Source organism: Aliamphritea spongicola (genome assembly GCF_017051665.1).
GTDB lineage: Bacteria > Pseudomonadota > Gammaproteobacteria > Pseudomonadales > Balneatricaceae > Amphritea > Amphritea spongicola.
Window position 1 is genome coordinate 1 of record NZ_JAFIDL010000001.1, and the last position, 55,369, is coordinate 55,369.

Here is a 55,369-nt window from a genome sequence, read left to right on the forward strand (position 1 = left end):
AACGCTGAAAATGTTGTTTGCTCATTAGATGCCCCTAATGTGTATCGAGTTGTTTTAGGTTGTATCGGGAATGTTGGTTAGTTTTATCAAACGTGCTACACAGGCCGTTTCCGCGCCCCGCGTGCTGGCCTCAGGGATGCTGCGCACCCGTCGTCCAGCCCGCAGGTCGTGTAACAGGCTGTATGGCTGCCTGGCTGCAGCTGCGCAGTCGATTGCAGATACCTCAATAGCGCCTCATCCACAGGCCGGACGTTGTTCATACGGGCGGCTCAATGAAGTAACGGCGTGTGGAAGGAAACAGCATAAATACGAGATAACCGATCTCGAATATCAGGGTGATTAGTGCCCGTTCTATCCGCTTCAGAATGGGTACCCGGGGCGGCAGCTTGTAACCGACTAGATGCCATGGGGTTAACAGGCAATGGAGTCCAGCGTTTTCATGGTGGTTAGTGGCCCATGTGGGGGAGTAATCAGGACTCAGTGTTTGGGCGGTGTTGTAGATCATTTTCACGGAGCTGGCGGAGTAGTTGCGGACTTCCAGGACTAAGCCGTCTGTGGAGTAGCCATCTCTGAAGGTGACCCGGTGTATCTTAGGGAAGGTCAGGGCTTTGCCTGTAATGCGCCGGAACAGACCACCAAGAATAGGGATTGGGATACGGGACATGTCTCTGCAGTATCCGGTTTCCTGTGCCAGTCCTTCCCGGATCTGCTTATCCACCATGTCGATATGCTGAACAATAAACCATGCGTCCCAACCTTTTTTCCGGAGCAAGACCAGGAACTGAATCATCCGGGTGCGTTCTTTACTGGCAAAGTTACGGGTGTTCAGGAACTGCGCGAGTTCATCTAACAGCAACAGTGAGTTTTGGTTTTCATCATAATCAGGACCAGGGCGATAGGAGCCATCCGGGCCAAGTACGAGGGTAGGATTCCCCAGGGGGAGCATTTCCAGATCTTCCGGTGTTGGATGGTCCGGTAAGCGGTAGATCCGGGTATCTTTATTGTATTTGTTAGAGAAGTGTTCCGGATACAGGTCGACATTGGTCGCGACCATCTTTTTCTTCTTCAGGCACACAGCAGCATGGCCAACAGCCACCAGTGTTTTACCTGTACCGAGTTTGCCGGTCACGAAGCGAAATTCCATGTTCAGCCTCCTGGAAGTTGTGGTCGGGACAGGAAGCCTGATGCGTTGGAGGGCGGACTGACAAACATGCCGCCGTAGATCAGCATCAGGTGGTAATCCAAAACAGAGCGAGCAATGCGGGCCGTGATCAATGCGGCAATGCAGATTGGCGCCTGCGCCGGCACGAACCACGACATGGCGATGTCGAGGTAGTCATTGGTAAAGAAGTTCAGGGTACCGATGGCGCCCTGTACCACGACGAAGAAGGTGGATACACCGGTGATGATAGCGGCGATAAGCATCATCTTATAGGCGATATCCATACGGTGAGCAGAGGCGGCGGACGAGAAGCCGGCTTCAAACAGGTTACGCAGCAATTCAGATAGACGGTTCATAACTATACTCCTGGTTTACGGTTGCCCAGGATCAGCCAGGCAATGCCAAACATGGTGATAACGGAGATAAACCAGCCGGTGATTTCTTTCATTTCACCTAACTTGCGGCACTGAGATCTGGATGGAAACAGCACGGATGCTCCTTCCCAGTCGAAGGTAATGGTTCTGCAGGATGATGAGTAAGAGAGACCAAAGTCAGGCAGGCTAAAGTCAGGCAGGTCCGGAAGTGAGCCAAAGAACAAAGTTAGCGGGTTGTAGTCTTCCGGTCGGGTGTATTTATCATCGGTAGGCGCATCTACTTTTACTTCTGTTTCATCGATCTTAATTGGATCGACAACCGTAACCTTTTGGATGTTTTCTTCTGTAGCCGATTCTCTGCCCGCTTCTTCAACAGTAGCTGATTCCAAGCCTTCAGCGAGTTTGATGCGATCAGCTTCAGCCTGTAACGCTTCAGCCAACTCAGGCGTAATCAACGGAGATCCTGCTAAATCTTCAAAGAACTGACGCCGCTGAGCAGGGGTTAGTTGATTAAACGCTTCAATCATAAGGTCGTTTTGCACATCCAAAGGAAGCGGTTCACCAGGCACCATAGGCACTGTTTCGTCTCTGCAAACAGAGTAATTACGTGGCGGGTTAGTGCAGGAAAGTTTTACTGCCTGGACATATTTAGAATTCGTACCGCGGCTACACCATGTTCCACCGGCAGAGGCTAGCCCATAAACAGAGCCTGCTGCACAGGCTTCAGACGCTGTTTTTCCTCTTAGAGGTGGTAAGCCATAGACTGGTGCTTCCCAGAAATATCCGGCGGTGTATCCCGGATCAGGTTGTTCTTGCTCAGTGATCTGCCCCCTTAACTCATTAATGACGTACCCTGCAGCAGCGGCAGCAGCAAGTGCAGCGGCTTTTAAAGCCTGTTGGGCAGGGTTACCACGCTTGGTCATCTCAAGTAGTTTCTTAGGGTTGTAGGTCACCCGCTCAGTTTTGAAGGTTTCTTTGCCGGAAGGAAACCGGACACGACTTGTGGAGTAGTCCACCTTAATGTTACCCCGTGAGTCGACATCCACGCCGGTGACTTGCTTCGGCCGAATCGTAACGGATGTATCCTGTGCAAATACGGATACGGGAGAAAGAAGCGAGAGCAATGAAAGCAGTAATAGTAGTTTGCGCATATCAGTCATCCCTGATCCTGATCACGGGCCAGCCGCCAGAAGATTACGGCGATCAGAAACCCAATAATGAATAACGAACTCATAACGACACCTCACAAAATCCAGAGGTAAAAAAAGGGGCGCGGATAGCCCGAGCCCCTTTGAAAGCCGGGCGTAACAGATTTAGATCTGTGAGCCGAAGCGCTTGAACAGTTTGAAGATAACCAGCGCCCCGAAGAGCGTGATCACTACCGGCCACACCAGATCAGCCAGATCCAGACCATCCTGTTGAATCGCAGCCAGCTGTGTACCGATCGCTGCCGGTAACGCCGCTGCAGCTTCCTGCATCGTCATTCCCATCGCGATAAAACCAGCCACCACTGAGCGGACTTTTTTGTTAGCAACCAGAGCGCTAACCGCGGCATTTTGCTTCTTCACAAAATTAGGCATAGGAGCCTCCTTTACAGTTTTTCTAACCATTGTTTGAAGTACGTTATAAGGACAGCACTGCCCCAGCCGAGTCCGAACGCCCCAAGAATGTGGCCGCTGTACTCAGCGAGAAATTGATCTAACGCCAAACCAACCTCCCATTCATCTCAACGAGCCAGCCACGAAGCCTAAGCAGTACGCGAGGCCTAACGTGGATTGCACGATGATTGAATTTGTTTCCTCAGAGACTTCGGCAAAAATCTCAGCGCTTTCGGCCTGAGTGAGCGCTAAAGCGGGATCACTGAAGGCCAACACGGCAAAGATGCTGCCGAAGAAACCGAGGAGGAAATATTTCATAGGGATAACCTAAGCAACGTCTGCTTAAGACTGTGCAGGGCGCTGCTTAGCTGCCGCTTCAGTCTTTGGCTTGATCGACACCAGCTTGAAGGCCATCTTTTGCTGAGCGCCTGCTACGGGCTTGGCAACAATGTCGCATTCGCACGGCAGCACGTTACGCAGCTGTTCGACCACGGTGTAATCAGCGGTCATTTTCATGATCTCCAGACCGCACACGTCCGGGTTTTCACCGTCACTAGGTTGGGTCAGGAAGATGGATGCACCCTGGTTGCCGTCCATGCTGTAACGCTTTGCCTGAATGACGGTGCCGGTAAAATTCATGTTCATAGTGTTCACCTGTAAATGTTGGGTTTGCGCAGCGCAGAGCGCGGCAAGTCTTCTACGTTGAGTAATTCAGTGAAATCCCTTTGCGCAGGTTCACTGGGTTTGAAATCGTGTTTAAAGATCACGCCACAAGGGCACGCAAGTAGGGTGGCAGTAGAGTTATAAGCACTAACCCGATCGCAACGTTTGCAATAATGAAAAACGTCTCGAACATCGCTGCCTTCAGTGACTGGGGAGTAGGTCCGAAAATCACAAAACTCACGAAATTGCTGAGCAACGTTAAGTGATAGATCAAGATCGATGTGGCCAGGAGTGTCAGCCAGTACTACAGATCGAGTTCTGCAGGTGCATTCTCCATTAGTGCCTCCACATAGCAGGCAGTAGCCACGTTCAGCAGCGGAGAGGATGTCTGAGCGTTTCATCCGTGTGTGCATGTCGACTCCCTGTCGTTACGTTGTTCTTTATGAATGCTAATGCATTCGTGATGGCCTCTTTGCCGGCCGGGCAGGCTATCCGTCTGGAGTGGAATGCTTACGGGGCATTCAAATCCATCCAGACAGCTTTATACATGGCCGTGACCCATGCAGTTTTCGCAGAGGGTGGAATAGCCGGCAGCATCAGTGATATCGCCGAAGCCCTCGCATTCAGTGCATTCGTTGCCTTCTTCTGTGGCATAAGGCTTGAAAACTTGTCCGGTGCCATCGCAATACATGCAATCATTTCCGTATTCCACCGTTCCGGTGCCACTGCAGCAGCTGCAGTCACTGGCTTCCATGTTCATATGTGTGTCCTTACATGCCGTAAGTAACCCGCTCATCTCCGGCATGAGTAAGTGAGCGGGGGCAGTTTTTTACACGGATGCCAGCCGTTAAATTATCGTGGAGAGGGCATTCCCCACGCCCCAGCACGTAACGAACGCTTGTTACCTGCGAAGGCTTTCATCGTTCAGTTACCTGCATTTGCGGAGAGGGTTGATAGCTCGTGAAGAGCTTTAAATTCTGACGCACAATGTTTAGTTGTCGGTTCCATTGCTGCAGCTGCTTGTCCGTTTCTTCAAAGGTGGCTTTGCCTGAAATGATGTCTTCAAAGAACAGGTAAGAAGCCATTTGCCGGTGATGAATACGGGCAGAAGTACGTTTAATCGCTGCGAAAACAGCAAAAGTAGCAAGCTGGGTGTAATTAGAGAGCGGCCCACATATGAGTAAGCGAACTCCCTGGCCTCCGAGAAATTCAAGGTCGATTTGTGCACCTTGTTTATTCAGGCAGAACACTTCAGCAGATAGTTCGGAGAACATAACTGCTAACTGACTGACCTGATTCGTAGACGGATGTATTTCTGGAATTGTTGGGACTGTTAACTGATCCATGTCTTAGCCTCCCGTTCACAGTGTTGGTAGAGTGCAACCATGTTGATATAGCGGGTAGGGCGCTTTCCCGGCATGCGGGGCGCGAGTACAACGACGGGCAGTTCACCACGGTCCATAAGGGTGGTAATGGTATTTTTAGCAATGCCGGTGAGTTCGGCGAATTTAACAGGGCGGAGTAGTGGAGAACCAACGCGTTTTAATTGCTCGAAAAGCGCATGATTCATCACGGTATCCATACCGTTTGTTTGAGATTGAGCGTCCATGCCTATATCCTCAACTTTAGCCAGATTGAGTCTTTATATAACGTGAGAATATATTGCGATAAATATTCTAGAGATACAAGTATCGTAAGAATAAATCTCGATATTAATTTTTTATGAAACGAGAAAATTTAATAAAATTAATAGATTATGTTGGAAGCTCCCCAAGAAAGAGATTTACAGAGTTTGAAGATAAAACGGGGATTAACAAGGATACTCTAAAGCAGTTCTATCATGGTAAACAAAAACTAAACCATGAAAACATCAATCAAATACATGAAGCATTTCCTGAATATGTATATTGGTTAGCAACAGGGAAGACTATTCCAGAAGCAGGGCAAATAAGTCCGGAGCTGGACAAGATCGTAGAGACCTACGAAGACACAGGGATGGATACACAGTAGCGCAAAGGATACGGGAACGCTGGCTATCCTAGCCAACGGGGCGCAACACAGGGACTCAGGGAGTGAAGTCATGGTAATCGATGGTAATAATTTCTATAAGAAGCAAATAGCAAGAAAAATAGATCGATTTACAACATGGTTTATAAATAATGTCTGATATAAATAATCAAAACTCTATTAGTAGAGTTATGTCAATCATTCCTTTCCTAAGTCTGTTATTTATATTTTCAAGTATTCTACACATAGTAGTATACTGGTATCACTTTAATATAACCCCTTTATCTTATATTGGAATAAGTGATGTTCTTTCTTATTCTGAAACATTTCTGCTATTTGTTTTTATTACATTAGCTTTTGTAATGGCTAATGAAGTATTTATTAGTGATAAACATAGTTCAACAATACCTAATGGCAATATTAAAAAAATAATTTTACTTTTTATTGTTGTAATTGCTGTTTGTATGCTGCTTAGTGTTAAATATAAACTATTTACAGCAGTTGTATATGCTATAGCTTTATTACCAATTAGATATTTAATAAATTCAAATATTCTTAAAGAAATCTCAAATAAAAATATGATAAGGACATTTATCATATCATCTTTAGTTATATTACCTACACATGCTATTAATTGGGGAATTCATTCCTCTAGACAGGTTTATGAAAGTGAAAGTGATTTTATTAAGTTTGAAAGTACAGAGTGTTATGCTGGATGTAGATTTATAGGTAAGCTTGGAGGCTATATTGGAGTGCTCAATTATAAAAATGAAACAGTGATGTATAGAGCAGATACGATTGGAAAAATTACTTTTATGGTAAATAGAATTGAGTTTGATTAAACCAGATAAAACACAGTAAGTTGTTTATATGTTTAATTTTTTATTTTCAATTCCTGAAAATAAGATAATAATTCAGGATTGTCTGACTTTTCTAAAGCATACAAAACAGAAATTATTGCGAGATTATAAGATAAAGTAAGCTGTTGAATAAGTTCTTCTTCAGAAAATGATTCTTTTAGTTCATTTTCTGAAAACCTAGAATTTATTTGTTCAAAGCCTCCATGTGTATATCCATTCAACTTTTTAGAAAGAGTACCGCTTAAATTTGAATATAAATCAGTATTACTTTTAGTATTCAAACTCTGTAACATGTCATAAAGCCTTTTTTTGACTTTATAATTAGTAAATTCATATAACTCTTTTTCAGTAGCGCACTGATCAAAATAAAGAGATCTAATTAGTGCTTCATATTGGCATCTTAAAAGAGCAACAGCAGAAGCACTCATATTGTAATTGATTAAAGTGATTATCGAGCCAAAATGTTCTAGTGACAAATGAAGAAGGCCAAAAGATATTTTCGACCTTAAACCATCTGGAATAACAATTCCATTCATTCTAACGTCAATTTCTGTCATTAAGGTCTTTGATTTTTTTAGCAAAGAAATCATAAATAATTATCACTTATATAAATATAATTAAATCTACAGACAATACTAGAGGTAGTCTTTTTTTGTAATAATTCTAGGTATTGTTAAATCGTTTTTCGAGCTATTTTTTTCTAAACTAGATTTCTCTCTTACAGTGAATACAAATGAAAATATTGCTGATCTTGTTATGCTTAACAACTGCTCTAAGTGACTTATAAACTCTTCTTCACTAATAAACCTGATATTTTTAATTAAACTATATGAGTTATATATATCATCTAAGCATGAAGAGCGATAAACTACTAAAAACTTGTGTTCTAAATCATTTCTCCATGATTTATAAAAAGATAGCTCGCCGTTTTTTTTATCATTTAAATCTGTTGCAATACTATATAAAGACAATAACCCTGGAGATTTTATTTTATTAAATTTTTCTCTCCTGTTACCATTATCTAATTGCCAGAAGCTAGGAAAGTATACGAGACCATTAGGCGGGTGTATATCATATAAATCACATATAGCAGCCCCTATCCTATCTAATATCCCAAAACAAACTCTGAATGAAGTTCTTAGCTTTTCAACATCAATACCTAAAATCTCATTATTTAATAATTCAGAAAAGCAGGATTCATGCATTTCAGAATAATTAGATTCCTTCTCAATATATTCATAATACAATTTTCTTGAAAAAGAAAACTCAGATTTTAGCCTATTTAAAACCATCTCCATAGGCACAATAAAGTCTCCTTTCAAACCGGTCTTTGAAGGAATGGTTAAGTCGTCTCTGGCACTTGCTAAACAAGGGCAATATAATGAATGCTCAGACAAGGTTAAATTATTTTTCAAATAAAACCTTCTTGAATTAGATAAAGATTCAAACTCGTTTTTTGTTTTTATATGGTCACTATCATCAGGATCTATTTTTTTACTTTTAAGTATGTCATTTAGCTTAGCGTCGTTGTACTTTAGTTTTAAATTTAATGACTCTATCAACGTTTGATAAAGTTGTCCTGAGTTTATTGCATTTTTATACCCCAGGCTTACTTGATGCATTAACTCTATAGTAAATGTATTAGATATTTGATTGAGAAGAATCAAAGAATCTGATCGACCAATCCAAGCGTTAGGGTGCTGACTATTTAATTTTATAGCTTTGTCATAGCAGGAAATTGCTTCCGTTACTCTAAATTGTTTGTCTAAACAAATTCCTAAATTAACTAAATACTCATAAGGTAATTTCTCTTCTTCTAATGATAAAACTATAGATTTCCAAAGTAGGTTTTTGATCTCGACGAGTTTTTCAATAGATGAAAAATCTAATTCAAAAGAGTTTTTTGTGTTAAGTAAGTTCGACTTACCATTACTTAAGTTATAATAATATGCGTGTTCATAAGAAATTTTTAAAATATCGTCCTTAAATTTATGAAGTAACCCTACTCCAAATATTGAAGATCTTTTCTTAAACTTTGAATTAAAAGACCCGATATCTATAAATAATGCTGCTATGTTATTTATTGAAGCATAAAAAATATCATTTCTTTTATTGTTTTTTATTCGCTTATATATTCTATACGTAGATTTGAATGAAGATTCAATAAATCCTCTATCTATATCTTTACTTATAAAGTCAAATTCTTCATCAATGCTTAAATAACTTTCATCCATGTTTTTCACTATCAATGCCCGCTTGATTCTATACTTATTAATTTATCATTGTTTATAAGAATCCTAGTTTCATTTGAGAGTATTAAAGTTTTATTATTTAAGTGTCTTGTGACAACCATTCCTTTAATATTAATTAATTCATCCCCTTTCATAAAACTTACAGTTGATACTTTATTATTGGATATCACGTTATATGACTCGCCTTCATCTATACCTGAAATTAGAGAGACCACAGAAAAAAACATAACCAAGAAAAACAGCTCTATAAATAGCTTTAACTTGAGTCCTTCAATTTTAGTCAATGTAACTGTTATTGATGTAACTATAAAAAAACATAAAGTGATAATTGGATCAACAAAAACGATTTGTAGTGCACTAATGAACCCTTGTGTAGAAATATAGTATTTATTATAAGCCATTAAATTGGCTGGTATATCTAAACCAATGAAATATCCTTTTAAATAAGACCAGCCAATTATATAAAGCGATACGGAAACCAAGGCAGTAAATAAAACCATGATTTTAAGTAGTAATATAGAGTCTGATTTTGAATTCATTATTAAACAACCGTAAAATATGATGATTAATGATATATTTGCTGTTAATAAAAGCTAAATTACTAATTAATACCCAGTCGATATATATCTTGCATACGCCTTACATGCTTTAGCCATTTCAGTTTTAGATGTATCTGTTCGAAACTGATTATGTGCAACTTTCCATTCCTCACAGGCTTTTCGTAGCTTATGTGCTGTTGATGTTTTCTTTCGCTCACTTTCTAAACGTATCTGCTGCTGACGCTGTTTTTCTGTCTGTTCAGCTATAGCTGCATTTCTTTCTTGCTTCAGTTGATTTAAAGCCTGTGAGGCCTGATACGCCATATACTGACTGGTAGCGTAGTTTGAGAGCAGATTGCCAGCGGCAACGCCTAAGGTGATTATGAAAAATAAAGTCAGGTATTTAGTCACAATGAAAGTCCTTATTTATCGTGCTGCTTAACACGTATTTTCCTTATAAATAATTCTTCACCTTTATTTACATTAATCTTTACTATATGCGGGCTGTTTTAAATGGTATCCCAAGTTATTACGACACTAAATTTTCATTTGAGCCTGATTTTACCGCTGAGAATATTGTTTCAAATACCTTGTCTATAATCGGATCAAGCTCTGAAAATGACTCTTTATATGAATCTTGGCTAGTATTTTTTATTAGCTTTTTACATTTTCGATAAGTAAAGTAACCACAGTTTTTGGATAATAATATGACATCATCGTCAAGTTTTTTAGATAGAGATGAAAGAAAATCGATATACTGTGATTTTGATAAGTCTTCCACAAGCGAGCCTACCCACTCGGGTGATTCATTATCTAATACTGTAGAAGGGATTTCATCAGTATAGCGTTTACTGACTTGTGCAATCATTTCTAATTTTTCTTGGCCACGTAAATAGAATGCGAGTACAGGGTTATCTGTACTAAGCTCCGATAACGCTTCTTCAAATGAAGGAACTAATTTTGAATCAATATCAATACTATTGGCTTCATAAAGGTTATCTAAGTGACCTTTAATGATTGGAGATATCATCGTAGCAATCATTTGTTTATCAAAAGGCTTGTATTTTTTTTCAATTCTTTCAAATGTATGGTCTAAATAGTCTTCAAGTATCTGATCTGTGTTAACAATTGAGTTGCTGATTGCATGTCTCATCTCTAAAAGAAGATATAATACTTTTCTAGCACTTCTTTTACTTTGAGATCTGTTTTTTAGAAAGTAACCAGCACCAGCTAATATTGATGAAAAGCAAATGCCACCAAGTGCAATAAAAGCGGCTATGATTTTTGCGTCCATTCCCCAAATCATAATTACAACTCCTTTTGTTTATTCTTTACTTTTCGTCTTCAGTAGTGATGTTACTGAGTTAATAATTGTATTTGTAGTTTCGGTGTTGGATTTGGCTCTCTCTAATTCTACAGTTGTCTGTCCTTTTTCAAGAACAAAATTTCTTTCAGTTTTCAATAGGCTTTCTACTGACTTATTAATAGAGGCCAGGTTTTTAGTCAAGTAAGAAGTTTCCAAAGCTATTAACTTGGATTCGAGATTAGTTAGTTCATTTTGAAAATACTTTATTTCTGACAATCCATCTTTATAAAGTCTAAGGAAAAAGTATGCAAAAATTTCAAGAAAAATAACTAATAGGATTCTTGGTAGTAATGGTAAAAATAAATTTCTTAAGAACTTGTTATTTGACTCATTGTTTTCTGAGGCTAGTTCTTTTAAAAGTGTAGATGTATCAATAATATCTACAGTATCCCATAACAAATATAGTCCGCCAGCAGTAATTGACATTCCTATCATCAAGTTAATATTAGACCTAAGCCTTAAATCTGAAATTTCTCTGTATATTCGGTTTTTTATTCCTAGAATTGATGATCTTAATTTTTCTTGTTCAGTATTTTTTGTTAATTCATCTTTAAATGCTTTAGATTCATTGGTGAAAATGTTTTTGATTGCATCAATTGTAGCATTGTCTACAATCCTTGATAAAATATCTTCCTTTTCTTGCGGGGTGATATTGCTAGTGTTTTTTAGTTTTATTATTTCTGAGTTAAGGTTTTCAATTTTTATTTTTAAGGAAGAGGTATCATAGTCTTTTGATGAGGTGTTTGTTTTAGATTTTGAAAAAAGTGCAGTTGCAACTTTTGCGGGATTGCCTGATTGTAAATAGTTTAAAAATAGTAAAATAATAGATAGGAATGTGAATATGAAAAATAAAACCTTAGAATATCCCATCAATAACTCAAACTGTGGATCATTTAACCCAGAATTGATCCATGCTTTATAGAAAACCTTATCTGAAAATACTAAGTCATTTAGAAGAAATAAAAACAAACTGATTGTTATTGAAAGTACAGTAGCATTTCTCATTATGCTATTTCGAATAGAGTTAGACACGTGCATATCCATTATTTGTAAAAGTCATATTTTGTCGTAACAGGCAGTGAGCCATTTAACACATTTTTTTGGTATAAAACAGTATCATCTTGGTATCAGTTGCTAGATTTGCCAGGGAAAGGCTATGACTATCAAAAAGAAAGGTTCTGCCTGGTTCGTGGATGTGCGGCCAGAGGGCAGAGCAGGGAAGCGTGTTACCCGTAAATTCACTACAAAGGCTGAAGCTGTTCGGTTTGAGTCTTTTGTCATTTCACAGGCTGCTGCGAATAAAGCCTGGAATCCTTCCCAGCAAGATAAACGTCGTTTATCTGAGCTGATTGAGCTGTGGAATGAAGGGCATGCTAAAACGCTGTCTAGCGGGGCTGTTCGTTATGCTCTGCTGGTCAGGTGGTGTAAGGATCTGAATGACCCTGTGGCGGCTTCTGTGCGGCCTGAGCATTTAATTCGTTGGCGGTCTGAGCGATTGGCCGTGTTAAAGGCAACGACGGTTAACATCGAGCTGCAGGCGGTTAAGAGTTTGTTTAACTGGTTACAGAAGGCTCAGCTGGTTGAGTTTCCTAATCCTGCTGCACATATTCAGGCGATTAAGGTTGCTGAAGTAGAGCGGCCGTTTTTGTCTCAGGCTGAAGTGGCGCATTTTTATTCGCAACTCTCTTCGGCTCCAGGGGAGGACATCGCAGTTATCGCGCAGACATGTTTGGAAACAGGGGCACGCTGGAGTGAGGTGGAAAAGATCCAGTGGGAGCATGTCCGTGAGGATCGTCTGATTTTTACGAATACCAAGAGTAAGAAGACGCGTACAGTGCCGATCCGGCCTGAGTTGTATGTGTTGCTTTGTGGTTGTGGTAACCGTTCTGCGAAGCGTTTATTCGGGAGCAGGGCAGAAACTGCCCGAAAGTGGCTAAACCGCTTATGGGACTTACCAGACGGTATTTCGACGCACATTCTTCGCCATACCTTCGCTAGTCACTTTGTGATGGCAGGGGGCAATATTCTGACGCTGCAGCGAATTCTCGGGCATAGCAAGATTGATATGACTATGCGGTATGCTCACCTGGCGCCATCTCACTTACAGGAGGTGCTTTCCCTTAACCCAGGTGTGCTACTTGAGAAAAAGTGGAGAGTTTGTGGAAAGTGATTTTGTGAGGGATCAAATTTGATATTGGATTCAGGGGCTTAGATTTTTCGTGGAACTTTAGTGACATTTCTATGAATGGTCATGCACAAAGAGAGATTTCAGGCAGGTGTTTCGCAACGAGTAAGGGGGAGCTTGTCTGTACTTGCTGCATGACAGCCCCTAAAATGCCATTTTTTTCAACAGGCAGTCGGTTATGCGTAAGTTTTTATTGATGGGCACAGAGGGATGTCATCTGTGTGATGATGCTGCAGCAATTGTAGTGGCAACGCTTGATCCTGCATTGCACGAAGCAGAGCTGGTGGATATTGCTTTTGAAGATGAGTATATGACCCGCTATGCCGTGCGTATTCCGGTTCTGCTTGATGAAGCCAGTGGTAAAGAGCTGGACTGGCCTTTCGACCAGCCCGCTTTACAGGACTTCCTGCATGGGCTGGAGATCTGTGAGCAGGGGAGTTAAACCCGGTTCTGCAGGTTAAAAAATGTAAGGCTGGTTGCGCGGCTCTCCCGGGCGACCTGCTCAGCGGTTTTGCCGACCAGTTCAGCGACAACCTGCAGGATATGTGGCAGGTTCAGCGGGGTGTTGCGCCGGCTTTTGGGTTTTGGGCGAATGTCTCTTGGTAACAGGTATGGCGCATCTGTTTCCAGCATCAGGCGGTCTGCAGGAATGTCTTTCAGCAGAGGGTGCAGATGACTGCCGCGGCGCTCGTCGCAGATCCATCCCGTAATTCCAATATACAGATCCAGATCCAGATAGTTGTACAGTTCTTCCCGGGTACCGGTAAAGCAGTGGGCAACCCCGCCACTGATGTGCTCACGGAAGGCGGAGAGCATTTCAAGCTGTTTCTGATGAGCATCCCGTTCGTGTAAAAACAAGGGAAGGCCTGTTTCTGCTGCCAGTTCCAGTTGTTGTTCAAACGCGTATATCTGTGCTTCCGGTGGTGAGAAGTTACGGTTGAAATCCAGGCCTGTCTCGCCAACAGCGACTACCTTGTCTTCCTTCAAAAGCTGGCGTAATTGCTCTGTTGTGTCGGCGCTGTATTCACTGGCTGAATGAGGGTGTACACCGGCAGTAGTGAACAGCGGCACACTACTCTGCTGACACATCTCCAGGCACTGATGGTTCTCAGGCATGTTAGTGCCGGTAAGAATCAGGGGGGAGACGCCAGCGAGTGCTGCCTGCTCAGCCACTTCGTGCCAGTCTTTGCTAAAGCTGGAATCACTGAGGTTAACACCTATATCGATCAGCACCTGATCGGCATTCTGTGGGGTAAATGTTCGCATCAGCTGAAAATCTTAATAAGCACTCAGTTGCTGTTTAATCTGCTTGCGCAGGGTTTTGCTTTGCTTTGCACCGACGGCATCCTGAAGAGCCAGCTCAAAAGCCGGTTGTTCTAAGGAGTGCTTTGATTCGCCGGCAATGCTGGCATAGATAGCGTGATAAGCAATGACGTTGCGGACATACTTATTGGTTTCCCTGAAAGGGATTGTTTCTACCCAGATGTCCATCGGCAGATGTCCGCGTGCCTTCAGCCACTGATCAACCCGGTGTGGACCGGCATTGTAGGCAGCTGTTGCCAGTATCTGGTTGCCCTTAAAGCGTTTCTGCATCTGTGCCAGGTAAGCACTGCCAAGGTTAATGTTGATTACCGGTCGGTTCAGGTCAGCGACGCCTTTGTATTTGACGTCAAACCTTTTGGCAGTTTGCTTAGCGGTTTTAGGCATCAGTTGCATCAGACCACGGGCGCCGGCGCTGGAGCGTACGGTGACCTGATAGGCACTTTCCTGACGGGCGACAGCCCGTGCCCAGTTGGTATCAATTTCCAGTTCGGCAGCCATTTTGTCGAAGATCTTGGTATAAGGGGCCGGAAAACGAATGTCGATCGCATCCCATACCCGGGCTTTTGCTGCACCGCGGATAGCCTGGTCATGCCAGCCCCACTGGTGCGCCAGAGTGGCTGCGGTATAGTAAGTGTCTGAGTCAGCATTTTGAGTGATGCGATTCCACTCTCGCCGGGCCAGATAATGTTCGTTTTGTTTATAGAGCTCAAACATGCGCTTAAAGGCAGGCGTTTCCGCCAGTTTATTCAGCTCCGTGCCGGCAGGTTTTGTCTCTGTCGGGTTGAGGCTGAAAGGACGGTTCAGAATATCCGCCGCCAGTAAACCGTAGTAACTGCGTTCTTTACTGAGGGATACAAATGCCTGTGAGGCCGCAGGTGTCAAACCCTGAGTGTGGCTCGCGGCAAGGGTGCGCCAGTACACCCATCGTTCATTGTTTTGGATATCTTCAGGAAGATTAGTGATCAGGCGGTGTACTTCCTGCCAGTCTTCTTTTACCAGTGCCGTACGAAACAGACGGTTCTGAATAGTTTCGTCCAGGTTGTTTCCTAGCTGTTCTATCAGCTTCAGTGCGCCTTTAGGGGCCTTACTTTCCAACCGTGAAGCCAGTCTGCGATTCAGTGATTCTTTTCGCTTAGGGGCGAGTTCCAGGGTGTCACGAACTTTCAGCCAGGTTTTGGCTGCAGCAGCGGGGTCGTTAAGGCTGAGACGGGTCAGGCCGTAGAGGTACGTTTCACGGTTGGCCAACGTATCGCCTTTCAGGGCGTTCTTTTTTGTCAGCAGTTCAGGGTTCGCCTGAATTTTATAAAAACGATCGATGACAGCTTTATCCTGTTTGTCTGTGATAAAGCGGCGTAAATACTTAGCCAGTGACATTTGTTTGGCTGCAACGCTCTTCCAGAAACGGGAGGTAGCCAGTGCGGAAGACGGGCCGCCTTTGGTTTTCTGCCAGTGTTCGAAACTGCTGTCACAGGCATCAGGACGGGAGTGGCCTATATTCCAGAAGGCTTCTATGCCAGCAATGGCTTTATCTTTATGCCCCGTCTCCATCAGTGCATGGCGGCGATAGCATTCATATTTTTCACTGCCGTTTATGCCTGACTTGGCCAGTGCCGGTAGGTAGGCTTTCCAGCGTTTCTGGCGAATCAGTTGATTTAGCCAACGTTGCTGAAGTTGTGTGGTGACGGGAACATCCGGGTATTGTTTGCCAAATGCAGTAATCTGCTTCTGGGATACGCTGGCCAGTTGCTTACTGAGCTGGGCTGCTTCGACGTAGGGGAGCAGGGGATAGTCAGCGAGTTTTGCCTTGATTGAGTCAAGTTTGCCAAACTCAGATGCTTTTATGGATTGCTTGGCGTCTTTATAAAGTTGCCGTTGCTGGTCAAGGGTTGTGGCGGAGAGTTGGCTACAAAACAGGCCTAAACTCAGACCAATGACGCTGAAAAAATTATTACGATAAAACATTTGCCTGGCCAGCATGGTTAACAATCCTTGCCGATAAAATAACGATGTACCGAGTGTCTACGAAGCCCCTGTAAGATGCAAGCGACGTGTTATAGCAACACTGGATGTCCTTTTCTCTGAGGCCGGTAATATAGCAGTTTATGAGCGCGCTGCAGGGGTGTTTAATTTATTTTTTTCAGTAGAATAGGCGCCTGATTTTATACAGGTGGACGATTGATGGCGTTAATCAGACTAGAAAAAGTTTCCGTTGCCTTTGGTGATAAACATTTACTTGATCAGGTGGATTTCCAGCTGGAAAAAGGCGAGCGGGTTGCACTGGTCGGGCTGAACGGTGCCGGTAAGTCAACCTTACTGAAAGTTATCGCCCGTCATCAGGCGACCGATGACGGTGAGCTGTGGCGGGACGGTGGTGCGGTTATTGCCGAATTACCTCAAGCCTTGCCTGCGGCAGATGAACGAAAAGTCCGTGACGTGATCGCTGAAGGTCTGGGCGATGCTTATCAGTTGGTATTGCGTTACCACGAGTTGGCGGGCCAGTTTGATGATGTAGCAATGAATGAAATGACCCGCCTGCAGCATCAGATTGAAGAAGTGGATGGCTGGCAGCTGGAGTTACGTATTGAGCAGATTCTGGAACGACTGGGGTTGGATGGCGATGTACTGATGTCTTCCCTCTCCGGAGGTTGGCGCCGCCGGGCCGCGCTGGGTGCCGCACTGGTTCAGTCGCCGGATGTACTGTTGCTGGATGAGCCTACCAACCACCTGGACATTGAAACCATTGAGTGGCTTGAGAAACAGTTGCTTGAGTTTAAAGGCGGTGTGCTGTTTATCTCGCACGACCGTTCACTGGTCGAACGTCTGGCAACCCGGATTATTGAGCTGGACCGGGGCACCCTGACCTCTTTCCCGGGCAGTTATCAGACGTATCTGGATCAGAAAGAGAAGTTGCTGGAGGAAGAAGCCCGCAACAATGCACTGTTTGATAAAAAACTGGCGGAAGAAGAAAAATGGATCCGGCAGGGAATTAAAGCGCGCCGTACCCGCAATGAAGGTCGGGTGCGGGCGTTGAAAGCATTACGGGTTGAGCGTTCTGAGCGGCGTAACCGACAGGGCAAAGCGAAGTTTAATCTGGAGCAGGCAGACCGTTCAGGTAAGCTGGTGGTTGAAGTTTCAGATGTGTGTCAGAGCTTTAAAGGCGCGCCGGTCATAAAAGATTTCTCGGTCCGGATGCAACGGGGTGACCGTATTGGCCTGATCGGGCCGAACGGTGTAGGCAAGAGTACACTGCTCAAGATCCTGCTGGGCGAGTTAACACCGGACAGCGGTGAAGTGCGTCAGGGTTCAAATCTGGAAGTGGCTTACTTTGATCAGTTACGGGGTCAGCTGAAACCTGAACAGACAATCATTGATAATATTTCTGAAGGCCGGGAGAGCATTACCATCAATGGTAAATCCCGTCATATTATCAGTTATCTGGGTGACTTCCTGTTTACACCTGAGCGGGCCAGAACGCCGGTTAAAGCCCTTTCCGGGGGAGAGTGTAACCGGGTAATGCTGGCGAAGCTGTTTTCTCAGCCAGCTAACCTTCTGGTGCTTGATGAGCCAACCAATGATCTGGACATTGAAACTCTGGAGTTGCTTGAAGAGATTCTGATGGAGTTCAGTGGTACTTTGTTGCTGGTCAGTCACGACCGTGCATTCCTGGATAACGTGGTTACTTCAACACTTGTCTTTGAAGGTAACGGGCATATTCAGGAATATGTGGGGGGATATCAGGACTGGTTACGGCAGCGGCCTGATCCTGCTAAACAGCAGCCAGCTCCACAGAAAAAGGTGGCAGAAGCACCAGCCGAAGTAGCTAAGCCGGCAGCAGAGAAACAGAAAAAACTCAGCTATAAGCTGCAACGCGAGCTTGATCAGTTGCCTGAACAGCTTGAACAGGCTGAGGCAGAACTGGCCCGCTTGCACGAAGTGACCAGTGCGGGTGATTTTTATAGTGGTGACAGGGATGTGGTTGCCAAAACGCTGGAGGAGTTACAGCAGCAAGAAGCTGAAGTGGAGCGTTTGATGGAGCGTTGGGTAGAGCTTGAAGCAATGCAGGGCTGAATACAGCCCTGCTTTACAGTGCGTTATTCTTCCTCAGTCAGACGAATGGCCAGAACGTCGCAGTTAGCGCCGTGTAATACGCCGTTTGCGGTGGAACCCAGCAGTAGCGCAAGGCCCTGGCGGCCATGGCTGCCGACAACAATCAGGTCACAGTTTGTTTCTTCGGCTATACGGTGAATTTCACTCTCTGTATGGCCGCTGACGATGTGCTGGTGCTTGATGGGGTAGTCCAGAGCGGCGCTGAATTTGCGGATTTTTTCCTGAGCGTGTTCATCCAGTTGTTCCTGGATAGCGGTGAGGTCCATGGGGACATCGCCGCCATATGCAAAACTCAGGGGTTCTATCACATGGATCAGTGACAGATCGGATTGGCAGCTTTGCGCAATGATGCGCACTTTCTCCACCAGTTGGTGGGATGCTTCAGACAGGTCTACAGCAAGCAGAATATGGTTATAAATGCTCATATGTTTTGATTCCCTGTTGTTTCCTGTATCTCAGAATAGCATAAGAGAAATATTGTAAAACATGAGAGATGTCAAATATCTAGGCGTTTTTATCTCGCGATTTTAAGGAGAGTATAGGTAATGAAATGGGCGATTATTATCCTTGTCATGATGTCGCTGGTAGGCTCGATGATGTGGGTTTTGCCAAGTAAGCGGGAGCGCTTTCAGGCGCAGCTTCGGCAGTTGGCAATGCGAAAAGGTTTTAATGTTCAGCTGGCGCAGGTGAAACCACCGCGGGCCAGTGGTGAGATTGAGCAGGAAAGTTTTAATTCGCCGGTTTATCGTCTGCCACGCACAAATATTTCCCGTAAGGAACGGGAAGGCTTCATCCAGTGGCAGGTGTATAAACAAGTTGCGCTGGCCGCAGAAGGTTTACCTGAAGGTTGGTGCTGGGGGGAAGGTGAACGTAAGCTCTCAGAGTCTCAGCTTGAGCAACTGTCGGTACTGATCAGTGATTTACCGGAAGGTGCTGTTGCGATTGAATCAGACCCTGTTCATCTGAGCGTATTCTGGGATGAACGTGGTGATCTGAATGATCTGGACCGGATTCAGGATGCGATGCAATCAGTTATTGAGGAAAAATTTTAATGTCAGATTCAGTGGAATTAAAACCGGGGAAATATCGTCACTATAAAGGTGCTGAGTATGAAGTAATCAGTGTCGCCCGGCATTCTGAAACAGAAGAATATCTGGTGGTTTATCGCCAGTGTTATGGTGATGAATTGTTATGGGTTCGTCCCTACGATATGTTTATTGAAACTGTAACCGTTGATGGCAAAACCGTACCGCGTTTTGCATTTGAAGGTTAACCGGATACTTCACTTGGGTTTTTAGTTGTTTCCGGTGGGTTGCGGGCCGCAGTGATAAGTTTGTCGAGCTTTTCCAGGCGGTCTTTTTTCTTTTTCTGCGGCACGCTGGTTTTGGTAATAATGGCTTTGGCATGTTTGAAGTGAGATAAGGCAATGAGGTGGTCTTCCTGCTCCAGATAGTCATTGCCCTGCTGGATGTGAGCATCCGCAAATACGCATACATGCAGCCAGTATAAGTCGTGCTGATAATGGCGAACCTGAGTAGGGGTCAGCATCCGCATTTTTGCCATTTCAACGAATATCTGTTCAGCGTGGCTGATGAACAGCTGGGCCCGTTTCAGGGCTTTGTCACTGCTGAAGTTCCCGGGCACAACCTGAGTATTATCATTGGTATCTTTAAGGTTGCTGATTTCCGCCAGCAGGTCAGAATCCGGTGCGAGTTGGGATATTTCTTCGATAAGGTGTGTGACGAATACGCTAAGCTTATCGATAATTTCTTTGCGGCAACTGGCTTCACGCAGTACGGTAATAGTGTTTAACGCCAGTTCAGATTTGCGGCGCAGCTCTCTCAGGCGCTTGATACGGGCTTCTTCTCGCTGTTCCCGGGATGCGATAAAGTGGTTGATACAAATGGCAATAAAACCAATTGTGGCAACGGTCAGTAAGATAATCAGGTTGTCTTGCAGCATATTCTCAGGTAGTTGTAATTATATGCGAATAAAGAGTGTCGCTATTGTACCTGCCAAATCATGATCTGGCATATACCCTGTTGAAATAGATTTTAATAATTGAACCTGTAATTTTAATCAGAAGCTTGACCCTTTAGGTTTGAGACATTATATATGCACGCTGATTTGAGTTGCTGATTATATCCTCTAAGGATTTTTGTATATGGGTAAGTCCCTCGTTATTGTGGAGTCTCCGGCGAAAGCCAAGACGATTAACAAATATTTAGGTAGCGATTTTGTCGTTAAATCCAGTGTGGGACACATACGTGATTTGCCCACCAGTGGTTCAGCGAGTGCGTCTAAATCTGATCCCAAAGAGCGCGCCAGGCAGGCCGCACTTACCCGTAAAATGTCACCTGAAGAAAAGGTGAAACATAAAGCTAAAAAAGCAAAAACCCAACTGATTGCCCGTATGGGCGTGGACCCGGAAAAGGACTGGTTGGCGCAATATGAGATTCTGCCGGGTAAAGAAAAAGTTGTTGATGAACTGAAGCGCCTGGCGAAAAACGCTGACACTATCTATCTCGCGACCGATTTGGATAGAGAGGGTGAGGCTATTGCGTGGCACCTGCGTGAAGCGATTGGCGGGGAAGATGACCGTTACCGCCGGGTGGTATTTAACGAGATTACCAAGAAGTCTATTCAGGAAGCGTTTAAGCAACCAAGCGAACTGGATATGAGCCGTGTGAATGCTCAGCAGGCGCGGCGTTTTCTGGACCGTGTTGTGGGCTATATGGTTTCACCACTGCTGTGGGAAAAGGTTGCCCGTGGTCTGTCTGCCGGCCGTGTGCAATCTGTAGTTGTGCGCTTGGTCGTTGAGCGTGAACAGGAGATTCGCAGTTTCATTCCGGAAGAGTTCTGGGAAATGCATCTGGATGCCAGTTCCGGGGCGAAAGAAGCACTGCGTCTGCAGGTGAACAAATATCAGGATAAGGCTTACCGGCCGACCAGTGAAGCTGAGAGTGATCAGTATAAAGCGCTGATCAGCCAGTCGCCGTTAGAAGTTGCTCAGCGTCAGGACCGGCCGACCAGCAGTAAGCCTTCCGCACCGTTTATTACGTCAACATTGCAGCAGGCAGCAAGTACCCGGCTGAATTTTGGTGTTAAGAAGACCATGATGATGGCCCAGCGACTGTATGAAGCGGGTTACATTACCTATATGCGTACGGACTCGACCAATCTGAGTACTGAGGCTGTCGCTGCCTGCCGTGATTACATTCAGGATAATTACGGTGATAAGTATTTGCCTGAGGCGCCGAACCGCTACAGCAGCAAAGAAGGTGCACAGGAAGCACACGAGGCAATCCGTCCGTCGGATGTTACGGTTGAGGCAACGTCACTGAAAGGTATGGAGCGGGATGCAGAGCGTCTGTATGAGCTTATCCGTCGTCAGTTTATTGCCTGTCAGATGATGCCTGCTCTGTACACCAGTACACGTATTACCGTTAAGGCTGGAGAGTTCGAACTGTCCACTAAGGGGCGGATCCTGCGCTTTGATGGCTATACCCGGGTACTGGCCAAAGCGAAAGCGGATGATGATGTGATTTTGCCGGACGTGCAGCAGGGAGATACCCTGAAGCTGGAAAACATTGATCCCAAACAGCACTTCACCAAGCCTTCACCACGTTATACCGAAGCGTCTCTGGTTAAGGAGCTTGAAAAGCGCGGTATAGGCCGTCCGTCAACTTATGTGCCTATTATCTCGACGATTCAGGACCGTGGTTATGTTGAGTCGCAGAATCGCCGCTTCTATGCGCAGAAGATGGGTGACATTGTTACCGAGCGTCTGGTTGAGAACTTTACTGATCTGATGGATTACGGCTTTACGGCCCGTATGGAAGAAGCGCTGGATGATATCGCTAACGGCGAAGCAGACTGGAAAGTATTGCTGAATCAGTTCTACAACGGTTTCGTAAACCGTCTGGAAATTGCCCAGCAGCCTGAAGGTGGAATGCGGCCTAACTCGCCGACAGCAACCGATATTCCGTGTACCACCTGTGGCCGTGAAATGATGATCCGGACCGGTACAACAGGTGTCTTCCTGGGTTGTTCTGGCTATGCACTGCCCCCTAAAGAACGCTGTAAATCGACCATGAACCTGATTCACGGCGATGAGGTGGTCAGTGTTGACGGCGATGATGAAGAAGAATCCCGAATTCTGATTAACAAGCACCGTTGCAAGATCTGTGATACTGCAATGGACAGCTACCTGATTGATGAGCAGCGTAAATTGCATATCTGCGGTAACAACCCGGATTGCAGTGGTTTTGAGGTAGAGCAGGGCAGCTACAAGATCAAAGGCTATGACGGTCCTGTAATTGACTGTGATAAATGTGGCGCAGAAATGCAGCTGAAAACCGGCCGGTTCGGTAAATTCTTTGGTTGTACGGCTGAGGGCTGTAAAAATACCCGTAAGCTGCTCAAGAGTGGTGAAGCTGCGCCGCCGAAGATGGATCCGGTGCCTATGCCTGAGCTGGCCTGTGAGAAGGTTGAAGACACTTATGTGCTGCGTGATGGTGCATCAGGATTATTCCTGGCTGCCAGCCAGTTCCCGCGGAAACGGGAAACCCGTGCACCGAAGATCAGCGAATTACTGCCGCATCAGAGTGAAATTGATCCGAAATACAGTTTTTTGTTCAGTGCACCTGTTCAGGATGATGAAGGTAACCCGAGCATTGTCCGTTATAGCCGCAAAACCAAAGAACAGTACGTCATGACTGAGGTGGATGGTAAGGCGACAGGATGGCGGGCTTTTTATCAGGGTAACAGCTGGGTGGTTGAAGCTGCTAAGGCAAAACCAAAGGCTAAAGCGAAAGCTAAGAAGTAAACGTCTACACTTAGGGTTGATGGTCGCGGCTTTTGCTGTGGCTATTAACTTGAAGTGTATCCTTCCTGAGCAGGTATCTGTATGTCTCTGAGTGGTTTGAGTCTGACAAATCAGCGACTGTATTTTGCGAAGCTGCAGTTACAGCAGTATCAGGCACTGGCTGACAGTGAGTCAGAGCCGGCACAGCAAGCGCAGTATGAATCTGTTGTATTTCATCTGATGCAGGCTTACAGGTCATATTTGCTTGAACTCATTGAAATACAGAACATACCGTTACCGGCAGAAGCAGGTAATGCTGTGGCGTTGTTAGAAGGGTGTTCTGCTGATTTTGTTTCTCCGGAATTGCGTGAGCTGGCGATGCTGGAGAAAGACGCTGTTTCCTGGCTGGCGAATATGCTGCGGGCTTTTGCGCAGCTTTCTGCCCTGAACGAAAATAGTCATGAGTCCGGTGTTGTCCATCAATCTGAAATTAGTTTAACGATGGTAGCTGATGATGACCGGGTGACCCGTTTGAGAAACTGGCTGGATTCCCTATCTTCGGTTATCCAGCGGTTACGTGCCGTTTCTCAGGAATGGTAATTAGTTTTTAATTGTAGAGTTTTATAGATGGCTGAGTTGTTTCTGGAAATTGTTGAGCTCGAAAACGGTGAGATCGTGCTGCGTGAAATGGAATCTGACGATGTGCCGGTAATGCGTGTCAGTTTTTCTGATGACATGAAGAAGCGCCTGCAGGATCAGCATTTGGATGTTGCAAAGGTAATGCTGAGTGCCGGGATTCACATGGCAGCAGAAATGCAGAATAAGGCTGCGGAAGCTCAGGAGCTTCAAAACGCAGAAGATGAAAAGCCACCTGTATTACACTGAGCGGTAATGATTCATAAAAAAAGCGCCGGAGGGCGCTTTTTTTTATGGTGGATAAAAATTGCTTTATGAGGCCATCCGGTCCCGGATAACAATGCCATGGCTGGCACCGTGTTCAGCTGCGTTTTCCAAACCGTTGAGTTGCTCATTGCTGAGCATTCCTGGCCAGGTGATGACTGCATGGCAGGTGCCTGCTTGCAGTGCCTGACATGCCAGGTCATAAGTGGTGTGGCTGGCATCGGGCTGTAACAGCATGATCTTATTCAGATCAATACCTGCGGCAGAAAGCAGTGCTTTGGGGAGGCTGCTTGGAGGGGCAATCCAGGCAAACCAGCGATCATCGCGACTTAACTGAGCAAGCAAAGGCAGTAACATTGTTAACTGATCAAAGTCGTTATTATGCATAACAATTTCAGTGATCTTTCCGGCCAGGGCGGGCATTGGCTGTGCCGCCTGTTCGGTTAACATGCTGTCAGAAGGGCGAATCAGGGGAATATTCGCATTCTGAGTGGATTGAGTTACCAGTTCTGCCTGCATCATGTCGTTATCCTCTTCTAATCACGCCTACGCCAAGGCCTTCAATAGATAATTCCTGTTCTTCCAGGTTGATCACAATCGGGTCAAATTCTTCGTTTTCAGCAATTAGGTAAACCAGATTGCCATCTTTCTTAAAGCGTTTAACGGTGACATCGTCTTCAATACGGGCGACAACAATTTCGCCGTTTTTGGCCTGTTTGCACTGATGTACGGCCAGCAGGTCACCGTCCATAATGCCGACGTCCTTCATACTGGTGCCCCGTACCCGGAGCAGGTAATCCGCCGGTGGGTGGAAGAAATCTGCGGCAATGGTGCAGCGGTCTTCAACGTGTTGCTGGGCCAGAATCGGGTTACCTGCGGCGACCTGTCCGACTACAGGCAGGCCTGCTTCTTCCTGTTCAAGATCGGGTATACGGATACCCCGTGATGTGCCGGGTATCATTTCGATTGCACCTTTACGTGCCAGCGCCTTGAGGTGTTCCTCTGCAGCATTGGCAGACTTGAAACCCAGTTCCCGGGCAATGTCTGCACGGGTTGGCGGATAGCCGGTGGTTGCAATGTAATGTTTTATACAATCAAGAACATCGGTTTGTCGTTGTGTCAGTTTCATGATGATCTCTGTGTTTTTATCCAGTATCTGTAACTATATACAGTATTTTGCTTTTGTAAACATTTTTTATGTTTATATATCCAGTGTTATTGATAGAATGGCCGCCATTCATACAGACGGACTGATTGACGTGCTGACCGACGATCTCAAAAAACAGATACAGACTGCTTACAGTAAGTTTTTAGCCAGCCGGGGGTTAAAGGCCCGTGCCGGCCAGAAGCGGATGATTGCCGAGGTGGCAAAGGTCATTGGTAATATTCCTGTTGATGATAAGGCTCAGCGTCTCGGAGAGAATCATGTCTGTGTGGTCGAGGCCGGAACCGGTACAGGTAAAACTATTGGTTACTTGCTGGCAGCGATTCCAGTAGCGAAGGCTTTAAAAAAGAAGATCATTCTGTCGACTGCAACAGTGGCGCTTCAGGAACAGCTGCTACATAAAGATTTGCCTGAAGTACTTGAGCATACTGAACTGCCGATGAGTTTTACCCTTGCCAAAGGGCGGGGGCGTTACCTGTGTATCAATAAAGTTGAGCAGCATCTGGATTCCAGTGCCTCAACCGGTCAGATAGCATTGTATGAAGATGAACAGGCTATGCGGCTGGATCCGGAAACGGAAACTTTTTACAAGCATTTGCTGAATGAGTATGCATCCGGTCGTTGGGACGGTGACCGGGATAATCTCACTGAAGAAATTGAAGATGCCCGCTGGGGGCCGTTAACCAGCGATCATTTGCAGTGTACTAACCGTCGCTGCACTAACTTCAGTGCCTGCAGTTTTTTTAAAGCCCGGCGGGACCTGGATCAGGTTGAGTGTGTGATAGCCAATCACGATATCGTTCTGGCGGACTTGTCACTGGGGGGCGGAGCTATCCTGCCTGATCCTGCTGAAGCTATATACATCTTCGATGAGGGACACCATCTGGCCCCTAAGGCCAGTAATCACTTTGCGTTCAGTCTGCGGATCAAGTCATCGTCAAGGTGGCTGAATACGCTTCCCAAGCAGCATGCTCAGATGCTGGAGCAACTTGGCCATCCGGGCGTGATGTCGCAATATGTTGAGCAAACGTTACGTCCGGGTGAAGATTTAAAAATCCTGCTGGAGCAGATCCATGAGTTGGTGAAGCCACTTATGGTCAATGCTGAGAACGGTCGTTTACGTGACCGTTACAGGTTTGCCGGTGGCGAAGTCCCTGAAGAGCTAAGGCTGATGTTTAAGGATGCTGAGTATCTGGCTGCCCGACTGTTAACCCGCCATGAAATGTTACTGGATCTGTTTCGGGAAGCGCTTGATGGTGAAGTCGGCGACATTGATAAACAACTGGCTGAGCAGTGGTATCCGAGGCTTGGTCTTATGGTGTCGCGGTTTCAGTCCATCACCGGCTTATCGAAGAGCTTCTTCCGGGCTGATGATCTGAAAGAGAGCCCGACTGCCCGCTGGGTCAATCTGGTTGAGTCTGGTATCGGCCATGATTTTGAGTTTCACAGTGCCCCGGTGTCTGCAGCTCATATGTTACAGCAACATTTATGGCAGAACTGTTTTGCTGCCGTGGTTACATCCGCTACCCTGACTGCGCTGGGACGGTTCGATCGTGTGCTTGATGATCTGGGGCTGCCAGCGGATACACCGAGTCATAGCTTGCTGAGTCCGTTTGATCATTATAATGCTGCGGAGCTTTATATACCGGCGATGAATGCTGAAGCCAGTGATCCTGAAGCTCACACCCAGGCAGTCTGTGACTTCCTGAACAGTGAGCTGGACAGTAAAGCTGCTACTCTGGTGTTATTTACTTCCTGGCGGCAAATGCGCACAGTGCTTGCCTCGCTGGACGAAAAGCTCAACAATAGTGTGCTGTCACAGGGTGATTACAGTAAAAATGAAATACTGAAACGTCATCGTAGCCGTATTGATGACGGTGAAGGCAGTATTATTTTCGGCTTAGCGTCCTTTACAGAAGGGGTTGATCTCCCGGGGAAGTACCTGACGGAAGTTATTATCACTAAGTTACCGTTCAGTGTGCCGGATGACCCGGTTGATGCGACGATGGCCGAATGGATAGAAAATAAAGGCGGCAATGCCTTTATGGAATGGTCTGTACCGATGGCTTCTGTGCGTCTGACACAGGCAGCAGGTAGGTTATTACGGACTGAACAGGATACCGGCAGAATAGTTTTGCTGGACCGGCGTGTGATAAGCCGGCGCTATGGGCGGCAGTTATTAGATGCTTTGCCGCCTTTCCGACGTACCGTTGGCTAAGGCTGAAGGGTATCGTCTCTTAATGAGTTCCGGGTTTTGTAAGGTATGCGCTTCTTAAGTGGAAAAGAGAAAGTGAAGAGTATGCAGCAAAGCGGACGGGATGATATGAGTATTTGAATATATAGGTATTAACTTGATAAAAAATTTGTTTCGTAAGGTGAATAAGTCACCGGAGTCAGCTGAGGCACAGCCGCAGGCTGCAACAGTTAAGCCCCAGAAAAAAGCGACAGAAGCTAAAGTAAAGTCTAAGCCAAAGGCAAAATCCAAGCCTCGCCAGCCAAAAGCAAAGCCTCAGCCTGTATGGTCTATGGATCAGTTTCAGGTAGAGCCTCAGGAAGGTAAGCAGCGTTTTCACGACTTTAATTTGCCTGATGATGTGATGCATGCCATTGCTGATCTTGAGTTTAAATACTGCTCTGCAATCCAGGCTGCAACCCTGAAACAGTCTCTGGCTGGCAAAGATATGATTGGTAAAGCGCAGACAGGAACGGGTAAAACTGCCGCTTTTCTGATCAGTATTATTACTGACCTGATTGACTTTCCCCTGGAGCATAAACGTGCCCGTGGGGTGCCGCGGGCGCTGATCATCGCGCCGACACGCGAATTAACGTTGCAGATTGCTTCAGATGCTGAGCAGTTAGCCAAGTACTGTGATCTGAGTGTTGTTTCACTGGTTGGCGGTATGGATTACGACAAGCAGCGTAAGCAACTGGCGGCCCGTCCGGTTGATATTCTGGTGGCAACGCCAGGTCGTCTGATTGATTTTGTGCGCAGTTCTGATGTGGATCTGGGCGATGTGGAAGTGATGGTTCTGGATGAAGCGGACCGGATGCTCAGCATGGGCTTTATACCCGATGTCCGGACAATCATTCGTCATACACCGCGTAAGGGTGACAGACAGACCCTGTTATACAGTGCAACCTTTACTGACGACATTATGAACCTTGCCAAGCAGTGGACAGTTGATGCTGAAGTGGTTGAAATTGAACCGGAAAAGAGAAGTACGGATTCTGTCACTCAGCAGGTTTACCTGGTATCCCGTCAGGAAAAATACACCCTGTTACGCAACTTTATGCGGGCCAATCAACTGGAACGGGTCATTGTTTTCGGTAACCGGCGTGATGAAACCCGCCGGCTGGCTGAACGCCTGCAGAAAGATGGTTTGTCGGCAGCCTTGCTCTCTGGCGAGATACCGCAGCAAAAACGTCTTAAAACCCTTGAGGCGTTCCGTAACGGTACGATTAATATTCTGGTGGCAACTGATGTTGCCGGCCGTGGGATCCATGTCGATGGCGTCAGCCACGTGATTAACTATGCATTACCTGAAGATCCGGATGACTATGTACACCGGATTGGCCGTACCGGCCGGGCAGGTTCTACAGGCACATCAATTAGCTTTGCCAGTGAAGATGATGCTTTCCTGATTCCTGATATTGAAGCGGAAGCCGGGGTGAAGATGGAATGTATCTATCCGGATCCTCATTTATTGCAATCGTTATAGGTCGCTAATGTCTGAAGACAAGCATAATACTGCAAGGATCAGCCAGTGGCTGGGCTATGCAGTCAGTATATTTTTTGTTGTTATCGCTTTATTTGGTTACCAGCGTACGGGCGATCTTTCGCAGTTGCTCATCTTTTTGGTGCTGGCAGTTATTGCTTTCGCGGTGGTAAAGCTGTTGTTTGCCGGAATTAACCGTTTACTGGATTCACTGGATAAGTCGTCAGATCCCTCGTCTGATCAGGACAGGTAGAGTATTTATGCAAAGTCAAAAAGCAGTTGCAGTATTAGGTGGTGGCAGTTTCGGTACGGTGATCGCTGATCTGGTTGCCAGCAAAGGGATACCTGTTAACCAGTGGATGCGCAGTGAGGAACGGGTTACTGAACTGAATCAGTGCCGCACAAACCAGCGGTATCTGCCGGGGTATGCCCTTGCGGAAGGTATTCGCGCCAGTTCTGATATTGAAGAGGTCCTGACAAACTCTGAGCTGGTTTTTGTATCCATTCCAAGCCAGTCATTCCGGAGTGTGGTTCGCCAGGCGAAGCCTTTTATCCAGTCACATCATCAGTTAGTCAGTACGACAAAAGGTATTGAGGCAGACCATTTCAGCCTGATGAGTCAGATTTTGTCAGAAGAGTTACCCGGACAGGCTATTGGCGTTCTCAGTGGTCCAAATTTGGCAAAAGAGGTTGTGCAGAAGCATCTGACAGCAACAGTCATCGCCAGTGATAACGATGCGCTGCGCCAGCATGTACAGGAAATTCTTCACTGTGCGCATTTCCGTGTGTATGCCAGTTCAGATACATACGGCGTTGAGCTGGGCGGTACGCTGAAGAATATCTATGCGATTGCCTCAGGGTTAAGTGCTGCAATGGGAATGGGTGAGAATACCAAGAGTATGCTGATGACCCGAAGCCTGGCAGAGATGAGTCGCTTTGCTGTACAGATGGGCGCCAACCCGATGACCTTTCTTGGTCTGGCAGGTGTAGGTGACCTGATCGTCACCTGCTCTTCATCTCTGAGCCGGAATTACCGTGTCGGTTATGCGCTGGGTGAAGGTCGTACATTAGCTGAAGCAGTCGCAGCACTCGGAGAAGTGGCAGAAGGCGTCAACACCCTGCGTTACGTTAAGGAAAAGAGTGATGAACTGGGTGTATATATGCCGTTAGTTCAGGGACTGTATGAAGTTGTGTTTAACGGCGCACCGATTGCTGAAGTTGCCCGCAGCATGATGCTCAGCACTCAGAGCAGCGACGTTGAGTTTGTCCTGCCACGGATGCCGTAATGCGTATTTATCTGTTACGCCATGGTGAGGCGGGTTATAACGCATCTTCGGATAAACTCCGGCCCCTGACTGAAAAAGGAAAGCATGACCTGGATACTATGTTGCGGGCATTCAGTGCAGAGCATCAGGTATCATGTATCTATCACAGCCCGTATTTACGTACCTGTCAGACTGCTGAACGGTTCAGTGCTGTTCAGGGAGGGCTGGAGCAGTCTACTGAAGATTTGCTTGTACCTGAGTCATCTCCTCAGAATGTGGTGGACTGGTTGGGTGAGATAGCTGTTGGTGCTGGTGCAGATGGTGTTGCGCTGGTGACTCACCAGCCGCTGATTGGCTATCTGACCTGTTTGCTGACTGAAGGACATACCCGTCGTCCTGAGCCTCTGTTACCAGGCCAGTTGGCTGAGCTTGAAACTGACTTCCCTGCGGCGGGGCTGGCCCGCCTGGTTAAAATCTGGCGCGCGGACTGATTTTTCACGGTGGTCCGGTTTTAGTGTTCGCCTGTAGCGCGGGGCGCGGATACCGACTGTGATGCGGCAAGTTGCGCTAAGAATTTATCAGCGTTTTTAATGGCTGCATTGTTGGGGTACATTGCCCTGACATGTGCCATTGTAGTTTCACTCTTCGCTTTATTCCCCATGATCTTATATGCCTGGCTCAGGTCAATAAAAAGCTGAGGGACTGGCCGCTTCTGTAGGAAGCTTTCTGCCCAGGTAATGAACTCCGGTAGAAAATCATAATTCTGGCTTTTGAGGCTGCGAAGCATGAGCGTACGCATCAGGTAAAGCTCTGCTGTTTCATTAAAGTAGGTATTTTCCAAAGCGGGCTGGAGTAAAGCTGGCTGCGACATGCGGGTGTTTAAGAAGTTAACGATAGCCGTGTTAGCTTTATTGGCCTGATACATGAATCCTGCTGTACTTATTACGATTAACAGGCTTACTACTTTTAAGCTTAAGGTCGCTGCCTGGCTGATACGTATGCTTTCTGCTTTGCGTGAGTGTTGCAGAATCAGGAAGAATAGCGTCAGAAACAGTATCCAGTGCAGGCTGGAAATATAAAACGGCAGCTCTACCATAGCGTGTAACCCTAAGGGGAAAAGCAAGGCGAGATAGCTGATTCCCCGTCGCCAGCCGCAGCGGAAAGCGGCGATCAGGATAGTAGCCATGGCGATGAAAACACCGGTTAAAGCAACTAGGCCGCCCTCAGCGGCCCAGAAGAGGATTTCGTTATGGGGATGGCTGAGTCTGTCGGCCGGGAAAATAGCGTCAGGGTTTTCATTCAGAAACTCAATCTTGGCGTGTTGCCAGACCCCCTGAAAGCTGCCGATGCCATGTCCTACCCAGGGGCTTTCCTTAACCACCTCATAGGTCGTTGCATAGATATTTTTCCGGTTGGAAGAGCCTTGTACCGCTACCACTTCACCGGTTAAATCTGACAGTTTATTGTAGGATCTTGTTATTCCTGCCTTTCCCAGATAGCTCGAAGTAATGATTACTATCAAAGCGATGATAAAGGTTTTCTGACGTTTTTTAATCTGAGCGAAGCGGCCGCAAAAAATAATTACTATACCGATAGTAGCGCTTAAGATACCGACTCTGGAGCCAGCGATTGCGATCATATAAGTACTGCTGAACAGGCATAAAAATAATACTATCTGGCCGGCTATATTCAGATTTTTAAAGCCTGGGCGGGTCAGGGCGTAAAGACAGATAAGCAACATGGTTGCCTGAAAGCTAGCCTGCAGATTAATCTGCTGAAAAATCCCGTAGCCTTGATGGCTTATATTTGGTGCCATAAAACTGACAATATTGCCTTGCCATATAAGCTGAACAGTACCGTAAACTGCCTGTATGAAGCCGGCTATTAGTAGCAGATACAGGAGTTTATCCAGGTCTTTGTTTTTCCAGTGAAACTGAAATAGTGTAAAAAGGAAGGCTACGCCGGCGATGATATATAACTGTCTGAAAAGCCACTCAACGGGAGTGAGAGTATCGGCAATGTATCCACTGATAATCACGCATAGCGGAAATGCCAGTAGTCCGGGCCAGTAATGGCTGTATATAAAAATCCTGTTTCTGAGGGCTAAGAAAATCCCCAGGCTGATTGTCAGGGCAGTGCCCGTCCAGATAGCTGCGTTATAAGGAAGAAACAGGCCTTCACCGCCGATGTTTGGCTGGAAATACAGTCCGCAGATCAGGAAAATAAATCCAAGTAATAGCAGGCCGGTTTTAGGTGCAGATAAATGGGGGCTGAGTTGCATAGTGGCAAAGGCCTGTTATAGATGCTTGTTGTTTACTGTTAGCGTCCAATGTTAACTGAGCCTGTTGGTTTAAGATATTCATTTAACAGAAAAAAATAATGTCTATGGTCGGAAAGGAATTAGGTTTTAAGGAGCGTCATTTTGAGATAGACGGTCGTTCATTTGCTGCCCGTCAGTGGGGGAAAGAGGGGGCGCCTCTGCTGATAGCATTACATGGCTGGCTCGATAACAGTGCCAGTTTTAATGCACTGGCATCTCTGCTGGATGACTATTGTGTGGTAGCTCTGGATTTTGCAGGTCACGGGTTGTCTGATTTTCGTCCTCAGGGAATGGCTTATTATGTGTGGGATAACGTATCCGATGTGCTGGCGGTTGCTGAGCAACTTCAGGCCGAGAAGTTCAGCATATTGGGGCATTCTATGGGAGCAGGAGTGGCTGCTTTGCTTGCGGCATGCTATCCGGAAAAGGTTGAACGGTTGTTGCTGATAGAGGGAATTGGTCCGGTTGTAACTGAAGCGGAGGCTGCTCCTGGTCAGCTCTACCGTGCCCTGCAAAAGCGTGCGCGGGTCCGCAGCCGGGATGTGAATACGTTTGCCAGCCATCAAGAAGCGGTACTGGCACGCTGTAATGGCCGGTGGCCTGTTTCTGTTGAGGCTGCAGGCTGGCTGGCTGAGCGGGGTGTGAGCAGTCGTCTCGCAGGTAATGGTGAGGATGAGTATTTCTGGCATCATGATCCCTGGCTGGTGTTGCCATCACCGGTCCGGCTGACTGAAGAGCAGGTGCAACACTTTCTCCGAAAGATTACAGCGCCTGTGACGCTGGTTCTGGGGGAGCAGGGCATTAAACAATGTTCTGATCGGATTGCCTGTCTGACGGCGTGTGAGGTGTTTCTGTTTGAAGGAGGCCATCACTTGCATATGGATCCTGAGATGGCAAAAAAAATCGCGAATTGTTTTACTGAATGTGAGAATAGCCTTCAGTAAACCTGAAAATGATTCATACTGTAGTAGATGAAAACAGCAGGAGGCGAGTATTCAGTTATGATCCTAATGAGTATGTACCGTATTAAGCGAGTGTTATCCGGCCTGATGATGCTTGTTGCAGGCTCAGCTTTTGCTGAAAGTGATTTACGGGGCAGCAGTGATTACGATGGCCTGAAGCGCTATCCCTTATCCTGGATTGTTGAATATCAGTCTGAAACGTCCCCTGATTACCTGTTGGCACTGGGTAAAATGAAGAAGAAGTCAGGGGTGATTGCGCCTGAAGCCTCACGCCGGTTATCCGGTCAGTTACGCCAGATTACCTACCGGATTCCGGAAGGGCATTCCGCTGCTGAAGCGTTTGATTTCATTGTTGGGCAGTTGCAGCAACAAAAGGCTGAAGAGCTGTTTCGCTGTAAAAGCAGACAGTGTGGCAACAGTCATCAGTGGGCGAATCAGGTCTTTGGTGTTTCCCGGTTGTATGGGGTAGACCGGACGCAAAGTTATCTCGCAGCTAAGCTGGGTGGAGATTATATTGCTGTTTATTCGGTTAAGAGGGGTAATAAACGGGTGTATCTCCAGCTGGATATTCTCAGTGATAAACCTCCGGTAGCCGTCGAAGAGCCTGCTATTTCAGAAGGTGCTGAATCGGTTGCTGAATTACCGGGCTGGCAGGAGAATTTCACTTCACGTGGCGCCTGGTTGCCGGTTGATTTTTTGGCTGTTACTTCGGGAGATGAGGAGGTTACTGCCTCTGTTCGTCTGATTCTGAATGAGATTCAGTCGGATTCCCGAACATTGGTTGTGCTTGGTTACAGTGATCTTGCAGAGGGGGCTTTAGAGCGGTCTGCTGAATATGTGGCCCGTGTTGAGAAAGTATTGCTTGAGAACGGTGTGGCACCTGAGCGACTCAGTCTAATTGCTTCAGGCAATCTGTCTGCGGTTAAACCACCGGAACAGCAGGGCGCTGTCTGGTTGCAGCTGATGGAGTAACAGCTAACTGTTATAAACAGACATAAAAAAGGCAGCCTGGGCTGCCTTTTTTGTTAGTCATCTGAATGCTTAACGGATCAGAGACAGGAATTCGCTGCGGGTAGCCTGATTCGAACGGAAAAGACCCAGCATCATAGATGTTTTCATGCTGCTGTTTTGTTTCTCAACACCGCGCATCATCATGCACATATGCTTGGCTTCAATGACAACACCCACGCCTTCGGCGCCAGTTGCTTCCATGATGGCATCAGCAATCTGCTTGGTCATGTTTTCCTGAATTTGCAGGCGGCGGGCAAACATATCAACGATGCGCGCAACTTTTGACAGACCGATTACTTTGCCGTTTGGAATGTAGGCAACATGGCATTTGCCGATGAACGGCAGCATATGGTGTTCGCACATCGAATACAGTTCGATATCCTGTACGATAACCATCTCGCTGTTTTCCGTAGGAAAGAGTGCACCGTTGATAACTTCATCAAGGTTTTGCTGGTAACCACGGGTTAAAAAGCGCATCGCTTTCGCGGCACGTTTTGGCGTATCTACAAGGCCTTCACGGGTGATATCTTCACCTAAGCTCTCGATGATGCTTGCAAATTCTTTTTCCATTACAGTCTGGATCCTGCTTATCTGGCTAAGTTTACGGACCTTGCAGCCCATAAAAGATCTTAAAAGGCCGCTAAGGTACGTGATCTGGCGTTTAAGGTAAAGTGAAATTCATGCTTTTGTCTGACCCTTGTCGCGCTGGCAGCAATAAAGGTCCTGCGGCAGACAATATTCAGCATCATTACCGCTTGTTGGCATTACGTAACAAAACATAGAGTGCGCCGGTACCGCCGTCTTTTGGCTGGGCTGAGCAAAACGCGGTGACCTGATGCATCTGTTTAAGCCAGTCGTTGACGTATGACTTGACCAGTGGCTGCTGACCTTCGCCGCTGTACGCTTTACCGTGTATAACAATGACACAGCGGCACTGGTTCTGACTGGCATCACGGATGAAGCGGCTGAGTTCGTCACGGGCCTCATCCAGGCTGAAACCATGTAAGTCCAAACCTGCTTCCCAGGGGATATGGCCCTGTTTCAGGCGTTTCATCATTTTCAGCTGAATGCCTGGAGTGGCAAAAATCAGTTCTTCTTCACTTTCAACCAGTTGCACAATTTCACTGGAAAGGCCATCCACCAGACTTTCAGTATCCTGGGATGCCATCCGGCGTTTGTACTGAGCGGTGGCATCATTAGCAGCACGCAGCTTCTTCGGAGTCGGTTTCAGATCGGCTTTGTCATGGCTGTGCCGGGTAATTCCCTGCATGGCGCTGGCAAAATCGAAGTCGTCATTATCGTTGTCGGACATAGCGTTCAGAGGAGTTTTTCTTTAACATACAGGGCCGTTTTACCGGTAGCCTCCCGGGATTGTAAAGCCGGGATGTGGTGCCGGTTAAGGGCGTTTATTATTAACAAGAAGCCTGTCAGGATAGTTTTTAATCCTGCCGGGGCGATATTCAGCATAGCCTAAAACATTTTCTATGCGGCTATAAGCCTTGCTTCCTTATTTTACAGATTATCTTTCCGCTTATGTCGACTGATCAAGAACAACTGCTTTGCGAATTATCCACTATCCGTGATTACATCCGTTACAGCATGAGCCGTTTTTACACCTGTGAGCTGTATTATGGTCACGGTACAGACAATGCCTGGGATGAAGCGGTACAGCTGGTACTGGGGGCTGTGAATTTACCCTGGGATACGGATCCGCAGATTCTGGATGCGAAACTCACCCGTGATGAGAAACTCAAAGTGCTGGATTTTATTCGCCAGCGTGCTGAACAGCGCCGTCCGTTACCTTATATTATTGGTGAGGCGTGGTATGCAGGTTTGCCGTTCAATGTTGATGAGCGGGTACTGATCCCGCGGTCGCCGGTACAGCAACTGATTGCAGAAGCGTTCAGCCCATGGTTACCGGAAAAGCCGGTCGACCGGATTCTGGATCTGTGTACCGGCAGCGGTTGCATCGGTATTGTCTGTGCTCATATGTTTGAAGAAGCAGAAGTTGATCTGGCTGATATCTCAGCGGATGCCCTTGAAGTGGCACGTAAGAATATTCAGCGCCATGAAATGCAGGATCGGGTGACGGCGATCGAAAGTGATCTGTTCAGTCAGCTTAAAGGTAAACGTTACGATATAATTGTTTCCAATCCGCCATATGTCGATCTGGATGATTTAAACAGTATGCCGGCTGAGTATCAGCATGAGCCGGATCTGGCGCTGGGCTCCGGAGATGATGGTCTGGATATTACCCGCCGGATTCTGGCAGATGCTTCAGATTATCTGACTGATGACGGTTTGCTGGTCGTGGAAGTGGGGAACAGTGAAGTTCATCTTCAACAGGCATTTCCGCAGGTACCTTTTACCTGGGTAGAACTGCCGGAAGGCGGCAATGGCATATTCCTTCTCAGTGCGGCGGATTTGCAGCAGTACCGGGATGCCTTTAGCGGTTAATTTATTTTGGATAGCAGGTGCCGGTCTGTATTGAAGATGGGGAGCTGTTATTGTTGGTCAGAGTTTTGGGTTCGTGTTCATACAGGCCACAAACCTTAGTTTTCAGGAAGTCAGGATGTCAGGAAATACATACGGTAAGTTATTTACAGTTACCACCTTTGGTGAAAGTCATGGCCCTGCGCTGGGCTGCATCATTGATGGCTGCCCTCCGGGAATTGAATTGAGCGAAGCTGATCTGCAAAAAGATCTGGATCGCCGTAAGCCAGGTACATCCCGGCATACTACTCAGCGTCGTGAAGCGGATGAAGTTAAAATTCTGTCTGGCGTGTTTGAAGGTAAAACCACCGGTACGGCGATTGGTCTGCTGATTGAAAATACCGATCAGCGCTCCAAGGACTATTCAAATATTGCTGAGACTTTCCGTCCGGCCCATGCTGATTATGTGTACAGCCATAAATATGGTTTCCGTGATTACCGCGGTGGCGGACGTTCTTCTGCCCGTGAGACTGCTATGCGGGTTGCCGCCGGTGCGGTAGCGAAAAAGTATCTGCAGACCAAGGGCATCGAGGTTCGCGGTTATCTTTCCCAGCTGGGGCCGATCAAAATTGATGCCTTCGACTGGGATCAGGTTGAGCAGAATCCGTTTTTCTGTCCGGATGCCGGTAAAGTATCTGAAATGGAAGATTACATGGATGCGCTGCGTAAAGAAGGTAACTCTATCGGCGCGAAAATCAGTGTAGTTGCCAGTGGCGCGCCTGTGGGCCTGGGTGAGCCAATCTTTGACCGTTTGGATGCTGATCTGGCGCATGCGCTGATGAGTATCAATGCGGTGAAAGGGGTTGAGATCGGCGACGGTTTTGCCTGTATCGAGCAGAAAGGTACCGAACACCGCGATGAGATGACTCCGGAAGGATTCTGTTCAAATCATGCCGGCGGTATTCTGGGCGGCATTTCAACGGGGCAGGATATCATTGCGCATATTGCACTGAAACCAACGTCCAGTCTGCGTTTGCCAGGGCAGAGTATCAATGCTTCAGGAGAAAGCATTGAGGTTGTCACCAAGGGGCGTCATGATCCCTGTGTTGGCATCCGGGCGACGCCTATCGCGGAAGCGATGATGGCAATTGTGCTGATGGATCAGTTCTTACGGAACCGCGGCCAGAATGCTGATGTGACCTGTGAAACACCGGTATTGCGCGACCTGTAAGTCTATGTAGCCGCAGCAGCAATTGCTGCGGCGCTGTTGGGAAAGTCTGAGGTGTTATGACACCAGCTACCTATACCCGCTTGTCGGGTTTTTATTTCTTTTACTTTTCACTTCTCGGTGCACTGGTTCCTTACTGGAGCCTGTATTTACAGTCATTTGATTTGGATGCTGCGTCCATTGGCATGTTGATGTCGATTCTGATGGCATCACGGATCATTGCGCCTAATATCTGGGGCTGGCTGGCGGATAAGACGGGACAGCGGCTGGCAATTGTCAGGGCAGGATCTCTGGTGACCTGTCTGATTTTCATTGCCATTTTCTGGCAGGACGATGTGCTGGGGATTGCGCTGGTGATGGCAGGTTTCAGCTTTTTCTGGAATGCGGTTTTACCACAGTTTGAAGTGCTTACCCTTGCACATCTGGGGAGTCAGTCAGAGCAGTACAGCCGGATCCGGTTGTGGGGCTCTGTTGGCTTTGTGGTTGCGGTTGTAGCTATTGGCTGGTTACTGGACTGGTTTTCAGTGCGCTGGTTACCTCATCTTATGCTGGGGCTGATGGTGCTTATCTGGTTGTCTTCTCTGTGCGTCACGGATGCAAAAGCAGAGCATGATAAGAGTTCAGACGGCTTTCTGAAGCAGCTCTGGCGCCCTCAGGTGGTGGCTTTCTTTGCAATATGCTTGCTGATTCAACTCAGTCACGGACCTTATTACACCTTTTACTCAGTCTTAATGGACAGTCTGGGTTATAGCAGGGCACAAATCGGTTTACTGTGGGCAGTAGGGGTTATCGCTGAAGTGATTATTTTTATATACATGCACCGGCTGATCGGTCGTTATGGCTTGCGGGCGATTATGATTATCAGTTTGTTATTGTGTGTATTACGCTGGTTGCTGATCGGTTTTTTACCGGATCATCTGCCAACGATGCTGTTCGCGCAGTGTCTGCATGCGGTCACCTTCGGAGCCTTACATGCGGTGGGTATTGCTTTAGTGCATCAGTATTTTACTCCGGCGAGCCACGGGCAGGGGCAGGCACTGTTCAGCAGCCTTGGCTTTGGGGTTGGCGGTGCGCTGGGAGCCTTTATCAGCGGTTTATTGTGGGAAAGTGTCGGGTCTGAAATGACCTTTATGCTGGCTGCTGGAAGTGTTGCGCTGGCGGTTGTGATGGCGTGGATCTGGATCCGTCCGGACCGTAAACCTGTCTGATATAACCTTTAGTGAATGAGTTTTTGTTCAGATGCACAATAATGTTGGACATGTATTCACAGGGTTGTTAGTTTGACTGTGAAGGGCAAATTGTTGAGGAGAGGCGATGAATTTCAAGATTGATGTCGAGATGACGCCGGAAGAGTTGCGTAAGGTGCTGGGTTTACCTGATGTAGCGGCTTTTCAGCAAGAAATGATGGATAAGATTCAGGAAAACATGGCCGCAGGTGCCGAAGGTTATGATCCCCTGACATTATTCCAGCCTTATATGACGAATAGTCTGGGATCGATGGATGCACTGCAAAAAATGATGCTCAACATGATGACCAGCTATACCAATAATACGAATAAAACTGATTAATAGCTGTAAGTGGGCGACCCGTGTCCGTGTCGGAAAAGCAGCTGTTTTAAGAGAGAACTGTTTTGCGAATTCTAAGAAAGTACACTAACCGTCGTTTGTATGACACCTCACGCAGTTGTTATATCACGCTTGAGGATGTTAAGCAGTTGGTTCTGAATCAGGAGCCGTTTCAGGTTCAGGATTCCAAAACCGGCAATGATCTGACACGTAATATCCTGCTGCAGATTATCAGTGAGCAGGAAGCGATGGGGCACGGTACGCTACTGACCAATCAGGTACTGCAGCAACTGATCCGCTTCTATGGCGACAGCATGCAGGGCATGATGAGCCAGTATCTTGAGCAAAGCATCAGCAGCTTCATTGAGCATCAGGAGCGTATACGTGAACAGATGCAAAACATGATGGGCGCAGCAAATCCTCTGAATATGATGAACCGTTTTGCCGATCAGAATATGGCGATGTGGAACATGTTTAACCCGCAGGGTGAAAAACCGGCAGAGCCGGATGATGATAAAGATAAAGGCGGGCAGGATAAGTCTTAAAAAAACGGCGCTTAACAGCGCCGTTTTTTGTTGTGGATGATCAGCCGGTTACTGCTTCTGATCGAACTGATTTGCCAACTCATTCAGACGTGCCGGATATTCCTTGCGGTTAACTTTATTCAGACGCATCTGATCCAGCTCTTGCTGCAGGAAGCTGTGTTTTTCCGCATTACCTTCCGCCAGGCCTTTCGCCAGATCGTTATCCATCCAGCGACAGATTTTTTTGTACAGCACGTACTTAAAGACAATGGCAGCCAGTGTGGCAATGACAATGATTACAATGCTGGTTGTGTCCATGACTGTGTCCTGAATTAGCGTGACTTGCTGATATCAATATACAGGGTCAGTTGCTGGCCGGGTTTGATATATTTCTGGTTCTCCAGATTATTCCAGCGCTTAATGTCATTAATCGTCACGCTGAACTTGTTGGCTATTCCGTATAACGAATCGCCGTTTCGCACCTGATAACCGATTCTGCGGGTCAGTTGCTGATCCCGTTTACTCAGGGTTGTTGCACTCTTAGGCTGCTTCCAGATAACCAGCTGCTGACCAATCTGAAGTGGCGTTTTCGTGCTCATCTGGTTCCAGCCGGCAATCTGTTGCGGGCTGACGTTATAGGACCGTGCGATGGACCAGAGGCTGTCGCCGCTGTTCACCTTGTAATGGCGTTTTTCCCGATTGCTCTGGGCCAGCTGATTTTCTTTCCGGCTCAGGCGCTGCGAAGCACTCAGCGCGTATTGTCCGGAGTCTTGCTGGGCCGTTGGAATCAGCAGGGTTCTGCCGGCGCGGATATTATTGCTGGCCAGCTTATTGGTGCTGCGCAACACAGAGGTGGTGATGTTATGTCTGGCGGCAATAGTGCTCAGGGAATCGCCCCGCTTGATGGTGTAGCGGCTCCAGCTGACCCGGCTTTCCGGTGGAATCTGTGCCAGTTGCTGACGGAACTGCTCAGCATTTTTTACCGGAATCAGTAAGCGGTGCGGACCGGAAGGGTCGGTTGCCCAGCGATTGAATCCCGGGTTTAGCTGATACAGTTCCTGGGTGCTGATGTTGGCCATTTTGGCGGCCTGGGCCAGATCGATCTGGCTACCAATATCGATGATTTCAAAGTAGGGCTGGTTGTTCAGTGTCGGCAGTACCAGTTGGTGCTGCTCGGCATCACGGACCAATTTGGAAACTGCCAGTAACTTAGGCACATAGGCCATGGTTTCCCGCGGCAGTTTGAGAGACCAGTAATCCGTTGGCAGACCGGCTTCTCTGTTTTTACGCATTGCCTTGGATACTGTGCCGCCGCCGGCGTTGTATGCTGCCAGTGCTAACAGCCAGTCACCGTCGAAGCGCTTATTCAGCTGCTCGAGATAATTCAGCGCTTTTTCGGTAGAGGTAATGATGTCCCGGCGACCGTCATACCACCAGTTGGATTTGATGCCGAAATACTTGGCTGTGCTGGGAATAAACTGCCAGGGGCCCGACGCACGTCCGGAGGAGTAGGCAAACGGGTCATAGGCACTTTCCACCACCGGTAACAGGGCCAGTTCTGTTGGCAGGCCACGTTCTTTAATCCGGTTCAGAATGTAATGATAATAACGGCTGGAACGCTGGCCTACACGCTGCATGTACTGTGGGTGGCTGGCATACCATTTAAATTGGGTAGCAATTCGTGGCTGATCAGCATCCAGATCAAGCTGCATGCCTTCCCGGGTAAGGGTCCACAGATCTACGTTGCGGGGTGAATTCAGTACCGGTGTGACAGGTTGATTTGAGTCTGCAGAACCCGCAACTACCTGTTCAGTTTTACTGGCGGTAAGAGCTTCAGGGTCGTTGTCTTGAGGCTTAAGATTGCCAGTGTTTTGACAGCCGGCAAGTAAAATGGCCGTTGAAGTGACAGCGAGTAAGTAGCGACCCATGAAGAGATGCCTTAAGAGTAGTTAAAAGGCAGCATTTTATGGAGCGCCGGCGAGCGGGTCAATAGCCCGCTTACCGGCTGACGCGTATTCGACTTTGGAACCAATATGTCAATAGGAATTAAGTGCTTAGCGTCATTTTTCAGAAGTTATTTTTCCATTCACGCAGGGCTGCAAAGACCTGGGTTTCAGAGCCACTTGCCTGTGGGTCATAGTCGATGGCGGCGGCAATCACGTCAGGCTGGTCCGTTCGCATATATGGGTTAACGCGTTTTTCCTGTTCGATTGTGCTTGGCAGTGTTTCTTTGTTTTCCTGACGAAGGGTACGGCATTTATCGATGCAGTTAAGGATATGCGTGTTGTTTGGCTCAACCGCCGCAGCAAACGCCAGATTGGCCATCGAGTATTCGTGCGTACAGTACACCAGAGTGCTGTCCGGAAGATCACGGAAGTAGTGCATGGCAGCCAGCATCTGTTCGGGGCTACCTTCAAATAACCGGCCGCAACCGGCGAGGAACAGGGTATCACCGCAGAAAAGCTGGGGGGTTACACCGTCAATCAGGTAACTGATATGGTCAAGTGTGTGACCTGGCACGGCGTGGATCATAATCGGCAGGCCGAAGATTTCCAGAACGGAGTCGTTATTCAGCGGCTCGGTAATTCCTTCAAAAGGGGATTCTTCAGGCCCGTATACGGGAATGTCCCGTTCAGCGGTAAGTGCTGCGACGCCTTCAGTATGATCGTGATGGTGGTGGGTAATGAGTATGCCGGCTAAATTCAGGTCATGCTCATTCAGAAAGGCTTCAACAGGTTCCGACTGGCCGGGATCAACCACGAAGACATTAGCTGTTTCAGGCGCGTGAATTGCCCAAATGTAGTTATCATCAAATGCAGAGATTGGTGTGACGTTGAGCATTATAAACCTCTTGGGCAGATCATAAGTATATTTCGATTGTAATAAGAATCATCGGCTTAGGCCAGATATCAGAACACGATGTCGCTATGAGTTAAACCCTTCCCTGAAACGGCTGTTTGGCAGAATTCTGCAGGTTGCTTCTTTAAGCCTGTTCAGAGTACTTAGAGTGGGACTTATCATCTTGATTTAAAATATTTTTAAGCATGTTTGGCGGTTCTTCTTAAAAACATTGAAGCCCGTATTCTCTGAGCTAGTCTGTAAATAGCACATAGTGTGAGGGAATATTGAAATGTGTAGGAATAATACGTCAGCTATTATTTTTTTTACGGCTAGTTTGTCTGTTAGCAGCCAAATGCTGCAGGCATCTGAAGCACCGTACTTTACAGACAGATCTGTTTGGCGCTCTGCAGTTACTCCCCCTGAACTGACTCCCCGTGAAGCAGCAATTGCTGAACTGGGAAAACAGCTGTTTTTTGATCCCCGTCTCAGTGCCGATAATTCAATGTCCTGTGCTAGCTGTCATCAGCCGGATAAAGGTTGGTCTGATGGTGAAAAAACACCACTTGACCGCTTTGGTGAGAGAATTGGAAGGGCCACGCCCGGGTTGCTGAATTTGCAGGAACATACGGTTTTTATGTGGGATGGAAGGGCTGCCAACCTGGTGGATCAGGCTGCATTGCCTATTACTTCTCCCCGCGAAATGAATATGGATCTTGATGAGTTGGTACTCAGGTTGCGGACAATCCCTGTATATAAGTCCGGTTTTTCTGAACTGTATAGCGACGGTGTGACGGCCCGGAATATCCAACATGCCATTGCCGGCTTCGAGAAAACACTGGTCAGTGGTGTCAGTGATTTTTCTGAATGGGTTGCCGGGAATGAACAGGCAATGACAGCGCAGCAAAAGCAGGGGTTTCAACTGTTTACAGATCCGCAGAAGGGGAACTGTATTGCGTGCCATCATCCACCGGGCTTTACCGATAACGGTTTTCATAATCTCGGCTTAGAAAATGTGCAGCAGGAGAATGCTGATCTGGGGCGCTATAACGTCCGCCCGGTTGCGGTGCTGAAAGGAGCCTTCAGAACACCGGGCCTGAAAGATATTGAACTGACAGCACCGTATTTCCATGACGGCTCGGCAGAGACTCTGGAATCGGTAATGGATTATTACATTGAAGGTGGCAGGCACCGTTCAGGTGTGTCACCGAGCTTTAAACCTTTAGATATTACTCAACAGGAAAAACAAGCACTGGTGGCGTTTCTGAAAGCGCTGACATCCAGGGATGCGGGGAGCTAAGCATGAAAATCAGTTTGATGCTTGTGGTGGTAATGGGGCTGGCAGGAGTAAACAGCTTTGCTCAGGAGTATGAGATCGGTCAGAAGAATAAGGAGTTTACTGTAAAAGAACTGACAGTAAGGGTTGGCGATAAGATGACCTTTACTAACCAGGATCCTTTTTTTCACAACATCTACAGCTTGTCGGAAAGTCAGTCTTTTGATTTGGGGTCTTACCCGAAAGGGAATCAGCGTTCGGTGGTTGCAGAGAAGCCCGGCACTCTGACAGTGGAATGTGCGATTCATCCTAATATGCAGATGACCATTCACGTTGAAGAGTGAAGGGCAGGAGACAGGGATGCTGAAAAATATACTGGATCGTCTGAATCAATATCTGTTGGCCGGGGTATGTCTGTGGCTGGCTTTTATAAGCAGTTCATTAAATGCTGCAGATGACCCTCGCCTGATGGGTGGGGCGGAGATCTTTGCTGAGCGTTGTGTGTTGTGTCATGGAAACCGGGGAATGGGGGACGGGGTTTTAACACTGTTAATGGATAATTATCCGTCGGCGAATTTACTTAATCAGCGCTATGGCAGCCAGCAACAGGATATTGTCGAGAATATCCGTTTTGGTGGTGTACAGGGAAAAATGAGCTTGTATTCTCCACCCTGGGAAAATGAACTGAGCAGGCAGGAAATCAGCGCTGTGGCATTGTTCGTTGGCCATCTTTATGAGCAGCCTGAATCAGCTGCGCAATTGCTGGATGGCGTTGCAGGTAAGTCAGCTAATGATGTTGCCCGGGGTAAATTCCTGTTTATGAGCCGTTGTGTGGTCTGTCATGGTGAAGGGGGGCATGGCGATGGCAAGCTGGCTGGTAAGGTTATTAAAGATCCCCTTCCTTATGACCTGACACTGAGTGTCAGACCGCAACCGTATATCGAGCAGATTATCCGTCAAGGTGGAGCGGCGATGTCCCGGTCAGGCAATATGCCACCCTGGGAAGAGGAGTTCACACGTCAGGATATTGCGGCGCTGGCTGCTTATCTGATGACGCTGCGTAAAACCGGCGGTGAGCAGGCAGGTGATGTATGACAATCAATAAAGCCAGAGTTGATAAGGCGGTTATTCTGGGGGTGTTACTCATTGGTGCGTTGTTGTCATATGGCTTGCAAAGCTTTATTTGGCAGTCCAACAGTAAAGAAGCGCGCTATGAGTTTGAATCTCAGACTTCAAATCTGACCCTGTTTATCATTGATGACTTTCAGAATCTGGTGGATGAGTTTGTTGTATTTTCAGGCGCTGCCAGAGAACTGGCGGTGAATGTTCCGCCTGGGCAGCTGGTCTATGTCCTGGAAAAATTGCTGCTGGAAAACTATAAACCGCTTTTCTTTACTCTGTATTCCCGTGTTGAAGCAGACGCGCCGTATGAAGCGGATGATAGCTGGCAACACCGGTATTATTTTGGCGATAAAATCGAGCCTCAATTACGACAAGCGGTTGAGCAATTCTCGGCTCAGCAAGACAGGCAGTTAAACAGTGTCTTTTTCAGCCTGCCATCCATCGGCCATGTGGTTTGCATGATGGATGGTGTGGGTGTTGGGGCGTCAGCTTCCGGTTATGTAACAGCGTGCTTTGATCTGGCGAGCTTTCTGGATCCTGTGTTACAGCGTTCCTCATATGACTGGCTGGATATTTATCTGTATTCCGGCGACATGGTGTCAGGCTACCGGCAGATTTATCAGTTTTCTGAATCTGGCCGTACCGCCACTAAAGATCCTTTAGCAGAGCAGCAGGGGCGTTCGATTTTTCTGCCCCGTGTCGTTGAGGCTGGCGGGCAACAGCTTTCAGTTTTATTTACCGCCAGGCCCCAGCCCCGTATGGGCATCTGGATGGACTATTTGCCGTTGCTATTCGGGGTGTTTCTGACCTTGCTGATTGTGATGTATCTGATCAGTGTTTCGCGGCGTAATGCTGAAGTCAGCCGGAAGGTGGAAATGAAAACCCGTGAACTAACTAAAGCCAAAGTTAAACTCGAAATAGAAGTCGAAAAAAAGGGTTATCTCTATCAGAAAATCAAGGCGTCCGTAGATAATCTCGAGGCGGTAACCAATTCCGTGAACGGGGTGATCTGGGAAGCTAATCCGGACACCATGGAATATACCTATATCAGCAACCAGGTGACCCGGATTCTTGGTTATGAGCCGGAAGAGTATTTAAGTGGTCGCTTCAAGCTTGGGGGGCAACAGGTACCGGAAGGGCAGAGGTCGGTCAGAGAAATGATGCAGGAGAAAATGCCCGGCGAAGCGAACTTTACGCTTGAGTATCAGGGGTACCGTAAAGATAAGCAGCTGATATGGATCCGGAATATTATTACCAAGGTGTTTGATAATGACCGGCTGATCCGTATTCGCGGTGTATTCCTTGATATTACCGAAGAGAAGAACCATGAGACGGAGCGGCTGGAAATGGAAAGTCAGCTTAAACATGCTCAGAAAATGGAAGCAATTGGTCAGTTAGCAGCGGGGATCGCCCATGAAATTAATACCCCTTCACAGTTTGTGGGAGATAATCTGAATTTCATTCAGGATGCAATGAATGACAGTTTTTCCTACATATCTACTTTGGAAGCCTTGCTGAAAGAATCCGGTAATGAGTCTGCTGTTTCTGCTATGCAAAGTGCCCATGAAGAGCAAGATATCGATTTCCTGAATGATGAGCTGCCCCAGGCCATTGAGCAGTCAATTGATGGTATTGCCCGCATTTCCAAAATTGTGTCAGCCATGAAAGAGTTTTCTCATCCGGGGCTGGAAAATAAGCAAAAGATTGACCTTAACCACGCGATTGAAAGTACGGTAGTGGTTGCCAGAAATGAGTGGAAGTATCTTGCCGATGTTCATCTGGAAATGGCTGAAGATCTGCCGATGGTGAATTGCTTCCCAGGTGAAATAAATCAGACCATCCTTAATATGATTGTTAACTCAGCCCATGCAATTGAGGCGAAAACTGCGGGTGAGGATAAAGGCAATATAACGATTACAACCACAGCAGAAGAAGGGCAGGTCGTGATAGAAATTGCCGATGATGGCATCGGTATGGATGAAAGTGTACGTAACCGTGTATTTGAGCATTTTTTTACCACCAAGGAAGTGGGGAAAGGAACCGGACAGGGATTATCAATTGCTTATTCAGTCATTGTGGAAAAACACAGTGGTTCGCTGGTGGTAGACAGCCATCCGGGAGATGGCAGCCGTTTTACCATCACGCTGCCGCTTGACTGATGAAAGAGCATTATGTAGCAGGTTGCCAGGAGGCATAACCATGAAAAATATTCTTTTCGTCGATGATGAAGTGAATGTCCTTAACGGGCTGAGGCGGATGCTGCGTAATCGCAAAACGGAATGGAATATGGTGTTTGTGGATTCCGGAGCGAAAGCGCTGGCGTTGCTGGAGGAGAAACCCTTCGATGTAATCGTCAGTGATATGCGGATGCCAGGAATGAGCGGTGCCCGGCTGCTGACGAATATTCGGGGCAAGTACCCGCGAATGACACGCATCGCGCTGTCGGGGTATTCCGATACAGAAATGGTGCTCGAAAGCATTAAGGCTACTCATTTGTTCATTGCCAAGCCTGCTGATGCCCAGACCCTTTCGTCACTGATTGAACGCAGCCTTTCTATTCAGTCAATTATCAGTAATCCGCAGTTGTGTGATTTTGTTTCTGGTATCAGTTCATTGCCTTCAGTGCCGGCAATTTATGAAAAACTGGTGAGGATTCTGGCTTCTAAAGACGCTTCAATTGACCGTGTGGCGGAGCTGATATCCACGGATATAAGTATGTCCGTCAAACTGTTGCAGATAGTGAATTCTGCTTATTTTGGTCTGGCACGTGAAATTGTATCCCCTGCGGAGGCTACTGCTCACCTTGGGCTGGATGTGATCAAGAGCCTGGTGTTGTCTATCAAGGTGTTTGAAGAGTTTGAAGATGAAATTGATGCCAGGAGCCTGAATGATATCTGGGTTCGCAGTCAGCTGGTGGGGAATATCGCGAAAAAGATTGCCCGAAAGGAAGGTTTTTCCCAGAAAGATGCCGACCAGTTGCTGGTGGCGGGGATGCTTCAGGATCTTGGTGAACTCGTTATGCTGCAGTACTTTCCTGAAAGTGTTACTGAGGGCATGCAATGGAATGATATCAATGATGGCGATGCACTTTTACTTGAAAGGCAGGCCATTGGTGTGTCACATGATCAGATCAGTGTGTATCTGCTGCGATTATGGGGAATCCCGCAAACAGTGGTCGAATGCGTAGCCTATCACCACAATTCAGAGCACTTTACCGGTCATGAGCTGACCCTGCCGCATATCCTGTTTTGTGCCAATGTGCTGGCAGAAGACATTATCAATGGCACGAATTTATCTGAAAAGCTTACTGAACAGGGGCTGGTTGCTGAAGAGCGCCTGGCCAGTTGGTTGTTGTTGTAAAAATTTGTTGCTGAGCAGTCCTGCAGCTATTGTCATGGAGTATTTATGAAATATGCCGTGTTATTTGTTGATGATGAAGCCAATGTTCTTAATGCTTACAAGCGTAACCTGCGTAAATATTTTGATGTGCATACGGCCCTGAGCGGCAAAGATGCTCTGGAGTTGCTTGAGAAACATAAAGACATTGCGGTGATTGTCACCGATATGCAAATGCCCTCCATGAACGGTGTGGAGTTTCTGGAACAGGCCAGAAGTGTGGCTAAAAACAGTGTCCGTCTGATGCTGACCGGTAATGCGGATCAGAAAACAGCCATTGATGCGATTAATCAGGGGGATATCTTCCGTTTTATCAATAAACCCTGTTCACCGGCAGAGATGCTGCAGATTCTTAAGTTAGCGATAAAGCAGTATCAACTGATTGTTGCGGAGCAGGAGTTGTTGCGCACAACCCTGAAAAAAAGCATAGAAGCGTTGATTGAAACCCTGTCTCTTGCCTGTCCGGAATCTTTTGGTTCTGTCAGTCGGGTCAAGCGTCATGTTATTGATTGTGTCAAAGCCATGGGGGCACAGAATGTCTGGATGTATGAATCAATGGCTATGCTTGCACAGCTGGGTTACATCAGTCTGTCTAAAGATATTATTGATAAGCTGATGATGGGACAGCCGCTGGATGATAATCAGCAGGAGGCGTTCTATAAACACAGTGAGGTGGGCTATAAGCTGGTCAGCAAGATTCCCCGTCTGGAGGATGTTGCTCTGGCGATCCGGTATCAGAATAAAGGTTTTGATGGCAGCGGTTTTCCGGAGGATGGGCCTGAGGGAAGTGAATTGCCGGTCGGGTCACGGATACTGAAAATTGCGCTGGATTACGAGCGCTTTGAAAAGCTCGGCGGTTCAGCAGAATCTGCGCTGGCATACATTCATGAACACCAGGCGCGCTATGATCCGCGAATCTTTAAAGTTTTTGTACAGTCGCTGAGTGATGCGCGACAGCTGACACTGGAGCATGTCGGGCTGATGGCACTGAAGCCGGGTATGGTATTTGCTGAAGATGTTATGACCGATCAGGAGTTGTTACTGGTCAGTAAAGGGCAGGAGGTAACCGAATGCGTTATCGACCGCTTTTACAACTTCAGCAGGCATCATAAATTACCGGAACAGTTCGGTGTGTATGTGAGTCATTGAGAAATGCAGGCCTGTGTATTCTCTGCAGGGATATATACGGGCCTGAATACTAATCTTTAGCCTTTCTGGCTGCATCCCTCGGGCAGTCTTTGTATACTGCACAGAGTTTACTCTGATAAGCGGAATCTTCTTGTTATCATGCTGCTGAAACAACAACCTCCTCTGGAAGAATGCCTGCCGGCGTTGCGGGAGTGGTTTGATTCCGATCTGGGCCAGCAGTTACTGGATGCAGAGCAGGCACTGCTGGACAGATTGTTACCCACTTTATTCGGCTATTACCTGGTTCAGATCAGCGTTGATAACCGGCTTGATCTGGGCAGAGAGAGCCCGATTAAGCACCGCATACGCATTAATCCGGTCATTGAGCTGGGGATGAATGAGCAGGCACTGGTCGCCAAAAATGAAGAATTGCCTCTGGAGCATAACAGTTGTGACGTGGTGGTGCTGCATCACGCGCTGGACTTTGCTCAGAGCCCTCATCAGGTATTGCGTGAAGCGGCAAGAATACTCAGGCCTGGCGGACACTTGATTTTACTGGGTTTTAATCCGGTCAGTACCTGGGGGCTATACCGGGCGCTTAAATGGCAAAAAAGTGAGTTGCCATGGAGTGGACATTTTATCAGTCAGCACAGGCTGCGTGACTGGCTTGCATTATTGGAGCTGACTGAAGTACGTGCCTTATCAGGGTATTTTGCGCTGCCGTTTCAGCGTCCCGGATGGCGAGAAAACAGTTTTATCTGTGAGCGTATTTTGCGCCGTTACGGAAAACGCAACGGTGCATTTTCTCTGCAGGTGGCGCGTAAAGACGTTGCAGGTATGACCGCGATTAAACCGCGCTGGTTGCGTCGCAGGTTAATTAATCTGCCACTTGCTGAACCAACTGCAAGGGCAAATAAAGTAGGCCGCTAATACATTTCTTAAGGGGTAAGTGTGGCGAAAACTGTACAGATTTATACCGACGGTGCCTGTAAGGGAAATCCGGGTATCGGTGGCTGGGGAGCCGTACTTCGCTACGGTGAAAATGAAAAACAGCTGTGTGGCGGTGAGCGTGATACCACCAATAACCGGATGGAACTGATGGCTGCGATTGCGGCACTGGAAGCGCTTAAGCAGCCCTGCGATGTAATTCTTACCACGGACTCACAATATGTGCGTAAAGGCATTACGGAATGGCTGAAAGGCTGGAAGCGTAATGGCTGGAAAACTGCCGCAAAGCAGCCGGTTAAGAATGCGGATTTGTGGCAACGTCTGGATGCCCTTAATGCCCGTTACAAGATAGACTGGCGCTGGGTGAAAGGCCACAGCGGACATCCCGGCAATGAGCTGGCTGATCAGTTAGCCAATAAAGGCGTTGAACAGGCCCGGGCATCGGCCTGAGCGAATAATCATACAGAAAGTGAGAGAGCCCAATGCGGCAGATAGTACTGGATACTGAAACCACAGGTATTGATCCACAGGCCGGTCACCGGATTATTGAAATAGGTTGTGTTGAGCTGGTGGACCGCAAGTTAACCGGCAGAACATACCATCAGTATATTAACCCGGACCGTATCGTTGAAGATGAAGCGATCAGTGTACACGGTATTACCAATGAGTTTCTGGCGGATAAGCCGCGGTTTGCTGAAGTTCAGCAGGAGTTTCTGGACTTTATCCGGGGTGGGGAACTGGTAATCCATAACGCTGCGTTCGACGTTGGCTTTATGGATCATGAGCTGAAACTCAATAATCATCCGGAACGGATTAATGATTTCTGTGGGGTCGTGGATACCCTGGCGCTGGCGCGTAAGAAACATCCCGGTCAGAAGAATAACCTGGATGCCCTGTGCCGTCGCTACGGCATTGATAACTCACACCGTGAATTGCACGGGGCATTACTTGACTCCGAAATTCTGGCTGATGTGTATCTGCTACTTACCGGTGGCCAGAAAGCCCTGATGCTGGGCGGTGATAACGACACGGATGAAGGCGGGAGTCAGATTCAGCGCCTTGATCCCGGGCAGTTCCAGCTGACTGTGCTGAGCGCCAGTGATGATGAGCTGGCTGAGCATCAGGCATTTCTGGATAAGCTGGAGTCAAAAGGTGGCTGTATCTGGAAGAATATCGAACAGGGTGAAAGTCCGTCCTGATACGAAGATATGATGAAATCAAAAAGCAGGAATTTAGCCTGCTTTTTTTGTGCCCCGTCATCCTTAGATGAAAGCAGTTACACTCAGGGAACCTACGATGCTCATCACGATGGTATACGGCAGGGCTAACCATACCATTTTGCCTTAAGACCGACGGATTAACGGAATTAGACATTATCTGCCGTTTCCGCTTTTATATTGCCTGACTTTTGTTTTTCTTCAGGGATTCTCCAAGATGCAGACTACCAATTATGTGTATGTCCTGAACAACATGGTACTGACTGACTCCGAAGGCCGCTGGTTATTTACTGAAAACCTTGTGTCGCAGGAGGATGTTCGGGCTGTTTATGAGCTTTCTTTGCAGCCGGAATATCCGGTTCAGATGCTGGTGTTGGATTCCTTGATCAACGGCTTGCAGAATGATGTGCTGACACTAAGGCAAATGCTCGCTGGTGCGGACGACCGGGTCTTTCAGTTGTTGGCAAGGGCATCGCAGCTGGCAACCTGGCAGCATGATCACTGTTTTTGCCCCCGTTGTGGCACCGGTTTGATCCAGCATGAAAAAGATCTTGCTAAAGAGTGTGGCAACTGTGGGCTTTTGCAATACCCGCGGCTATCGCCCTGTGTGATTATGCTGGTGAGTGACGGTGATTACTGTTTGCTGGGACACGGTCATAACTTTGTACCCGGCGTTTACAGTACCCTGGCCGGATTCATTGAAGTGGGTGAGACTGCAGAAGCGGCGGTTGCCCGGGAGGTTTTTGAAGAGACCGGAATCCGCGTTAAAAATGTACGTTATTTTTCCAGTCAGCCTTGGCCGTTTCCCCATTCTCTTATGCTGGGGTTTACCGCAGAATATGCCAGTGGGGATATCTGCATTCAGCCGGAAGAGCTGGCTGATGCTCAGTGGTTTCATGTTGACGAGTTACCGGATCTGCCAACGTCTTTTTCTATATCCCGTTTTCTGATTAATGATTTCATCCGTTCCAGAGGCCGGGTTCCGCCGGCAGAGTAAGGCTGCCGGGCAGTTTCAGGTCTATACTGAAGGTGTGTTTGTATTAAATCAGCGTTTAAAAAGCTTGCTGAGTTTGGTTGCCAGCATGATGTTGCCTTCGGCACGTAAACTGCCTTTCAGATACGCACTCATGCCATCGGTCTCACCGTTGACGATACGGATAAATGTTTCGCTATTGGTGATGAGGGTGATATCCGGGTCATCATGTTCGCCCCGTAATGCCTGACACTGCTGGTTGGCGATATCCAGATAGAAGTCTTCAGCATCGTCAAGAATGAACTGGTAGCAGGCACTGAATCCTGCGGCATTTTCAGGGCAAAAACGGCTGGCAAATTTGTCAATCACCTGGCTGACGCTGATCGTATCGGACATCGGTAAGCTTCACTGTAATTAAAATCGAATAGCAGAGGGGGCTATGGTACATTAGCGGCGCTTATTTTTCTTTGTTTCCATGCTGCGGGAGATGACTGTGGTCGATTTTTTTGCCAATTACGGTTTGTTTTTAGCTAAGTCAGTGACAGTTGTTGCTGCGATTATTGTAGTGATTGCCGGAATCGCGGCGTTAAGTAGCCGTAATAAGAGCAGTGCAGAAGGGGTGCTGAATATAGACAGCCTGAATGACACCCTTGAAGATATGGAAGATGCTCTGAGAGAAGCGGTGCTGGACAGCGACTTATATAAGGCACAGCAGAAAGCAGAGAAAAAGAAACTCAAGCAGGAAGCCAAGGCCCGTAAAAAAGCCCTTAAAAAGGGTGAAACAGCCGAGGAAGAAGCCCGCCGCAGAGTGTTTGTGATTGATTTTGACGGTGACATTAAAGCCTCTGAGCTGGAACCGATGCGGGAAGAAATTACAGCTATCCTGACGATGGCAACTGAAAAGGATGAAGTGGTTGTGCGACTGGAAAGCCCCGGTGGCATGGTACATACCTACGGACTGGCTGCTTCACAGCTTGAACGTATTAAACGTCAGGGTGTCCCTCTGACAGTATGTGTGGATAAGGTTGCTGCCAGCGGTGGTTATATGATGGCTTGTCTGGCAGATAAAATTATTGCTGCGCCGTTTGCCATTCTTGGCTCGATTGGCGTGGTCGCACAGTTGCCGAACTTCCACCGGTTGCTGAAAAAGTACGACGTGGATTATGAAGTTCTGACCGCCGGTGAATACAAACGCACCATGACGGTACTTGGCGAAAATACTGAAAAGGGCCGTGAGAAGTTTATTGAGGATTTGGAAGATACTCATTTGCTGTTTAAAGAGTTTGTCGGTGAGTTCCGGCCTCAGGTTGATCTTGAAAAAGTAGCAACCGGTGAAGTCTGGTTCGGACGGCGTTCGCTGGATGTGAACCTGATTGATGAGCTGCAGACCAGTGATGAATATCTGATTGCTGCCTGTCAGGATGCCGATGTGTTTACGGTTCGGTATGAATATAAGAAGAATCTGCAGGAGCGTTTGTCGGATATGTCGATTAAAACAGCAGATTCTTTACTGGTTCGCTGGCTGGGAAGGCTGACCAATGTTAGGCTTTTAGCTAAGTAACCATTTTGGTTAAGAAAAACAGGGAATAGTGGTAACAGCGTTATACTTTTATCCTGTTTGTTTGAAACAATGCAAAGGAACTGTAACAGGAAACGATTTTAGTCATAGGGGTTGTTGATGCGTCAATCTGCAACAGCACGAAAAATTTTAGTAGCAGCAGAAGCGTTATTCGCGGAGCAAGGCTTTACCGAAACAACCATGCGCCAGATTACCAGTGCAGCAAATGTAAATCTGGCAGCTGTTAATTACCACTTCGGATCAAAGAAAGGTCTGATAACCGCCGTCGCAGATAAGTATCTTACCCCGCTGGCTGCCAGCCTCAGTGAGAGCATTGAGCAGCAGCTGGCTGATAATCCTGATAACACCATTATGCTGGATGACTTGCTGGAAATGCTGATGCGGATATTGCTGAAGCTTGGTAAGTCTCAGCAGTATGCTTTGCCGGTCTTTATGCGTTTGCTTGAACTGCTGTACATGAAGAACCAGGAAGAGCTCCGTGATGATGTAGTTGAGCGTTACGGGCAGCACTTTGTGGGCTTCATTAACCTGTTAAAGCGTGATGCTGCGGTGATGGATG

Annotated in this window: 62 protein-coding genes (1 of these 62 cut by a window edge); 35 read left to right on the plus strand and 27 right to left on the minus strand. The window is 47.1% G+C overall.

Annotation, left to right across the window (positions count from 1 at the left end):
- Nucleotides 1-256: 256 nt before the first annotated feature.
- From JYB63_RS00005 to JYB63_RS00030, 6 genes are all read right to left on the minus strand, one after another.
- The gene (locus JYB63_RS00005; protein ID WP_205655695.1) at nt 257-1,144 is read right to left on the minus strand and encodes a zonular occludens toxin domain-containing protein; all 888 of its coding nucleotides are present in this window, start codon (nt 1,142-1,144) and stop codon (nt 257-259) included.
- Nucleotides 1,145-1,146: 2 nt separating this feature from the next.
- Nucleotides 1,147-1,518 carry a DUF5455 family protein gene (locus JYB63_RS00010; protein WP_205655696.1) on the minus strand — a complete coding sequence of 124 codons (372 nt, stop codon included), beginning with the start codon at nt 1,516-1,518 and terminating at the stop codon, nt 1,147-1,149.
- 2 nt (nt 1,519-1,520) lie between these two features.
- A complete protein-coding gene (locus JYB63_RS00015) occupies nt 1,521-2,696 on the minus strand; it encodes a hypothetical protein (RefSeq protein WP_205655697.1) in 1,176 nt (391 codons plus the stop codon).
- Between the two features lie 153 nt (nt 2,697-2,849).
- Complete coding sequence (locus JYB63_RS00020) at nt 2,850-3,116, minus strand: major coat protein (RefSeq protein ID WP_205655698.1); 267 nt, start codon at nt 3,114-3,116, stop codon at nt 2,850-2,852.
- Between the two features lie 141 nt (nt 3,117-3,257).
- Nucleotides 3,258-3,452 carry a hypothetical protein gene (locus tag JYB63_RS00025; RefSeq protein WP_205655699.1) on the minus strand — a complete coding sequence of 65 codons (195 nt, stop codon included), beginning with the start codon at nt 3,450-3,452 and terminating at the stop codon, nt 3,258-3,260.
- A gap of 24 nt (nt 3,453-3,476) precedes the next feature.
- Nucleotides 3,477-3,779 (minus strand): hypothetical protein, encoded by a 303-nt coding sequence (locus tag JYB63_RS00030; protein WP_205655700.1) that lies wholly within the window; start codon nt 3,777-3,779, stop codon nt 3,477-3,479.
- Nucleotides 3,780-4,239: 460 nt separating this feature from the next.
- On the opposite strand from JYB63_RS00030, the gene JYB63_RS00035 reads away from it, so the two are divergent.
- Complete coding sequence (locus JYB63_RS00035; RefSeq protein WP_205655701.1) at nt 4,240-4,584, plus strand: hypothetical protein; 345 nt, start codon at nt 4,240-4,242, stop codon at nt 4,582-4,584.
- Nucleotides 4,585-4,714: 130 nt separating this feature from the next.
- Here JYB63_RS00035 and JYB63_RS00040 read toward each other — a convergent pair whose 3' ends face one another.
- Together JYB63_RS00040 and JYB63_RS00045 are read right to left on the minus strand one after the other, a co-directional pair.
- The gene (locus JYB63_RS00040) at nt 4,715-5,143 is read right to left on the minus strand and encodes a hypothetical protein (protein WP_205655702.1); all 429 of its coding nucleotides are present in this window, start codon (nt 5,141-5,143) and stop codon (nt 4,715-4,717) included.
- Nucleotides 5,131-5,406: a hypothetical protein gene (locus JYB63_RS00045; RefSeq protein WP_205655703.1), complete on the minus strand. Its 276-nt coding sequence runs from the start codon at nt 5,404-5,406 to the stop codon at nt 5,131-5,133. Before JYB63_RS00045 ends, JYB63_RS00040 begins: the two co-directional genes overlap by 13 nt.
- 113 nt (nt 5,407-5,519) lie before the next feature.
- On the opposite strand from JYB63_RS00045, the gene JYB63_RS00050 reads away from it, so the two are divergent.
- The gene (locus JYB63_RS00050; RefSeq protein ID WP_205655704.1) at nt 5,520-5,807 is read left to right on the plus strand and encodes a hypothetical protein; all 288 of its coding nucleotides are present in this window, start codon (nt 5,520-5,522) and stop codon (nt 5,805-5,807) included.
- Nucleotides 5,808-5,956: 149 nt separating this feature from the next.
- Nucleotides 5,957-6,646, plus strand: coding sequence for a hypothetical protein (locus JYB63_RS00055; RefSeq protein ID WP_205655705.1), 690 nt, complete (start codon nt 5,957-5,959; stop codon nt 6,644-6,646).
- Between the two features lie 32 nt (nt 6,647-6,678).
- On the opposite strand, the gene JYB63_RS00060 is transcribed toward JYB63_RS00055, so the two are convergent.
- The 6 genes from JYB63_RS00060 to JYB63_RS00085 form a co-directional block, all read right to left on the minus strand.
- Nucleotides 6,679-7,221: a DUF6988 family protein gene (locus JYB63_RS00060; RefSeq protein WP_205655706.1), complete on the minus strand. Its 543-nt coding sequence runs from the start codon at nt 7,219-7,221 to the stop codon at nt 6,679-6,681.
- 78 nt (nt 7,222-7,299) lie between these two features.
- Complete coding sequence (locus tag JYB63_RS00065; protein WP_243431812.1) at nt 7,300-8,898, minus strand: LA2681 family HEPN domain-containing protein; 1,599 nt, start codon at nt 8,896-8,898, stop codon at nt 7,300-7,302.
- An 11-nt stretch (nt 8,899-8,909) separates the two neighbouring features.
- The gene (locus tag JYB63_RS00070; protein WP_205655708.1) at nt 8,910-9,455 is read right to left on the minus strand and encodes a hypothetical protein; all 546 of its coding nucleotides are present in this window, start codon (nt 9,453-9,455) and stop codon (nt 8,910-8,912) included.
- Between the two features lie 66 nt (nt 9,456-9,521).
- Nucleotides 9,522-9,866: a hypothetical protein gene (locus JYB63_RS00075; RefSeq protein WP_205655709.1), complete on the minus strand. Its 345-nt coding sequence runs from the start codon at nt 9,864-9,866 to the stop codon at nt 9,522-9,524.
- A 118-nt stretch (nt 9,867-9,984) separates the two neighbouring features.
- A complete protein-coding gene (locus tag JYB63_RS00080; RefSeq protein ID WP_205655710.1) occupies nt 9,985-10,761 on the minus strand; it encodes a hypothetical protein in 777 nt (258 codons plus the stop codon).
- An 18-nt stretch (nt 10,762-10,779) separates the two neighbouring features.
- Entirely contained in the window at nt 10,780-11,853 is a 1,074-nt protein-coding gene (locus JYB63_RS00085) for a hypothetical protein (RefSeq protein WP_205655711.1), read from the minus strand.
- Between the two features lie 124 nt (nt 11,854-11,977).
- On the opposite strand from JYB63_RS00085, the gene JYB63_RS00090 reads away from it, so the two are divergent.
- The gene (locus tag JYB63_RS00090) at nt 11,978-12,991 is read left to right on the plus strand and encodes a phage integrase (protein WP_205655712.1); all 1,014 of its coding nucleotides are present in this window, start codon (nt 11,978-11,980) and stop codon (nt 12,989-12,991) included.
- 193 nt (nt 12,992-13,184) lie between these two features.
- Complete coding sequence (locus tag JYB63_RS00095; RefSeq protein WP_243431759.1) at nt 13,185-13,448, plus strand: glutaredoxin family protein; 264 nt, start codon at nt 13,185-13,187, stop codon at nt 13,446-13,448.
- Here JYB63_RS00095 and JYB63_RS00100 read toward each other — a convergent pair.
- Nucleotides 13,445-14,272 carry a TatD family hydrolase gene (locus JYB63_RS00100; RefSeq protein ID WP_205655713.1) on the minus strand — a complete coding sequence of 276 codons (828 nt, stop codon included), beginning with the start codon at nt 14,270-14,272 and terminating at the stop codon, nt 13,445-13,447. The two genes, JYB63_RS00095 and JYB63_RS00100, sit on opposite strands and share 4 nt — an antisense overlap.
- A gap of 12 nt (nt 14,273-14,284) precedes the next feature.
- Entirely contained in the window at nt 14,285-16,306 is a 2,022-nt protein-coding gene (locus JYB63_RS00105; RefSeq protein WP_205655714.1) for a transglycosylase SLT domain-containing protein, read from the minus strand.
- A gap of 201 nt (nt 16,307-16,507) precedes the next feature.
- Between JYB63_RS00105 and JYB63_RS00110 the strand changes: the two genes are divergently transcribed.
- The gene (locus JYB63_RS00110; protein ID WP_205655715.1) at nt 16,508-18,397 is read left to right on the plus strand and encodes an ATP-binding cassette domain-containing protein; all 1,890 of its coding nucleotides are present in this window, start codon (nt 16,508-16,510) and stop codon (nt 18,395-18,397) included.
- A 23-nt stretch (nt 18,398-18,420) separates the two neighbouring features.
- Here JYB63_RS00110 and JYB63_RS00115 read toward each other — a convergent pair whose 3' ends face one another.
- Nucleotides 18,421-18,861: a universal stress protein gene (locus JYB63_RS00115; protein ID WP_205655716.1), complete on the minus strand. Its 441-nt coding sequence runs from the start codon at nt 18,859-18,861 to the stop codon at nt 18,421-18,423.
- 120 nt (nt 18,862-18,981) lie between these two features.
- On the opposite strand from JYB63_RS00115, the gene JYB63_RS00120 reads away from it, so the two are divergent.
- Together JYB63_RS00120 and JYB63_RS00125 are read left to right on the plus strand one after the other, a co-directional pair.
- The gene (locus tag JYB63_RS00120) at nt 18,982-19,488 is read left to right on the plus strand and encodes a hypothetical protein (protein WP_205655717.1); all 507 of its coding nucleotides are present in this window, start codon (nt 18,982-18,984) and stop codon (nt 19,486-19,488) included.
- The gene (locus tag JYB63_RS00125) at nt 19,488-19,709 is read left to right on the plus strand and encodes a DUF1653 domain-containing protein (RefSeq protein WP_205655718.1); all 222 of its coding nucleotides are present in this window, start codon (nt 19,488-19,490) and stop codon (nt 19,707-19,709) included. The genes JYB63_RS00120 and JYB63_RS00125 overlap by 1 nt, the downstream gene beginning before the upstream one ends.
- Here the strand turns inward: JYB63_RS00125 and JYB63_RS00130 are convergent.
- On the minus strand, nt 19,706-20,398 hold the full coding sequence (locus JYB63_RS00130; protein ID WP_205655719.1) for a DNA topoisomerase I: 693 nt from the start codon (nt 20,396-20,398) through the stop codon (nt 19,706-19,708). The two genes, JYB63_RS00125 and JYB63_RS00130, sit on opposite strands and share 4 nt — an antisense overlap.
- A gap of 202 nt (nt 20,399-20,600) precedes the next feature.
- On the opposite strand from JYB63_RS00130, the gene topA reads away from it, so the two are divergent.
- The 3 genes from topA (at nt 20,601) to JYB63_RS00145 (ending at nt 24,128) form a co-directional block, all read left to right on the plus strand.
- On the plus strand, nt 20,601-23,264 hold the full coding sequence (gene topA / locus JYB63_RS00135) for a type I DNA topoisomerase (protein WP_205655720.1): 2,664 nt from the start codon (nt 20,601-20,603) through the stop codon (nt 23,262-23,264).
- 81 nt (nt 23,265-23,345) lie between these two features.
- Entirely contained in the window at nt 23,346-23,843 is a 498-nt protein-coding gene (locus JYB63_RS00140) for a DUF6586 family protein (RefSeq protein WP_205655721.1), read from the plus strand.
- 27 nt (nt 23,844-23,870) lie between these two features.
- Nucleotides 23,871-24,128, plus strand: a complete 258-nt coding sequence (locus JYB63_RS00145; protein WP_205655722.1) for a hypothetical protein — start codon at nt 23,871-23,873, stop codon at nt 24,126-24,128.
- Nucleotides 24,129-24,191: 63 nt separating this feature from the next.
- On the opposite strand, the gene JYB63_RS00150 is transcribed toward JYB63_RS00145, so the two are convergent.
- Both JYB63_RS00150 and lexA read right to left on the minus strand, forming a co-directional pair.
- The gene (locus tag JYB63_RS00150; RefSeq protein WP_243431760.1) at nt 24,192-24,665 is read right to left on the minus strand and encodes a cell division inhibitor SulA; all 474 of its coding nucleotides are present in this window, start codon (nt 24,663-24,665) and stop codon (nt 24,192-24,194) included.
- A 4-nt stretch (nt 24,666-24,669) separates the two neighbouring features.
- A complete protein-coding gene (gene lexA / locus JYB63_RS00155) occupies nt 24,670-25,272 on the minus strand; it encodes a transcriptional repressor LexA (protein ID WP_207758279.1) in 603 nt (200 codons plus the stop codon).
- A 97-nt stretch (nt 25,273-25,369) separates the two neighbouring features.
- Between lexA and dinG the strand changes: the two genes are divergently transcribed.
- From dinG to JYB63_RS00180, 5 genes are all read left to right on the plus strand, one after another.
- Nucleotides 25,370-27,526, plus strand: a complete 2,157-nt coding sequence (dinG, locus tag JYB63_RS00160; RefSeq protein WP_207758280.1) for an ATP-dependent DNA helicase DinG — start codon at nt 25,370-25,372, stop codon at nt 27,524-27,526.
- Nucleotides 27,527-27,833: 307 nt separating this feature from the next.
- Nucleotides 27,834-29,027 carry an ATP-dependent RNA helicase RhlB gene (rhlB, locus tag JYB63_RS00165; RefSeq protein WP_272873518.1) on the plus strand — a complete coding sequence of 398 codons (1,194 nt, stop codon included), beginning with the start codon at nt 27,834-27,836 and terminating at the stop codon, nt 29,025-29,027.
- A 7-nt stretch (nt 29,028-29,034) separates the two neighbouring features.
- Nucleotides 29,035-29,277, plus strand: coding sequence for a hypothetical protein (locus tag JYB63_RS00170; protein WP_205655723.1), 243 nt, complete (start codon nt 29,035-29,037; stop codon nt 29,275-29,277).
- A 7-nt stretch (nt 29,278-29,284) separates the two neighbouring features.
- Nucleotides 29,285-30,310 carry an NAD(P)H-dependent glycerol-3-phosphate dehydrogenase gene (locus JYB63_RS00175; RefSeq protein ID WP_205655724.1) on the plus strand — a complete coding sequence of 342 codons (1,026 nt, stop codon included), beginning with the start codon at nt 29,285-29,287 and terminating at the stop codon, nt 30,308-30,310.
- Nucleotides 30,310-30,780 (plus strand): SixA phosphatase family protein, encoded by a 471-nt coding sequence (locus tag JYB63_RS00180; protein ID WP_205655725.1) that lies wholly within the window; start codon nt 30,310-30,312, stop codon nt 30,778-30,780. Before JYB63_RS00175 ends, JYB63_RS00180 begins: the two co-directional genes overlap by 1 nt.
- Before the next feature lie 20 nt (nt 30,781-30,800).
- On the opposite strand, the gene JYB63_RS00185 is transcribed toward JYB63_RS00180, so the two are convergent.
- Nucleotides 30,801-32,570, minus strand: coding sequence for a PglL family O-oligosaccharyltransferase (locus JYB63_RS00185; RefSeq protein ID WP_205655726.1), 1,770 nt, complete (start codon nt 32,568-32,570; stop codon nt 30,801-30,803).
- Between the two features lie 98 nt (nt 32,571-32,668).
- Between JYB63_RS00185 and JYB63_RS00190 the strand changes: the two genes are divergently transcribed.
- On the plus strand, nt 32,669-33,553 hold the full coding sequence (locus JYB63_RS00190) for an alpha/beta fold hydrolase (RefSeq protein WP_243431762.1): 885 nt from the start codon (nt 32,669-32,671) through the stop codon (nt 33,551-33,553).
- Between the two features lie 57 nt (nt 33,554-33,610).
- Nucleotides 33,611-34,543, plus strand: a complete 933-nt coding sequence (locus tag JYB63_RS00195; RefSeq protein WP_205655727.1) for a DUF4892 domain-containing protein — start codon at nt 33,611-33,613, stop codon at nt 34,541-34,543.
- A gap of 69 nt (nt 34,544-34,612) precedes the next feature.
- Here the strand turns inward: JYB63_RS00195 and folE are convergent, their stop codons facing one another.
- Entirely contained in the window at nt 34,613-35,152 is a 540-nt protein-coding gene (gene folE, locus JYB63_RS00200) for a GTP cyclohydrolase I FolE (RefSeq protein WP_205655728.1), read from the minus strand.
- A 178-nt stretch (nt 35,153-35,330) separates the two neighbouring features.
- The gene (locus JYB63_RS00205) at nt 35,331-35,894 is read right to left on the minus strand and encodes a Smr/MutS family protein (protein ID WP_205655729.1); all 564 of its coding nucleotides are present in this window, start codon (nt 35,892-35,894) and stop codon (nt 35,331-35,333) included.
- A gap of 221 nt (nt 35,895-36,115) precedes the next feature.
- On the opposite strand from JYB63_RS00205, the gene prmB reads away from it, so the two are divergent.
- The 5 genes from prmB to phaR all read left to right on the plus strand — a co-directional run bounded on the left by prmB (nt 36,116) and on the right by phaR (nt 40,354).
- Nucleotides 36,116-37,039 (plus strand): 50S ribosomal protein L3 N(5)-glutamine methyltransferase, encoded by a 924-nt coding sequence (gene prmB / locus JYB63_RS00210; protein ID WP_205655730.1) that lies wholly within the window; start codon nt 36,116-36,118, stop codon nt 37,037-37,039.
- Between the two features lie 115 nt (nt 37,040-37,154).
- Nucleotides 37,155-38,246 carry a chorismate synthase gene (gene aroC, locus JYB63_RS00215; RefSeq protein WP_205655731.1) on the plus strand — a complete coding sequence of 364 codons (1,092 nt, stop codon included), beginning with the start codon at nt 37,155-37,157 and terminating at the stop codon, nt 38,244-38,246.
- 56 nt (nt 38,247-38,302) lie between these two features.
- Nucleotides 38,303-39,451, plus strand: a complete 1,149-nt coding sequence (locus JYB63_RS00220; protein ID WP_205655732.1) for an MFS transporter — start codon at nt 38,303-38,305, stop codon at nt 39,449-39,451.
- A gap of 106 nt (nt 39,452-39,557) precedes the next feature.
- Complete coding sequence (locus JYB63_RS00225) at nt 39,558-39,812, plus strand: DUF6489 family protein (protein ID WP_205655733.1); 255 nt, start codon at nt 39,558-39,560, stop codon at nt 39,810-39,812.
- Between the two features lie 62 nt (nt 39,813-39,874).
- Complete coding sequence (gene phaR / locus JYB63_RS00230; protein WP_205655734.1) at nt 39,875-40,354, plus strand: polyhydroxyalkanoate synthesis repressor PhaR; 480 nt, start codon at nt 39,875-39,877, stop codon at nt 40,352-40,354.
- A 48-nt stretch (nt 40,355-40,402) separates the two neighbouring features.
- Here the strand turns inward: phaR and JYB63_RS00235 are convergent, their stop codons facing one another.
- The 3 genes from JYB63_RS00235 to gloB form a co-directional block, all read right to left on the minus strand.
- Nucleotides 40,403-40,651, minus strand: a complete 249-nt coding sequence (locus tag JYB63_RS00235; protein ID WP_205655735.1) for a hypothetical protein — start codon at nt 40,649-40,651, stop codon at nt 40,403-40,405.
- Between the two features lie 14 nt (nt 40,652-40,665).
- On the minus strand, nt 40,666-42,261 hold the full coding sequence (locus JYB63_RS00240; RefSeq protein WP_205655736.1) for a lytic transglycosylase: 1,596 nt from the start codon (nt 42,259-42,261) through the stop codon (nt 40,666-40,668).
- A 139-nt stretch (nt 42,262-42,400) separates the two neighbouring features.
- Entirely contained in the window at nt 42,401-43,174 is a 774-nt protein-coding gene (gloB, locus tag JYB63_RS00245; RefSeq protein ID WP_205655737.1) for a hydroxyacylglutathione hydrolase, read from the minus strand.
- Between the two features lie 352 nt (nt 43,175-43,526).
- On the opposite strand from gloB, the gene JYB63_RS00250 reads away from it, so the two are divergent.
- The 10 genes from JYB63_RS00250 to nudC all read left to right on the plus strand — a co-directional run bounded on the left by JYB63_RS00250 (nt 43,527) and on the right by nudC (nt 53,255).
- On the plus strand, nt 43,527-44,471 hold the full coding sequence (locus tag JYB63_RS00250; RefSeq protein WP_205655738.1) for a cytochrome-c peroxidase: 945 nt from the start codon (nt 43,527-43,529) through the stop codon (nt 44,469-44,471).
- Between the two features lie 2 nt (nt 44,472-44,473).
- The gene (locus tag JYB63_RS00255) at nt 44,474-44,791 is read left to right on the plus strand and encodes a plastocyanin/azurin family copper-binding protein (RefSeq protein WP_205655739.1); all 318 of its coding nucleotides are present in this window, start codon (nt 44,474-44,476) and stop codon (nt 44,789-44,791) included.
- 16 nt (nt 44,792-44,807) lie between these two features.
- A complete protein-coding gene (locus tag JYB63_RS00260) occupies nt 44,808-45,542 on the plus strand; it encodes a c-type cytochrome (RefSeq protein ID WP_205655740.1) in 735 nt (244 codons plus the stop codon).
- Nucleotides 45,539-47,728 carry a PAS domain-containing sensor histidine kinase gene (locus JYB63_RS00265; RefSeq protein ID WP_205655741.1) on the plus strand — a complete coding sequence of 730 codons (2,190 nt, stop codon included), beginning with the start codon at nt 45,539-45,541 and terminating at the stop codon, nt 47,726-47,728. Before JYB63_RS00260 ends, JYB63_RS00265 begins: the two co-directional genes overlap by 4 nt.
- Nucleotides 47,729-47,768: 40 nt before the next feature.
- Nucleotides 47,769-48,929, plus strand: coding sequence for a response regulator (locus JYB63_RS00270; protein ID WP_205655742.1), 1,161 nt, complete (start codon nt 47,769-47,771; stop codon nt 48,927-48,929).
- 45 nt (nt 48,930-48,974) lie between these two features.
- Nucleotides 48,975-50,114 carry an HD domain-containing phosphohydrolase gene (locus JYB63_RS00275; RefSeq protein WP_205655743.1) on the plus strand — a complete coding sequence of 380 codons (1,140 nt, stop codon included), beginning with the start codon at nt 48,975-48,977 and terminating at the stop codon, nt 50,112-50,114.
- A 138-nt stretch (nt 50,115-50,252) separates the two neighbouring features.
- Entirely contained in the window at nt 50,253-51,023 is a 771-nt protein-coding gene (locus tag JYB63_RS00280) for a class I SAM-dependent methyltransferase (RefSeq protein ID WP_205655744.1), read from the plus strand.
- A 21-nt stretch (nt 51,024-51,044) separates the two neighbouring features.
- The gene (rnhA, locus tag JYB63_RS00285; protein WP_205655745.1) at nt 51,045-51,491 is read left to right on the plus strand and encodes a ribonuclease HI; all 447 of its coding nucleotides are present in this window, start codon (nt 51,045-51,047) and stop codon (nt 51,489-51,491) included.
- A 32-nt stretch (nt 51,492-51,523) separates the two neighbouring features.
- Nucleotides 51,524-52,240 (plus strand): DNA polymerase III subunit epsilon, encoded by a 717-nt coding sequence (gene dnaQ / locus JYB63_RS00290; RefSeq protein ID WP_205655746.1) that lies wholly within the window; start codon nt 51,524-51,526, stop codon nt 52,238-52,240.
- Between the two features lie 235 nt (nt 52,241-52,475).
- Nucleotides 52,476-53,255 (plus strand): NAD(+) diphosphatase, encoded by a 780-nt coding sequence (nudC, locus tag JYB63_RS00300; RefSeq protein ID WP_205655747.1) that lies wholly within the window; start codon nt 52,476-52,478, stop codon nt 53,253-53,255.
- 48 nt (nt 53,256-53,303) lie between these two features.
- Here the strand turns inward: nudC and JYB63_RS00305 are convergent, their stop codons facing one another.
- Entirely contained in the window at nt 53,304-53,627 is a 324-nt protein-coding gene (locus JYB63_RS00305; protein ID WP_205655748.1) for an SCP2 sterol-binding domain-containing protein, read from the minus strand.
- 97 nt (nt 53,628-53,724) lie between these two features.
- On the opposite strand from JYB63_RS00305, the gene sohB reads away from it, so the two are divergent.
- Together sohB and JYB63_RS00315 are read left to right on the plus strand one after the other, a co-directional pair.
- On the plus strand, nt 53,725-54,792 hold the full coding sequence (sohB, locus tag JYB63_RS00310) for a protease SohB (RefSeq protein ID WP_205655749.1): 1,068 nt from the start codon (nt 53,725-53,727) through the stop codon (nt 54,790-54,792).
- Between the two features lie 117 nt (nt 54,793-54,909).
- On the plus strand, nt 54,910-55,369 hold the 5' portion of the coding sequence (locus JYB63_RS00315; RefSeq protein WP_205655750.1) for a TetR/AcrR family transcriptional regulator. The gene runs 200 nt beyond the window's last position; 460 of the gene's 660 nt are visible here — the first part of the coding sequence; the start codon lies at nt 54,910-54,912; its stop codon lies beyond the right edge, outside the window.

Coding starts and splice junctions, on each gene's coding strand:
- JYB63_RS00280 (WP_205655744.1), top strand. CDS start 50,253: ATGCTGCTGAAACAACAACCTCCTCTGGAAGAATGCCTGCCGGCGTTG.
- JYB63_RS00040 (WP_205655702.1), bottom strand. CDS start 5,143: ATGGATCAGTTAACAGTCCCAACAATTCCAGAAATACATCCGTCTACG.
- JYB63_RS00065 (WP_243431812.1), bottom strand. CDS start 8,898: ATGGATGAAAGTTATTTAAGCATTGATGAAGAATTTGACTTTATAAGT.
- JYB63_RS00045 (WP_205655703.1), bottom strand. CDS start 5,406: ATGGACGCTCAATCTCAAACAAACGGTATGGATACCGTGATGAATCAT.
- JYB63_RS00225 (WP_205655733.1), top strand. CDS start 39,558: ATGAATTTCAAGATTGATGTCGAGATGACGCCGGAAGAGTTGCGTAAG.
- JYB63_RS00240 (WP_205655736.1), bottom strand. CDS start 42,261: ATGGGTCGCTACTTACTCGCTGTCACTTCAACGGCCATTTTACTTGCC.
- JYB63_RS00070 (WP_205655708.1), bottom strand. CDS start 9,455: ATGAATTCAAAATCAGACTCTATATTACTACTTAAAATCATGGTTTTA.
- JYB63_RS00020 (WP_205655698.1), bottom strand. CDS start 3,116: ATGCCTAATTTTGTGAAGAAGCAAAATGCCGCGGTTAGCGCTCTGGTT.
- JYB63_RS00195 (WP_205655727.1), top strand. CDS start 33,611: ATGATCCTAATGAGTATGTACCGTATTAAGCGAGTGTTATCCGGCCTG.
- JYB63_RS00130 (WP_205655719.1), bottom strand. CDS start 20,398: ATGCTGCAAGACAACCTGATTATCTTACTGACCGTTGCCACAATTGGT.
- JYB63_RS00170 (WP_205655723.1), top strand. CDS start 29,035: ATGTCTGAAGACAAGCATAATACTGCAAGGATCAGCCAGTGGCTGGGC.
- dinG (WP_207758280.1), top strand. CDS start 25,370: ATGGCCGCCATTCATACAGACGGACTGATTGACGTGCTGACCGACGAT.
- JYB63_RS00275 (WP_205655743.1), top strand. CDS start 48,975: ATGAAATATGCCGTGTTATTTGTTGATGATGAAGCCAATGTTCTTAAT.
- JYB63_RS00220 (WP_205655732.1), top strand. CDS start 38,303: ATGACACCAGCTACCTATACCCGCTTGTCGGGTTTTTATTTCTTTTAC.
- JYB63_RS00025 (WP_205655699.1), bottom strand. CDS start 3,452: ATGAAATATTTCCTCCTCGGTTTCTTCGGCAGCATCTTTGCCGTGTTG.
- JYB63_RS00235 (WP_205655735.1), bottom strand. CDS start 40,651: ATGGACACAACCAGCATTGTAATCATTGTCATTGCCACACTGGCTGCC.
- JYB63_RS00250 (WP_205655738.1), top strand. CDS start 43,527: ATGCTGCAGGCATCTGAAGCACCGTACTTTACAGACAGATCTGTTTGG.
- aroC (WP_205655731.1), top strand. CDS start 37,155: ATGTCAGGAAATACATACGGTAAGTTATTTACAGTTACCACCTTTGGT.
- dnaQ (WP_205655746.1), top strand. CDS start 51,524: ATGCGGCAGATAGTACTGGATACTGAAACCACAGGTATTGATCCACAG.
- JYB63_RS00150 (WP_243431760.1), bottom strand. CDS start 24,665: ATGATGCAGGCAGAACTGGTAACTCAATCCACTCAGAATGCGAATATT.
- JYB63_RS00185 (WP_205655726.1), bottom strand. CDS start 32,570: ATGCAACTCAGCCCCCATTTATCTGCACCTAAAACCGGCCTGCTATTA.
- JYB63_RS00115 (WP_205655716.1), bottom strand. CDS start 18,861: ATGAGCATTTATAACCATATTCTGCTTGCTGTAGACCTGTCTGAAGCA.
- JYB63_RS00010 (WP_205655696.1), bottom strand. CDS start 1,518: ATGAACCGTCTATCTGAATTGCTGCGTAACCTGTTTGAAGCCGGCTTC.
- JYB63_RS00145 (WP_205655722.1), top strand. CDS start 23,871: ATGGCTGAGTTGTTTCTGGAAATTGTTGAGCTCGAAAACGGTGAGATC.
- gloB (WP_205655737.1), bottom strand. CDS start 43,174: ATGCTCAACGTCACACCAATCTCTGCATTTGATGATAACTACATTTGG.
- rhlB (WP_272873518.1), top strand. CDS start 27,834: ATGGATCAGTTTCAGGTAGAGCCTCAGGAAGGTAAGCAGCGTTTTCAC.
- JYB63_RS00260 (WP_205655740.1), top strand. CDS start 44,808: ATGCTGAAAAATATACTGGATCGTCTGAATCAATATCTGTTGGCCGGG.
- JYB63_RS00205 (WP_205655729.1), bottom strand. CDS start 35,894: ATGTCCGACAACGATAATGACGACTTCGATTTTGCCAGCGCCATGCAG.
- JYB63_RS00030 (WP_205655700.1), bottom strand. CDS start 3,779: ATGAACATGAATTTTACCGGCACCGTCATTCAGGCAAAGCGTTACAGC.
- JYB63_RS00100 (WP_205655713.1), bottom strand. CDS start 14,272: ATGCGAACATTTACCCCACAGAATGCCGATCAGGTGCTGATCGATATA.
- JYB63_RS00255 (WP_205655739.1), top strand. CDS start 44,474: ATGAAAATCAGTTTGATGCTTGTGGTGGTAATGGGGCTGGCAGGAGTA.
- JYB63_RS00110 (WP_205655715.1), top strand. CDS start 16,508: ATGGCGTTAATCAGACTAGAAAAAGTTTCCGTTGCCTTTGGTGATAAA.
- JYB63_RS00270 (WP_205655742.1), top strand. CDS start 47,769: ATGAAAAATATTCTTTTCGTCGATGATGAAGTGAATGTCCTTAACGGG.
- JYB63_RS00305 (WP_205655748.1), bottom strand. CDS start 53,627: ATGTCCGATACGATCAGCGTCAGCCAGGTGATTGACAAATTTGCCAGC.
- JYB63_RS00180 (WP_205655725.1), top strand. CDS start 30,310: ATGCGTATTTATCTGTTACGCCATGGTGAGGCGGGTTATAACGCATCT.
- JYB63_RS00190 (WP_243431762.1), top strand. CDS start 32,669: ATGTCTATGGTCGGAAAGGAATTAGGTTTTAAGGAGCGTCATTTTGAG.
- nudC (WP_205655747.1), top strand. CDS start 52,476: ATGCAGACTACCAATTATGTGTATGTCCTGAACAACATGGTACTGACT.
- JYB63_RS00090 (WP_205655712.1), top strand. CDS start 11,978: ATGACTATCAAAAAGAAAGGTTCTGCCTGGTTCGTGGATGTGCGGCCA.
- JYB63_RS00140 (WP_205655721.1), top strand. CDS start 23,346: ATGTCTCTGAGTGGTTTGAGTCTGACAAATCAGCGACTGTATTTTGCG.
- folE (WP_205655728.1), bottom strand. CDS start 35,152: ATGGAAAAAGAATTTGCAAGCATCATCGAGAGCTTAGGTGAAGATATC.
- JYB63_RS00015 (WP_205655697.1), bottom strand. CDS start 2,696: ATGACTGATATGCGCAAACTACTATTACTGCTTTCATTGCTCTCGCTT.
- JYB63_RS00105 (WP_205655714.1), bottom strand. CDS start 16,306: ATGCTGGCCAGGCAAATGTTTTATCGTAATAATTTTTTCAGCGTCATT.
- JYB63_RS00120 (WP_205655717.1), top strand. CDS start 18,982: ATGAAATGGGCGATTATTATCCTTGTCATGATGTCGCTGGTAGGCTCG.
- JYB63_RS00265 (WP_205655741.1), top strand. CDS start 45,539: ATGACAATCAATAAAGCCAGAGTTGATAAGGCGGTTATTCTGGGGGTG.
- JYB63_RS00175 (WP_205655724.1), top strand. CDS start 29,285: ATGCAAAGTCAAAAAGCAGTTGCAGTATTAGGTGGTGGCAGTTTCGGT.
- JYB63_RS00095 (WP_243431759.1), top strand. CDS start 13,185: ATGCGTAAGTTTTTATTGATGGGCACAGAGGGATGTCATCTGTGTGAT.
- JYB63_RS00055 (WP_205655705.1), top strand. CDS start 5,957: ATGTCTGATATAAATAATCAAAACTCTATTAGTAGAGTTATGTCAATC.
- prmB (WP_205655730.1), top strand. CDS start 36,116: ATGTCGACTGATCAAGAACAACTGCTTTGCGAATTATCCACTATCCGT.
- lexA (WP_207758279.1), bottom strand. CDS start 25,272: ATGAAACTGACACAACGACAAACCGATGTTCTTGATTGTATAAAACAT.
- JYB63_RS00125 (WP_205655718.1), top strand. CDS start 19,488: ATGTCAGATTCAGTGGAATTAAAACCGGGGAAATATCGTCACTATAAA.
- JYB63_RS00050 (WP_205655704.1), top strand. CDS start 5,520: ATGAAACGAGAAAATTTAATAAAATTAATAGATTATGTTGGAAGCTCC.
- JYB63_RS00080 (WP_205655710.1), bottom strand. CDS start 10,761: ATGATTTGGGGAATGGACGCAAAAATCATAGCCGCTTTTATTGCACTT.
- JYB63_RS00060 (WP_205655706.1), bottom strand. CDS start 7,221: ATGACAGAAATTGACGTTAGAATGAATGGAATTGTTATTCCAGATGGT.
- JYB63_RS00005 (WP_205655695.1), bottom strand. CDS start 1,144: ATGGAATTTCGCTTCGTGACCGGCAAACTCGGTACAGGTAAAACACTG.
- JYB63_RS00035 (WP_205655701.1), top strand. CDS start 4,240: ATGAATGCTAATGCATTCGTGATGGCCTCTTTGCCGGCCGGGCAGGCT.
- topA (WP_205655720.1), top strand. CDS start 20,601: ATGGGTAAGTCCCTCGTTATTGTGGAGTCTCCGGCGAAAGCCAAGACG.